Origin of the sequence: Sulfidibacter corallicola, assembly GCF_017498545.1 — a bacterium.
GTDB lineage: Bacteria > Acidobacteriota > Holophagae > Acanthopleuribacterales > Acanthopleuribacteraceae > Sulfidibacter > Sulfidibacter corallicola.
Window position 1 is genome coordinate 2,249,185 of the sequence record NZ_CP071793.1, and the last position, 57,671, is coordinate 2,306,855.

A 57,671-nucleotide genomic window follows, 5' to 3' on the forward strand; every position below is an offset into this window, starting at 1 on the left:
CGTAGGCAAGGGTGGTATAATCCGCCTCTATCATCGTGAGACGAACATGTAAGGAGCGGCCACATCGTCCGGCACTCCGACCGAGAATCTTCGCGAAAATTCCCCTACAGCGAATTTCGGCAACAAGATCCACCTACCCGGTCGATGGGTCAGGTCCTCACTGATACCTTCTTTGCATTTCGCCTCTTCCCCCAACAACCCCCACAACGATTCAATTGCAACGAGGGTCGAAGCATGAGCGACAACAAGATGAAAACATATTCAGTGGCAGTGATCGGCGGTGCCTGCGCCGGTTCGGAGATCGCGGCGTCACTCCGCGAAAGAGGAATGGAAGTCGTGGTGTTCGAACAGAACCCGCTTCCCTACGGTAAGATCGAGGACGGCCTGCCCCGCTGGCACCTCAAACTGCAGAACAAGGAAATGGCGTCCATCGACGACAAGCTGTCGCGCGAGGGCATTCATTACGTGCCCAACTGCAAACTGGGAGAGGACGTCACCCTGACCCAGCTACGCGAGGATTGGGGTTTCCCCCTGATCGTGATGGCCACCGGGGCCTGGCGCGATCGACCGCTCAAGGTCGACGGCGCCGACGAGGTGACCGACGACTCGCTGGTCTACCAAAACCCGTTCGTCTATTGGTTCAACCACTATCACGAGTCCAATTACGGCGGCAAGACCTACCGGGTGGACCAGGAACCGATCGTGATCGGCGGCGGCCTGGCCTCGATCGACGTGGCCAAGATCTGCATGTTCCAGTTGGTTCTCGAAGCGGCGCGGGAACGCGGCGTCACCCTTGAACTGCTGGACATGGAGCACAAGGGCATCTTCAAGACCCTGGACAAGGCGGGCCTGAACTACGACGACCTGAACATCAAGCCCGCCCGCCTGTTCTATCGCAAGCGCGTCATCGACATGCCGTTGGTACCGCTCGACGACGATCCCACCGAGACCCAGTTGGAAAAAGCGGTCAAAGTGCGCGAAAAGCTGATTCGCAATGCCACCACCAAATACGGCTTCGAGGTGCATCCGCTACGCGCGCCGCTGGAGATCCTGCTCGAAGAGGGCTCGGTCACCGGGATCCGCTTTCAGGTCAACGAGTTCCGCGATGGCCGCTTCGTGGCCAACGGCGAAACCGAGACGGTGGCCTGCACCCAGGTCATCAGCAGCATCGGCAGCATTCCGGAATGCTTGTCGGGCGTTCCCATGATCGGCGAACTCTACGACACCAACAATCCCTTCACGGGCGAGTTGAACCAGCATCCAGGCGTCTACCTGGTCGGTAACGCGATCACCGGCCGCGGCAACATCAAGGATTCCCTGAGAAACGCCAAGCGCTTGGGCAACCTGGTGGAAAAGGGCATCAGCGAAGGTGAGTTGGATTACTCCGCGGTCTTCCGCCAACGGGCCGAAATGGCGCGCGACCACGTGGCGCGCCTGCACGAGTACCTGAAGGGCATGCCGCCCACCGACGACGCGACCCGCGACCGTATCCGCGAGCGCACGCGTGAGCTGCAGGCGGCCCACGGCTACGCCGGCGACTACACCGCCTGGCGGGACAAGATCCTGACCTCGCGCTGAGTTTTCCGACGACCCGGCGGATCTTGCGTGCCGCCGGGTCTCGAGGCCCCTGCCGCACGGGACAGCGGCCGGCGATGACGAGGATCGCCAGCTCGATCCCCCCAAAAATCGCGGCTTCGACGGGCCCGACCCACCGGGAACGCGAACCGATTCGAAGCTCCCGTGGCGGTTCGAGCGCCGAGCAAACGAGCGCAAATCCGCAAGGACACCGGCCTGCGAAAACCACAAAAAATGACGTTTTTTCCAGACGATTGCCAGATCCCTGGTTCAGAAATCATCACGGATGACTTAGAATAGGAAAGAATGGTCGTGCCAGGTGGCTCGGTCTTGACCCCTTCGCTTCCGAGCGGCTATGATCGGGTCATGCTTTCCACACGAGCACGCCAACGATTTCCTTGAAGCCACGCGGCTTATCCACCCCTCGGGGATCCTGATTCGGGATCTTTGACGCTCCGTCACCGGTCTAGCCCACCAGAAGCGGTGTTTCCCCTTCTTCGTGGCCTATCCCTTTCTCTGATCGTTTCACCTCTTTCCCACCCTTTTTCCCGACCATTCCAAATCAGACCCCACCCGTTTCAAGAAGTCAGCAGTGTCCTTCAGCCCCAAATACACTACAAAGAAAGGCATATGAATACCTATGGTTAGCACTCTCGTGGTCACGCATGGTGAAGTCGCCAAGCACCTGATCGAAGCAGCGGAACAGATCATCGGCAAATCGGACTCCGTTGGACATTTTTGCGTGGACTGGGATCAGGATCTTGAATCCGCAAAAGAACAGCTCAAAAAGCTGATTGCCGAGGTGGACCGAGGCGAGGGCGTTTTGCTCTTGACCGACATATTTGGAGGAACACCGACCAATATCGCACTCACCTACCACAAGCCCCACCACGTTGAAGTGGTGACTGGCGTGAACTTGCCCATGATCGTCAAGGCGATGACTTTGCCGAGTGGTATTTCGGTTTCCGATGCGGGACGTCAACTCCGGAACCAAGCACAAAAATCGATTTATATTGCCAGCGAGTTACTGTAGGTGGGTTCATGATTACGCAACAAATCGAGATCACAAACAAGAAAGGTCTGCATGCCCGGGCTGCCGCCAAATTGGTCACCCTGACGGTCAAATTCGAGGCCCAGATCCTTGTGGCCAAGGGCGATAACGAGGTCAACGGCAAGAGCATCCTCGGTTTGTTGATGCTCGCCGCACACCAGGGCTCGTGGATCACGGTCAAAGCCCATGGAAAAGATGAAACCGAAGCCATCGATCGCATCAAAAACCTGATTGAGTCTAAATTTGAGGAATCGGAATAAGTCTATGGAAACGCTCAAGGGCGTCGGTGTTTCCAACGGAATTGTCATAGGCAAGGCTCTGGTAATTCTGGACGAGGAAACCGTCACGTTAGAAGAACACCTGGAATCTTCCCACATCGAGGAGGAAATTCAGCGGTTCCGTGATGCCCTGAACACCGCAAAAGAGCAGATCCGCAGCATCAAGAATCAAATCAAAGACCGAATCGGCGAAGAACACGCCTTCATTTTCGACACCCATATCCTGCTTCTGGACGACGGCACCCTTAAGAACGAAACCGAGAAGTTCATTCACCAGAACAGTTGCAACGCGGAATGGGCTTTCAGCCAGGTCCTGATGCGCGTCCTTCGCGAGTTCAGCAGCCTCGGCGACGCCTACTTCGTCGAACGCGGCAACGATCTCAAGGACGTCGGCAAACGGGTCCTGCAAGTGCTGGTGGGCGAAAAGAACAAACTCTTCGGATTTCAGAATTTGAGCCAAGATGTGGTCGTCATCGGCAGCGAATTCGGCCCCAGCAACATCACCAATTTCGACAATTCGCGCATTCTCGGCTTCGCCACCGATTTCGGTGGTCAAACAACCCACACGGCGATCATCGCCAAGGCCTTGGATCTGCCGGCCGTCGTCGGCCTCCACGATGTCACCAAACGCATCAAGAGCGGCGACACCGTGATCCTCGACAGCTTTTCCGGGAAGATCTTCAGCAATCCCGACGAGGCGACGCTCGAGAAATACCGCAAGATGATTCATATTTACAAGGAAGAGGAAGCCAACTACCGCAAGGATCTCGGCGAGCCGGCCACGAGCCCGGACGGCCTGGAGATCGAACTGCTCGCCAACATCGAGCTGGCGACGGAGGTGGATGGTGCGCTGACCAACGGTGCCCGCGGCGTGGGTCTCTACCGTACCGAATTCCTGTTTCTGGCCTGTGATCCCGAGCTCCCCACCGAGAAGACCCATTTCGAAACCTATTGCCAGATCGCCGAAAAGCTGAAGGACGAGGTCGTGACCATCCGCACCCTCGACCTCGGCGGCGAGAAGTTCTTCAATCGCACTTTCGTTCGCGAAAAAGAGATCAATCCCGTGATGGGTGTTCGCGGGGTTCGCCTGTGCCTGATGCGCAAGGACATCTTCCGCACCCAGCTTCGCGCCATCCTGCGCGCCGCGCACAAGTACAAGAACATTCGCATCATGTTTCCCTTGATCAGCGGCGTCCGCGAGTGGCGCACCACCCGCGATTTTCTCCAGGAAGTCATGGAGGAGTTGCGGAGCGAGGGGATCCCCTTCGAGGAGAATCCCTCCCTGGGCGTCATGATCGAAGTGCCCTCGGCCGCCATGGTCGCCGACCTGTTGGCGGAGGAAGTGGATTTCTTCAGCATCGGCACCAACGATCTGATCCAGTATTTCCTCGCCATTGACCGGGCAAACGACGATGTGAGCTACCTTTACGATCCCCTACATCCCGGTTTCGTGCGTCTGCTCTCGCAAGTCATCGCGGCGGCCCAAAAGAAAGGGATCGACGTCAGTTGCTGCGGCGAAATGGCATCTTCACCCATTTACGCCTGCCTACTGATTCTGTTGGGCTTGCGCAAGCTCAGCATGAACCCGTCCTCACTTCCGATCATCCACCACATGATTCGGGTCATGGATTTCACGCGAATGGGCAAATTGATCAACGATCCGGCCAAGGTTCCCACCGGCCCAGACACTCGGGCGGCGTTTCTCAAGGCATTTCGCGAGTTGCTCAGTGAAAACGATTTCACCCATCTCATCGGGGAAATCGACGACGAAGAGACCTGACCTCTCCAAGCCCAGCTCGCGAACATCTTCCCGATCGGGTTCCCGCCGGCAACCGAACCGCCTGGCGAACCCCGGCGTTGCGAAACCGACGCCGGGCAGGGATCGAACCGTGACCGAGCACGCGAGGCGGTATTTCCAGCCGGCTTCGGGAAGGGGCGGGCTCGCCACATCCCGTGATCGCCAGGCGATTTGTATCGCACCATTTCGGGGATTCGTTCAAAAACCGCTGTTTCCGGAAGGGCACTATGCTAATTTTTAGGATTGTATTCGGCATTGCCATCTCGAGATCTCATCATGCCTACCTCGAGAAATGAGGAGTCCTGTTTTGTTTCCTAGGATTGTGCTCTCCCTGCTCGTCTTCCTGGTGCTCCCCCTTCAGGCCGAAGCACCGGTCACCCCCACGATCATCATCAGTTTCGACGGCTTCCGCTGGGATTACATCGACCGCTTCGAAACCCCGCACATCGATCGCGTGATTCGCGAAGGGTTCCGGGTGAAGCGGGTCAAACCCAGTTTCCCCTCGCTGACCTTTCCCAACCACGTCTCCCTGCTCACCGGGCTCCACCCCCACCGGCACGGCATCGTGGGCAACCACATGTACGACCCGGTTCTTCAGCGCGAATTCCACAGTAGCGCCGCCACCGGCACCGACGATCCCCGGTGGTACCGCGCACCCATGCTTTGGGAAATCGCGCGAGAGGCGGGCATGAAGACGGCCGCCTTCTTTTGGGTCGGATCGGAAATGCAGGGACGCCATCCCGACCGTTTTTTCAAATTCACCTATAAGATTCCCATCTCCAAACGATTGGATCAGTTGGAACGCTGGCTGGATCCGGCGGATCATCCTTCTCCCGAACTCATGCTGCTCTACTTTTTCGAATCGGATACCGCCGGCCACGACCACGGCCCCGTCTCCCAGGAAGTCAAAGCCTGCGTGGCGGAGCTGGACGCCGCCGTCGGCCGCATCACGCGCATGCTGGAGCAACACAAACGCGAGGCCCACCTGTTGTTCGTGTCCGACCACGGCATGACCCCCATGCTCGGCAAGGGTTTGTCGCTGAAGAAGATCAAGGATTCGGTGCCCGCGGACCACTTCGATCGCCTGATTCACAACTGGTCGATCGTCGACCTATTCGTCAAGAACCCCACCGCGGAGCGGATCGACAAGGTTCTGGCGAACCTGCCCACTTCGCCCCACATCAAGTGGTATCGGCGCGAGGCGGTGCCACACCCTACCCATCCGATGCGCAACGGCCACATCATGGGGCTGTTGGCTACGGGAACCCAGGTCCAGGAACAAGAGTGGAGCGACGTCAAGGGGGGACACGGTTTCGACATCGATCATCCGGACATGGGCGCCACCTGTTTCGGTAAAAGCCCCGCCATCAAGCCGGGAAGCGTCTTGGAGAGAACGGACATCGTCGATTTCTTCCCGTTGGTGCTGCACCTGATGAAGTTGCCGCAGCGCAAGGTGGATGGTCGCCTGGCGGTTTGGTCGCCCATCCTGCTGGATCCAAGCGGCCGGGAGTCCAAACCGATGGATCGGAAAAAAGGTGGCCAAGACGCCGACAATTCGGGGTTAGGAGCAAACGGACAATGATGTATCTATGGGTCGCCATTCTCGGCGGGATCGCCGGCCACCTGGTTCGCCGCGTCACACCCATCGCCTTGAAAATGAAGGACACCCAACCCGTTTTTCGATTTCCCTGGGTCGAAGTGAGCGGCGCGCTCATCTTCGCCTTGGTCGCCCACCGCCTGGGCGTCGCCCCCGAGCAGTGGAAATGGTATCTCTTCACCACGCTGCTGCTGGCCATCAGCGTCAGTGACTACGCCACCAAACTCATTCCCGACATCTACACCTTCTCGGGAACCCTCGTCGGGATCGCGTCGACCCTGCTGTTTCCCGGCGACGTGATCACGCTTCTCGATCACCGCATGATGCTGCAATCAATGGGGATTCCGCCGCAACAGACGCTGCTCGCCGGTGCGGTGCTCGGCATCGGCGGTGCCGCGTGCGGTTTCGTCATGATGGAAGTCATTCGACGAACTTTTCGCGGCCTGCTCCAGATGGAAGCCATGGGCCTGGGCGACTCCCTGATCATGATGATGGCCGGGGCCTTCGTCGGCCCCCAGGTCGTGTTTCTCTCGCTGTTACCTGCCTGCCTGATCGGGGTGTTCACGGGATTCGTCTACAAGCTGCTCTTCAGCACGCCCCACGCGCCGTTCGGGCCTTCCCTTTCGATGGGCGTCCTGAGTATGGTCCTGTTCGGCGAATGGATCGTGGATACCATGAGAAATTACAACACCCTGCTGTACCAGCTTCCACCAAAGGCGCTGATCGCGCTCTCCCTGGCACTCATCGGCGTGGTCATCGGTTTGGTGCTGCGCATGAAGAAAAAAGCGGCGGAGTACGAGCGCATGATCGAGGAAGACTACGAAAAAATATCCGAGAAGCTTGACCCCTGATGTCCACGCTCACCCCCACGTATTCACGGGAACGATTCCAAGCCATCGGCCGCCTGTCCGCCCCCATCATCCTGGGCATGGGTTCCCAGAACGTGATGAACCTGATCGATACGATGATGGTGGGCACGCTCGGGAAGGAATCCCAGGGAGCGGTCGGCATCGCCAGCATGGCCCTGTGGGTGGTGACCTCCATCATCCAAGGGATCGGACCGGCGGTACAGGCGGTCACGGCGCGACGTCTGGGCGAGAAACAGTTCCAACGGCTGCACGAGTCGATCGTCAACGCGCTCTATTTCATCGTGCTCCTGGGCATTCCCTATTCCTGGCTGTTGATCGAGTTGATTCCGGACCTGTTCGGATACCTCTCCTCGGATCCCGAGGTCCAACGCGTCGGCACCAGCTACGCCACCATTCGCCTGGTGACCGTGGTCTTCATCGGCATCAACTTCAGTTTTCGCGGATACTTCAACGGGCGCAAGCTATCGATCCTCTACATGCAGACCCTGTTGATGATGCACCCCATCAATATCCTGCTCAATTACCTGCTCATCTTCGGCGCCTGGGGATTCCCCAAACTGGGCGCGGACGGCGCAGCCCTGGGAACCGCCATCGCCACCGTGCTGGGCAGCATGAACTACCTGCGGTTGCTCACCAAGCATCGCAACGAGGGCTTTTCCCTGTCTCCCCGGGTTCTGTCGGGAAACATCCTGACATCCATGTTGCGGCTGGCGATTCCCAATTGCCTTCAATCCTTCACGCTCTCGATGGGGTTCCTGATCTTCTTTCGCATCACGGCGATGGTGGGTACCGCGGCCCTGGCCGCCAACACGATTCTCATCAACCTCGCCCTGACGTGCATTTTGATCGCGCTCGGACTCGGCATCGCCACCATCACCCTGGTCGGCAACGCCATCGGTGAAAAGCGGCCCGACGAAGCCAAACGATGGGTCAAGGCGACGCTCACCATCGCCTGCATCTCGCTGGGTGTCTTCGGACTGGTTCTGGCGGCGGCGCCCGCGTTCTGGGTCGATTTCTTCACCGACGACCCCGAGGTCATCCGCATCGCCGTGATTCCGCTGATTCTGCTGGGCCTCAGCCAGCCCTGGGACGCGGCCGCGATCATCCTGATGCACGCCCATTTGGGGGGCGGTGCCTCCAAGGCCGTGATGGCCATATCCTTCGTCAATCAATGGCTCGTGTTCCTGCCGGGATGCTTCGTATGGGTCGCCTTTTTCGACGGAAACCTGCTGCACCTGTGGATCTGCATGATCAGTTACCGCTTTCTGCTGTTTTTGAGTTTTCTCGTCAGTATGAAGTTGGGCTTCTGGATTCGCTGGAATCTGTAGGAGGTACCCGCCCAGAGCACGGACCGGGTTTCGGATTCCGTCCAATGGGACGCGACAAACCCCACTGATGCCCCTCCGATGAGCGTGAATCGTTTGGGGAAGCGTCGATTCTCGACGATTTCGAGATGGCTCCTGCCGCTTGGATCCATCCGAGTACACCACCGAACAAGGATCCGGTCCCCCAAATCGCGTTGAAAATGCTATGTATTATCGGAGCGACGATGTGGGCCGGAACAGGTCCGGCTGCGGCCCCCTCGTTCGATCCAACCAAAAAAAGGAAGCGGGTTTTGGATTCTTCCTTCATTTGTCACGAGGTCCTGCGGAACCTCCGCAAGATCACGCGAGCCATCGACCTTCACTCCAAGCGATTGGCCCAGGAATACGGCCTGACCGGTCCACAAGCCATCATCATGCAAGAGATCCAGCAGGGTGGCGCCGTCCCGGTGAGCTCCCTGGCCAAGAGCGTGTCGCTCAGCCACGCCACCGTCACCGACATCCTCAACCGGCTATCCAAGCGCGGTATGGTGATCCGCACCCGCGACCATGTGGACAAGCGGCGCATGATGGTTTCCCTCACCGAACAAGGGGCCCAACTCCTGACCAAAACACCTTCGTTGCTCCAGGACCAGTTCATCTCGCGGTTCGAGGACCTCGAGGAATGGGAACAGACCCTCATCCTGTCGTCACTGCAACGAGTCGCCACGTTCATGAACGCCGAGGGCATCGACGCGAGCCCCGTGCTCACCAGCGGGCACATCACCCGCAAGGAAACCGAAATCTGAATCAGCCCACCAGCGGGGTGATCGCTTCGTTGACGTTGACCCTCATGTTTTGGGAGCGGCCTTCCGATTGAAGCGTGTCGACCGTGTGATGATAGAGCTGGAAGGCACGCGACGGATTTTCGGCGATGCAGACCGCACCCAGTTTGCCGAATTCCGAGAGTGCGCCGATGAGATGGAACACGACGCCCTGTTGGGTGGCTCCGTGAAAATGCAGCCTGCGGCAGACGCTGATGTCGATCAGGTCCTCGGGCGAGAGGCCGATGTAGGCCTCGTCGTGCAAATTGTCGGTAGCGTAGTAGTAACGAGGTTGACCGGAAGGCGTCAGGTACAGACCCGAGGCCAGATCGAACTCGCCGTCGGTCAGATACTGCAGCATCATGAAGGGATGGGTGGTACCGCCTTTGCGCAGGTTGATCTCGATGGCGTAATGACGCCACCCGTCGGCCTCCGGAACGGAGATGAAATCCACGCCGAATCGCCCGATCACCCCTCGCCGCGCCAACACATCGGCCACCAATTGACCCGCCGCCTGGATTTGCAGCCGGTAGACCTCGTCGGCGGGAAAGGTACAGCCCAAAAAGACCTGACCGTCGAGAATCTGATCGTGGGTGGACACGATCATCGGCTCGCCCAAAGGATTGACACGGCACTGAACCGAGGGAGAGCGCTTGCCCTCCCCTTCGATGAAGGCCTCCACCACGCCCCCCATCTCGGCGAACTTGACGGAAAAGGTATCCCAAGATTCGCCCTTGGCCTGGAACTCGAGCCGCTGGGCGACCTCGCTCCCCAGCCACTTTTGCAAGGCTTTTTCCTTCTCCGGACAGCCTTCGAATCGAAAGATCGCGTTGCCTTCCCCGGAGAACCCCTCGTTCAGTTTCACGACCGCCTTTCGCAAATGGGGATTGGCGAGACGCAGCGCCACCAACGAGTCGATCATATCTTTTTTGTCACGCAGATTCTCGAATCCAGGGGGCAGGTCGATGCCCGCCTCGTGAAAGACTTCGCGGCTGCCTGTCTTGGAACCGAACTCGGCGTACACGGGATTGCAGCCGTAGAGGGGAATGCCCATTTGCACGGCGAGGGTCCGTTCCAACGGGGTCACGTTGAAACAGGTGAGGTGTGCCGCCAGCGGATCGGGAATGGCGCGGCGAATGCGTTCCAGCAACCGCGGACGTTGCAGCAATTTCAACGAGAGCGGCACACCCGAGGCGTCGTGGCAGTTGAATAGAAGCAACCGTTTGCGGGCATGACCCACGGGAACACCCGGCAACAGATTCAGGAAGTAATCGATCACCGAAACATCCAGGGACTGGCTGGTGATGTAGATGAGTCGGGTCCGCGGCAAGCGCAACAACATCAACATGCACAACATGCGCTCTTCGTAGTGATGCACCCCCGATATGCGTTGGAGAACTTCGTGGTCCAGGCTCAAGCTGGGAATGACGACCACGGTCCGAGGTGCGTCCGGTTCGTCGAACACCACGCGAAACAGATGAGCCAAGCGCTCTTGAACACGGTTGAACAGCGTCAGCTCTTCGGGGGAACCGGGTGTCGGAGACAACTGCAAGTTGCGCAACATGCTCTTACCTCGGGAATGATCCCTAATCTAATGCCGATTCAGAATGGTGACAAAACCAACTTTGGTGATCTCGGGGATGATCGACCGCCGAACCTCGGTGGCCAAACACACATAAGATCCTTCTTTTCAGAACCTTGACTTGGAAACGATTGCGAATGAATCGATTCGGGTCAGGATGAAGAGGCTCATCGATCCCTGCGGATCTCGAGAATACCGTCGCATTTGGATTGGCTTTAATCTAGCGAACCCCACACCAGACAACAAGCGACAATTTGGTCAGGCACCGCAAATGTGAGCCCGGCCTCTCCCTCCCAGGCAGGAACTCGATTCCGGGCGAGCGACTCAGTCGCGGGCGTTCATCTCGGCCCGTCGGTGTAGCCGCACCTTTTGAAGTCGGGATAGCCGTTTGAGCTCTCGTTCCCTGCGCAGCGCATCGCCGCGGGAGGGCGCCGCTTCGCGGTAAACCACGGCGACCGGGCGTCGGCCCATCGTGTACTTGGCCCCCTTGCCGGCATTGTGGGTGCGGATCCGTGCCTCGAGATCATTGGTACAGCCGATGTAATAAGTGCCGTCCGCACATTGCAACATGTAAACACACCAACTCATGGGGCCATTATACCCGGAAACGACAAAGGCACGGCGGTCCCATCCCCAAATCGATTTCAAGTGGCTTCATCGGAACTAAAGTCATCCTCCAGTCTTTCAAACCCCATAGTGCCCCACATCACAACACATTTCTTTACAGAAAGACTGCTTTCATAAGTTCAATCTCCGCTTTGACCGTCAATTGGCTTGACGAGTCTCCATCATTTTGTCGCGGTTTGGCGTGGAGGTTTCAATCATGCAACACAAGACCGTTTCTGGACGCGCGCTTCGTTTCTTCGTTCTTCCCTTCTTGTTTTCCACCTTCCTGATCGGTACGGCGACGGCCGGCGACCACAACGTGGTAATCAACCACAAGCGCCTCACCAACGACCAGGTCCACGCCCTTCAGCGGCAACTCAACCTGCGCATCATGGACGGCCGCTACTGGTACGATCGCACCTGCGGTGCCTGGGGCTACGAGGGCGGACCCACGGCGGGATTCATCCTTGCCGGCCTCGATGTGGGCGGGCGCCTGCGGACCAACGCATCCAACGGCAACACCGGCGTCTACATCAACGGCCGCCAACTCCACTACCTGGATGTGGCCTACCTGCAGCGCATGTTCGGCACGGTGTACCGCGGCAGATACTGGGTGGACGCCTATGGCAACTTCGGGTACGAAGGTGGCCAGGCACTGGGTAACCTGGTCGCACTCAGCCAGCAGAGCGGCGGCAGCGGCGGTGGAGGCGGCGGAAGCACCTTCTACCGGGGCGACTACACCGATATCGGTACCGGCAGCAGTGGTGGGACCACCTACGTCATCGGCAAGGACTTTTCCTATATCAGCGGCTACTGAGGCCAGGGAAAGAAACCGGCACGAGCGGCCGGTTTCTTCGGTAGCTCACCTCAAAACCGGTATCCGAATCCCCGCGAGGACATGCTGAGACAGGCCGTGCAGGTGGACAGCAGTTCGCAAACCCGGTCGCCCACTTCGGCCGTGGTCATGGACTTGCGTTCGTCGCGCACCAGATCCACGGTCAAGGCGCCTTCGTGCACGGCACGCGCCACGGCGCGTTCCACCGCATCCGCCTCTTCGTCCAATTTCAGGGAATGACGAAGCAGCATGGCCGCACTCGAGATCGCCGCGTAGGGATTGGCGATACCCAGTCCGGCGATGTCGGGGGCGGAGCCGTGAATCGGCTCGTACAATCCGGGTCCGTCGTCGCTGAGCGAAGCCGACGGCAACAACCCCATCGAACCGGCGAGCACACTCGCTTCGTCGGTGAGAATGTCGCCGAACATATTCTCGGTCACGATCACGTCGAAATAATCGGGTTTCTGAAGCAGGTGCATGGCGGCGGCATCCACGAGCACGTGTTCCAATTTCACGTCGGGAAACTCGTCGTGAACGACCCGCTCGGCGGTGGCCCGCCACAGGCGCGACGTTTCGAGCACATTGGCCTTGTCGACCGAAGTCAGGCGTCCTTCGCGTTCCCGCGCCAACGAAGCCGCGATACGCACGATGCGCTCGACTTCGCCGACACTGTAGGTGCAGGTGTCGACGGCCACGTCGTTCTCGCGGGACTTGTGACCGAAATAGATGCCGCCCGTCAATTCACGGATGACGATCAAGTCCACGTCCCGCAACAGCTCGGGCTTGAGGGGCGCCTGATCGATCAGATCGGGATGGGGTTTGACCGGTCGAATGTTCGCGAAAACGCCCAACCCGCGACGCAACCGGAGCAGGCCCTGCTCGGGTCGCACCGGCGCGTTGGGGTCGTCCCATTTGGGTCCACCGATGGCGCCAAACAGCACCGCATCCGACTCGCGACACAGGTTCAAGGTCTGTTCGGGCAGCGGATCGCCACACTCATCGATGGCGATGCCGCCGACGTGCGCTTCTTCGAAGGAGAATTCGTGATCGAAGTTCTCGCCGACCATTTCCAGCACGCGCCGGGCCTGGACGGTGACTTCCGGACCGATGCCGTCGCCCGGCAATACCGCTATTTTGGCTTTCATGAGTGAGCCTCCTCGTAGGACTGGATCAACGCTCCCTGCTGCAGCAGAAACTCCAGGTGGTCAAGGCCGTTCAGCATGCAGTAGCGCGCGAACCCATCGATCTCGAACGATTCGCTGGTGCCGTCGACAGCCGTGGTCAGGGTTTGGGACGTTAAGTCGATCATGATTGCGGCACCGGGCGTACCGAGCAGCTTTTGGTGAAACGCCGGAGGGACGACGACGGGCAACAAACCGTTTTTCAATGCGTTGCTGCGAAAAATGTCGGCGATCCGGGTACTGATGACGGCCCGCAAGCCGCAGCCGAGCAGGGCCCAGGGCGCGTGCTCTCGAGAGCTGCCACAGCCGAAGTTGTCGCCGGCGACGAGCACCTGCGCGTCGCTGAATTGGGGCTGATTCAAGGGGAAATCGAGGTTGGATCCACCCGTGGCGTCGTATCGCCAATCCGCGAAGGCGTTCTCGCCCAGACCCGACTTATCGGTGACCTTGAGGAACCGGGCGGGAATGATCTGGTCGGTGTCGATATTGGTTTGGGGCAACACCACGGTCTTGCTCTCGATCTTGGTGAACACTTCCATTTAGACGCCTCCCAATTCGCGTGCATCGGTGATGACACCCCGCACCGCGGTCGCCGCCGCGGTGAGCGGACTGGCCAGGAAGGTACGACTTCCCTTGCCCTGACGCCCCTCGAAGTTCCGGTTACTGGTGCTGACGGCGTATTCACCGGGGCTCAGTTGATCGCCGTTCATGGCGATGCACATGGAACAACTGGGCTCGCGCCACTCGGCGCCCGCCTCGCGGAAAATGCGGTCGAGGCCTTCCGCTTCGGCCTGAACCTTGACCTCCTTGGATCCGGGCACGATCAGGGCACGCATGCCGGAGGCCACCTTACGGTCCTTGAACACGGTCGCCGCCTGACGCAGATCCTGAATGCGCGAATTGGTGCAGCTTCCGATGAAGACGACGTCCACCTTGTGCCCCAGCAATTGCTGTCCTGGCTCCAAACCCATATACTGGAGTGCTTTATGCTCACTGGGGGAGCCGTTGGGATTGGGCACATGGGCCCGGATCGGCATCGTCATGCCGGGATGGGTTCCGTAGGTGATCATCGGCTCCAGGGAAGCCGCGTCCAGGTCGACTTCCGCATCGAAGGTCGCCCCCGGATCGGTGGGCAGGGCACGCCAGCAGGCGAGCGCCGCATCCCAATCGGCACCGCTGGGCGCCATTTCACGACCCGCCAGGTAGGCGTAGGTGGTTTCGTCCGGAGCGATCATGCCGGCTCGGGCACCGGCCTCGATCGACATGTTGCACACCGTCATCCGCTCATCCATGCCGAGCGCCTCGATGGCCTCCCCGCGATACTCGAACACGTGGCCGGTACCGCCGCCAATGCCGATCTTGCCGATCAGGCCCAGAATCAGGTCTTTGGCGGTAACGCCGGGAGCCAGCCGGCCCTGCACGTTGACGGCATAGGTATTGGGCTTGTATTGCAACAAACATTGGGTCGCCATCACGTGACCCACTTCGCTGGTACCGATGCCGAAGGCCAGCGCACCGAACGCGCCGTGCGTGCTGGTGTGACTGTCACCGCAGACGATAGTCTTGCCCGGCTGAGTGGCCCCCAACTCGGGACCGATCACGTGCACGATGCCATTGCGGGAAGAGCTCAAATCGAACAACTGCACACCGAACTCGCGGCAGTTTTCGACCAGTTTGGCGACCTGGGCCTCGGCCAACGCATCGACAAAGGGGATGCGCCCACTCGGGGAGGTGGGAAGCGAGGGGGTCGAGTGGTCCATGGTGGCCAAACACTTGTCGGGCCGACGCAGGCGCAACCCGCGCCGGCGCAGCACGTCGAAAGCCTGGGGTGACGTAACTTCATGAATTAAATGAAGATCGATGTAGAGAACGGCGGGATTGTCGGCACTTTGGGGTTTGACGACGTGTCCGTTCCATACTTTTTCAAAAAGCGTTTCAGGTTGCTGTGGGGATGTTGCACCCTCGTTCATGGCAAAGCCTCCGATGATTACAAAAGGGACGACACTTCAGATAAAAGGCACCATCTACAATGTGCAATTCATAGTTGGATCCTGTCGCAACAAAAGCATAACCCTGTCCTTCAAAGCACAGTAAACCCATAACTCCTACCAATCTATCTCTCGATAAATGAGCAATAGATTCTCGAAGCATCAATCAATTCAATGCCACATTTGTATTCAGGAACACAAATGCATACTAATACCATTATCCATCCCCACGGAGAGGATGAAGACCGTGAATGTGGTTTCGGAAATTTCGAATGGTTCCCGGTGAGGGTGAGGATACTCCGCATCTTCGAGGATTCGGGAACCGGGTGATCATCGCGGGACAATCATGGGGGAACGTTGAGGAAAAAGGATTGGGGAATGGGGTAAACGGGTTTCGAATTGGGGGAAAACATGGGAAATCCGGGTTTGACCATCTCCGAAAACAAAAAAACCCGCGCTGGTAAGTGGCGCGGGTTCAACAACTTGCAATTTTGGTATTCGGCTATCCCACGCCACCTATAGGGCATCCTAGAATCGATAGTTCAATGCTTAGTAGGATGTGGTTGGTGGCGATGGAAACGTTCATTTGAAAAATGGTCCTTCGAAAAGGTTTTCTGGATCGTAGGCCACTTGATCTTTGGGGTCAAGTAAAAAAAATCACTTTCACGGTTCCTCACACAACACTCATCCAAAATGCGAGAAACCGTCTCGTCTCCACCACAACGCCGTGAAAAAACTACCGGCAAAGACAGCGTTCATTTATATCAATTAATAAGGCATCCATTCACCCAACCGAGCCGTTTTCAACATGACCAAAAATACTCGAGAAAAACTTTGACATTTTGGTTGCCACCCAAACCCCAAAGTGTTACTTGTTTTATATAGCAAGATTTTGTTCGGAGACACGTACATGGCCACCGATCTTTCCTTCAACCACAACGACAGCCTATACCTGACTTCCGATCTAGCTCTAGCCCTCCCGAGCCCCCCGTTCTGAAGCCACGTCTCACGACGCCACGGGGGGCCTCATACCGAGCGAACGGTATGAGGCCCTTTTTCTTTTCACGCTTACGTTCTCTTTCGTTCCCCCCAAGCCCCTTACAACGGCTCGCACTTGGTCTCGTGCCCTCGCCGCCGTTACCCCCAACACCCAAGGTGCAGCTCACGGCTTTCAGCCAAGGCTACTTACCGTCATTTATAGAGGAGATTTTTCATCATGGAGAAGAACGCTACCACTGAGCGTCCGGAGCAGATCGACCCGAAAACGTCAGACAATCGCGTGGTCATTTTCGACACGACCCTGCGTGACGGTGAACAATCGCCCGGCGCAAGCATGAATCTCTCCGAGAAAATCGTCATTGCGCAGGCCCTGCGCGATTTGCGCGTCGACGTCATCGAAGCGGGTTTCCCCATCGCTTCTCCCGGCGATTTCGAAGCGGTGCGCGCGATCGCCCGTCAGGTCCAGGGACCGACGATCGCCGGCCTGGCCCGCTGCCAGAAACAGGATATCGACCGCGCCTGGGATGCCTTACAGGACGCCACCCACAAGCGCATTCACGTGTTTTTGGCGACCAGCGCCATCCACCGCGAATACAAACTCAACATGGCCAAGGAAGAAATCGTGCGGCGCGCCGTGGAGGGTGTCACCATGGCTCGGGCCTACTGTGACGACGTGGAGTTTTCCGCCGAGGACGCCGCCCGCACGGAACCGGACTTCCTCGCGGAAGTGGTGGAGCGCGTCATCGAAGCCGGCGCGACGACGGTCAACATCCCGGACACGGTGGGCTACGCCATGCCCAACCAGTTTTCGGACCTGATCCATCACCTGAAATCCCACGTGCGCGACATCGACAAGGCGATCATCAGCGTGCACTGCCACAACGATCTGGGCATGGCCGTCGCCAACAGTCTCGCCGCGGTCAAAGCCGGTGCCCGCCAAATCGAATGCACCATCAACGGGATCGGCGAGCGGGCCGGCAACTGCTCGCTCGAGGAAGCGGTGATGGCGATGCGTACCCGTCGCGACTATTTCGATCTGGAAACCAACATCAACACCCGCGCCATTTTCCCAACCAGTAAGTTGGTCTCCAACATCACCGGCCTGCACGTCCAGCGCAACAAGGCCATCGTCGGGCAAAACGCCTTCGCCCACGAGGCCGGCATCCATCAGCACGGCGTGCTGAAGCACCAGGAAACCTACGAGATCATGAAGCCGGAAGACGTGGGCATCAAGAGCAACCAGCTCGTCCTGGGCAAGCACAGCGGCCGGCACGCGTTCCGCAACTGGGTGGAAGAGCACGGGTACACGCTTAGCGACGAGGAGTTCCAGCGAGCGTTCGAAGCCTTCAAGGTGCTGGCGGACAAAAAGAAAGATATCTACGACGCGGATATCGAAGCCCTGATCGAAGGTGGGCTCAACCGCCAGGACACACCTTGGCAGATCGTCTCCATCCAAACCAACGCGGGGACCAACGCGATCCCCACCGCCACCATCGCCTTGCTGCATGCCGGCGAGAATCGCCGCGTGGAGGAAGCCGCCTGTGGCGACGGTCCGGTGGACGCGTTGTACAAAGCCATCGAACGCGTGGTCGGCTTTCGGGTCCGTCTCAAGGACTACCAACTGCGAAGCATCACCCGTGGCAAGGATGCTCAGGGTGAAATCTCCATCGCGGTGGAAATCGACAACCGAACCTATCGCGGTCGCTCGGTCAGCACGGACATCATGGAAGCCAGCGCCAAGGCCTTCCTGAACGTGATCAACGGCTATATCAACCAGCGGGAACGGTCCTTGGCCAATGCGGCCGCCGGTGCCGAACAGCTTGTCGGCGCGCGTCCCTGATGCAGGCTTGAAAATCTCGGCGCGATCGGGGGGATTTCCGGTCGCGCCTTTATAGCAACTCGGGCGGCCCCGACTGCGACATCTCGAAAATCGGTCCGGTTTTCCGGGGCTCGCTTCACATAGCCGGAATCCGCGTCCGCCGTTTCCCGCGGCGGGGGCCACGAACCGCGCGTTCTAAAACGAACGGACCGAGCGAAGGACCCGAAACATTCCGGTGGAAGGATCGCGGGCCAATTCGAGGTAGGGCCTGCGATTGCCCGGCTCGAAGATGGCGATATGGGAATCGGTCACCGACACGCTGCCCTGAAACGATACCCGTTCGTGGTGATAGGTGCGGTAGGCGTTGATCAAATGACGGCACATCTGCATGAAATCGCTATCGTTTTCCTGGAATTCGAAGAAGAACGAGGCGATACCGTGATAGGCGAGCGCTTCGTAAATGCGCACCGCGGCGTCCTGCAAAATGCGGTACTCGGGATAACGTATGTCCATCAGATGCCGTCGATCGGCAAAGACGACGTAGGAGAAAATCGCCTCGGGGAACAGTTTCCGAAGCGGCACGAACAGGGTCTCGTACAGGGATTCGGCCTGGACGTCGATCTTGCCGGTCTTGCTCTCGAGAATGATGAGATGGCGCTTGGACAAATAGCGAAAGTCGAACAGCCCGTCCAGGTCGGTAACGTGCTGGTAACCCCACTTGCCCTGACCGGTCTTCTTCAGCAGGATCATGTTCGGGTAGCGCCCGATCTTGAGCACGTAGCGCTTGGTGTTGGCCACCACGTAGTTCTCACGGTTCTTGGGATCGAAGCTCTTGTCGAAGAGCCCGCCGATCCTGCCGCGATTCTGGTCGAAGCGCTGCAGAAAGCGTTTCATGACGCGGCGCGCGATGCGTTCGGCCAGGTCGCCCTTCATGTTGGGAATGCCGGTTTCGTCGAAGGGATAGGTGGAACACAACAGATCGCCGAGCGAGTAGAGCCCGTAACGTCGACCCGTGACCTCGTAACTGATCAGCAGCTTTTCCGATTCGGGCAGATCCTGATTGATGGGATCGTTGGAATGGTGCAATTTGAATTTGGTCCGCATGCCGTGTGAGCGCGTGCAGGAATACACAGGTGGTTCACCTGAAAAAAAGTCCCAAGGAATCGGTAGATACCGAAAAAAGGGAGAATGGGTAAAGCTCTGACTGGTCATGACGGAAAGCTTATCCTATTACAAATCTTTGGGTTCAACAAGCACAAGCATGGTGGCGAGCCCCGGAACCACCGCCACGCCATTGCCGCGAAGGACCGGTAGTGGTTCGTCTCCGGCGAAGAAAGGGAAGGATTGGTGATGGCCGAGTTCGAGGGGGTACCCCGAACCCGGCCGTTTCGTGCGAACGCCTCCAGCAAGTGCCCATCCAGGAACAGGGTCGTTATGAAAACGCTCCTCCGAATCGGCAGGGTCGCCAAGACCAACCGGCAACGGCAGCCAGGAATCAGGCACCAGCTAAACACCTCTGAACACGTATCTTGCTGAGATCTGACCCCTGAGACCTGATGCCGTACCCATCCAGTCAAACCACCTTGGGAGTTGTCCTCCTTTCATTTCTGGATGGGCTCTGGCCAACCTGGCGCGATTGCCTCGCGAAAGGTTGCAGCCAGAAAGCCGATCGGCTCATCGGTTGGAAAAGTCGCGAATCAGTTTGCCCAGCGCCTTCTCGCGCTGCTTGCGGGCCATGCGGCCCTGAAGGGTTTGCAGTTCTTCGTGTCGCAACAGCTCTTTCTTTACTTTGCGGTAGCTGTCGAGACGCCGTTGGGCCAGTTCCCCGCCGGCAACCGCGTCCAGGACCGCACAGCCCGGTTCGCTTTCATGGCGACAATCGCGGAACCGGCATCGCCGAGCCAGGTCCTCGACATCGGCGAACACCTGCTCCAAGGCTTCGTCTCCCTGCCAGAGCGCCAGCTCGCGAAGCCCCGGGGTATCGATCACCATGGCACCGTTCGGCAGCCGAAACAACTCCCGGCTGGTGGTGGTGTGTCGACCCCTTTGGTCCGAGGCCCGTACGGCCAGGGTGGCCTGGCGATCGGCGTCGAGTAGATGGTTGGTCAGGGTGGATTTGCCCACCCCGGAAGAACCGAGCAACGCCACGGTCTTTCCGGGCTGGAGGTAGGCAGCCAGCGCGTCGAGTCCTTCTCCGGTCATGACGGAAACCGGGTGAATCGGCGTTCCGAAGGCGACCGCTTCCGCTTGTTCCACGATCTCATCGGGATCGGGATGGAGATCGGCCTTGGTCAGGACGACCACCGGCCGTGCGCCACTTTCCCAGACCAGGGTGAGGTAGCGCTCGAGGCGAGCCGGGTTCCAATCTCGGTTCATGGAACTGACCAACCAGACCCAATCCACATTGGCGACCAGCGGCTGGCCATCGACGGCGCCCGGCGCTTTACGGATAAGGCAGGTTCTTCGGGGCAGCACCGACTCGATCTGGAGTTCGCCCGCACCGGGCTGACCGCGCCACGCCACCCAATCCCCCGTTACCGGCAGATCGGCGCCGGAAACCGTCTGGTGGGAAAGGCGACCCGAAAAAGATGCCAGACAGGTCCCCCCGGCGGTGGCCAGATCACATAAACCGCGCCGGACGGCAATCACCCGACCCGGCTGGACCCGGGCATCGCGAGCTTGACGGGCGCAGTGATCGAACGCCTCCGCCCACGTCGCATCCCAGCCCAGCGGACCCAAGTCCCTTTCATGGGGATGGATATTGGCATCGTTACGAGAATTTCCTTGCTTGTCGCACATTGAAAAAACGCTCCTCGAAAGGCAGCGAGAAAGACACCCACTTCCGGGACCCGGCACCGAGCCGCGTGGAAAACACGCGTACGCAAGGGACCATGCCGAACGCACACCAAGAGCTGTCAGGCTCTCGAGAGGGCTGACCTTCTCGGTTCAAACCCAGGCACGAATTGTCAGAAGGAGCGTTTTAGACAAGCATAAAGTACATCTTCCCAAATTTTCAAAAACAACCCCACCTTATCGAGAAATCGCAAGGGGGTCAATAGCGTTCCATCCGAACCGCCGTTGACCGCGGACGTTCACCACAAAACCACTTGATCTTGTAAAGCGTGAATCGCTTCGAAAAGTCGGCCGGACCGGCCGACATACTTCAGTTCCGACCCTCGCAGCATGCGGGAACGTCTCGGCTAAATTGTTTCGGCAAGTTCAGCCGGCGGGCTTACCGTCCCTGCCGAACCTCCCAGGCACAACGAACCTCTCGGCATTCGGGGACTCCGCGGGGGTCCGTTTCGAGAGAGGTCAGCGGGAAAACGGGGTCGAATCGAGTTCGCCGAAACCCCTGGAGGACGTACGCCAAACTAGGTCTTTCCGGTTTTTTGGGCGCACAGTTCCCCGACCGAGGCCAGGAGATCGGGCAGGTGAAAGGGCTTCGCGAAGGTCCTGTCCGCGCCGAGTCGTTCCGCCACGTCCAGGTAGTTGAGGTGCTCGCCTCCCCAGCAGGTGGCCCCGGAAATGGCGATCACCTTGATCTCGGGCGCGAGGTCCCGAAGGACGCGAAGTATGTAGATGCCCTCCTTTTCGGGCATGACGATATCGGTGATCACGAGGTCGGGCGGCGAGCACTTCACCTGCCGCTCACCTTCTTCACCATTGCAGGCGGTCCGCACCTGATAGCCCTTTCGGGAGAGTGCGAGACTCATCAATTCAAGAGTCGCCGGGTCATCATCGATAATCAACACGTCGTTCATTCGTTCCTCGAATTACGGCGAGTCGCGATTTCACCGCGATCGCACGGGATCACAGAGCTCAAAATCCCCAAGACCCAAAATTCACACACCCACACACAGTCATTCGAGAAACCGAAAAATCAATCGCCAGCACAAAGCCAAGACAGAATTTAATCAGGATTCGAAGAAGAGTTTATCATATTTCTAAATTAGCAATTACATTAGTTTTTACCCATCAATCACCAACCTTTTTACATCTACTATATCGATGTATTCAGATGCCTGAAAAATAACGACTTTTTCATGCGAACACATCAGATTCGAGAAAGTGCCCGGACTACATATAATCAATCATTATCAAGGACTCACCCAAAACGCCGAACCGGTGCGTTCGGGCTCCCGAGCACGAAGATTTGGGGCTGTACGTCGACCCATCCGCTGGTTATACTGGGCTAATCGACTCCCCGACCCTAAGTGCGGGTCTCCGTGAGATCCATTCCCGTCCCTGTACCGATCAATCCTGGTGGGATCCTTTTATGCTGGACTTGGTCAACGCGATAAAAAATGTCCTGGTTCCTCGCGAATTGGAGGAACAGGTCGATCGAAGCCCAAAGAGCACGGGCTCCTTCAACTACGACGCCTGGGGCTACAATCCGGATACCGCCAAGATTTCGCTCGCCTTGTTCAAGCAACTCTACGATCACTACTTCAGGGTGGAGGCGCGTGGCCTGGAACACGTCCCCAAACAGGGGCGGGCCCTGATCATCGCCAACCACAGCGGCCAGTTGCCCATGGACGGCATCCTGATCGGCGTCGCCATGGCCACCAACCCCGACGGACCGCGTATGGCACGCGCCATGGTCGAACGCTTTTTTCCGACGGTTCCGTTCGTCGGCAACCTGCTCAATCAGGCCGGGGCCGTCATCGGCGATCCACAAAACTGCAGGCGCATGTTGCAAAGCGAAGAAGCGGTCATCGTGTTTCCCGAAGGTATTCGGGGTTCGGGCAAGCTGTACAAGGACAGATATCAGCTTCAACGCTTCGGCAACGGCTTCATGCACATCGCCATGGCCACCGAAACGCCGATCATCCCGGTGGGTGTGGTGGGATGCGAAGAAACCATGCCCGCGATCGCCAACATCAAACCACTGGCCGAATTGCTCGCCATTCCGTACTTTCCGCTCGCTATCCCCGCCTTCCTACCCGCCAAGGTCATCTTGAATTTCGGCGAGCCCATGATGTTCGACCAGTCGGTCGAAAGTGAAGAAGCGGTCACCGCGCGGGTCGAACAGGTCAAAGACGTCATTCGCGGTCTCATCGAGAAGGGCCTCCAGGAAAGGGAACGGGTATTTCTATGACTCAATCGCGGCTCTGTGTCCTCGTCACCGGCGCAGCCGGATCGCTGGCCGGCGCGATCATCAGGCGGCTGAAACCTCACTGCGACATCGTGGCGGTGGATTTTCGCAAGCGGGTCGACCTGGAACACGAGATCCCCAGTTACAAGGTGGATTTCAACAAACGCGGCTTCGAGGACGTCTTTCGCAACCACGACATCGACGCCGTGATCCACATCGGTCGGGTCAGCACCGAAGAGAGCAACCTGACGGGTCGCTACAACGCCAACGTCCTGGGAACGCAGCGACTGCTCAAGCTGGCGCTCAAGTACGACATTCGCCAGGTCGTGGTGCTCTCCACCTTTTTCGTGTACGGGGCCAATGCACAAAATCCGTCCTTGCTCACCGAAGACGCACCGCTCAAGGCTTCCGGCCTGACCCTCGACATGGTCGATTCGGTGGAGCTGGAGAACCTGTGCAACATCTACATGTGGAAGCATCCGAACCTGCACATCACCATCCTCCGCCCCTGTCACATCGCCGGCCCGGGTGTGCGCAACACCATCAGCCGCCTGCTCTCCAGTCGCATCGCCCCGGTCTTGTTGGGCTTTTCACCGCTCATGCAGTTCCTGCACGTGGAGGACATGGCCGGTGCCGTCGTGCTGGCCTTCGAGAAAAACCAACCGGGCATCTACAACGTGGCACCCCACGATTGGATCACCTACCAGGACGCCTTGCTGGCCTGCGACTGCACCCGCTTCCCGCTGATTTCGATACCACCGATCATTCCCGAGCAGGTCACCAAGATCTTCAATTGGAAGTCTTTCCCCAGCCACCTGCTCAACTACTTCAAGTATCCGGTGATCATCGACGGCAGTCTGTTTGTCAAGACCTTCGGGTTCGAACCGCGTTTCGGCCTCAAGGACATCTTCGAGCACTATCGCGAAGGCAAGCGCAGCCTTGTTTAGAACCGCTTTGCTTCCAGCCACATAAAAAGAAATCATATTTTTTTGTTTTTTTTCGTATGGCGATGTCCAGTTTCGCTCGGGATTCTCGCTGTTTTAGACAAGCGCGAACGGAAGCCCAAAACGATGCGCGCAACGACACCAACCACCCAAGTGGTGTCGTGGTTGGTTCCTCTCGGGAACCACACCTCCAATCCCTCTCCAAGTTTGACCCGTCCGGCTGAGGATGCCCATCGCATCACAACCCTCACCTCCAATCTCAGCCGGACGGGACTATTTTTTTGGACACCATGCCACCGATTCGCGGCAGGAGAGATACGCCTGAGCATGAGTACTTTTTTTCACATTCACCACGACGGTGACGCTCACGGGCCCGAGGCGCAACGCATTCACACCGAGCTGATCGAGCCGGTCATGCGAGATTTGGAGGAACGAGGACGCTTGGATCGGTTTTACGTCCTCAATTTCAGCGGACCGCGCCCTTTCGTGCGACTGATCGTGGAACCGCGCGAAAGTCATGGCTCGAACCTGGCGCGAGAGGTCCTGGCGTCGTTGCGGTCACGAGCTCGGGAACTGGATTTCCTCGGCGAGCACGACATCCAACCGCAGGGCAAGGTGGCCTGAGAGGCCTAACACGGCTTGGATTCTACGTTTCGAGAACACTGGGCCTGCGAGAAGTGAACGATTTCTCGTGCAGGTGTCAAAGGTATTGATCGACCGCGTTCACGATGTCCTCGCTCAGGTTTTTGAACTCGTCGACGCTGTTCGCGGTTTCAAAGCGGCGTTCGAAGGGCAACACCGCTTCCGATCCCGCGATCTTTCGCAATGTCGCGATCTGGCTTTTCACGCATTTGGAAAATCCTTCAATAAAGCCTTCGGCATACCCTTCAGCAAAACCTTCGGCATACCCTTCAGTTCTCACCTGTTTCAATACACTCATGTTCACACCTGAAAACTGAGTACTTACTTGGATTCCTCGGGTTGGGAATCGATATACCGATCGACCGCAAGCGCCACGTCCAAGAGCAGTTCTTTGAGCTCCTCGACGCTGTCCGCGGTTTCCAAGCGGCGTTCGAAGGGCAACGCTGCTTCCGATCCCGCGATCTTTCGCAATGTCGTGATCTGACTTTTCACGCCTTTGGTCAAGCCTTCGCTCAAGCCTTCGGCCCTGCCTTTAGTCAAGCCTTCGGTTCTCACCTGTTCCAGTACACTCATGTAAGCCTCCCGGTTGATGGTCTCCATGATGCGCTTGAAGACATCTTGAGCCAAGAGATCCTGGTCCAGCAAGGTCTCCCAGGTGGATGCCTGCAGCCGCGCGTTGCCCTCCAGAACCTGGATGAATCCCAAGGGATCGCCACCGACGATGCCGCGCGTCTCCTTTTGGATGATTACAATTATATCCAATTCGGGCACCCAGTTGGCGCGGTACTTCCAATCAGCCAGGCGCTCGAAACCGTAAGCCGCTACCGCCAAAAGCTTTCGCGGCGTTCGTGTGGTGAGGATGGTCAAGGTCAACCGACCTTGCAACGATGGCCCATCCCCCGAGTTCTCGAGCACCAGTGCGCGGCCCACGTAATTGCGGAACTGGGCCTCGGTCAACGTCTGGTGGATGCTCTTGTACTCGATGATGTTGTGTTCGCGGAAATGGTCGAACGGGCGGATGACGCTGGGGTCCTGGGCACCGGCCAACGGCGCCCCCGCCCGACAATAGTAGTCGACCCGGAAAGTCTTGTTGAACTCGCGATCGCCGATCTCGATCCCGCGCCCCGACATCACCGGCAGAAACTCGTCGAAAATATCCTGTATGAGTTCGTGCCAGGGAACGCGAGATCGCCCCATCACAACCGTCCCGGAATGGCGATGCCGGACCGCCGCCGTCCGAACTGCGCGGCCGTGACCTGGGTGGCGTTGACGTTGGCTCTCAATTCTTGGCTGACCTCGGTCGCCTTGACGAAGGTCTTGTTGGTGTTCTGTCCAGTCTCCTGACTGAGTCGCAGAACCCTCGGGAACCGCGCCATCAAGTGCTTGTGGTTGCCGCTCGCGGTGTAGACGAGCTGAATGTTCAGGGCCCGCGCCATGGAAAGCTGCATCTTGACGAAAGTCATGCTGTTGGCCTCACCGAACGGGTTGTCCAGGAACAACATGCCGTTGGAAAGGACGCGCCCCTCGGATTTGGCCGGCCGACCCCCCGTGCTCACGGCCCGCAACTGGACCATGGTGCAGTACAACAGAATGACCGAGGTGATCTTCTCCCCATCACTCCAACCCTTCACGTCGGTGATCGGGAAATAATTGGTCTTGAGGTTGTAGCTGGGTTTCATGATCACCACGCGATAACCCTTCTCACCGACCAACGCATCCAACGCCCGCTTGACCAGATCCAGGCCGCGAATCGGCTTGCCGGCCTTCAATACCTCGCGAATGACGCGCTGATAGATGCCGCGGCGCTGATCCAGCGTTTCGCCCACGTTGCCCAGCGCCTCCATTTTCAGGAAGGCCCGCCCCGCCCAGCCTTCCATCGCCTCCGGCAAGGTACTCGACGTCTTGGCCAGGTTCACGATGTGCAGTGCATCGCTCACCCCCGCGTCCAGGCGCGTGACGATGGCGTCCACCGACTCTTCCGACATGCGCAAACTGGTCTTGATGACATTCCGGAAGATATTGAATTCCTTGATGATATCGTCGGTCAGGTTCATCAGTGAATCGCGCACCTTGAGAATTTCGCGCTTGTCGTTGGGGAAATCCTGGAAGCGCGCGTCGTTGGCCAGATCCTTGAGGTCGTCGCAGCGGCCGTCCAGCGCGATCTTGGTCCGCGAATAGCGGTGGCGATGGGTTCGATAGTCGTCCCAGAAGCCATCCAGCAGATCCTCCAGATCGCGGGTCACGCGCGGCAGGGATTCGGGCGGAGCCTCGGCGAATTCGGGAATGTGGCGCGTCAACTCTTCGCTCTTTTGGAGACGGAAATTGCGGTCCTCACCCATTTCGCGCAAGTCTTCCTTGATGTTCTGGAGCTGCACCTTGAAGCGATCGATCTGCTCCTGCAGCCGCTCCAACACACCCGCCAACTCCTGGCGGCGCGCGCTGGTTTCCTCCACCGAGGCGGGCATCCGCTCCCCACCGGGAATGGTGTAGTCGGCATCGAAGGTCGGCGCCTCTCGCAGGTCGTTGCGCGCCAAGGTCAAGGCTCCTTCGGCGGCACCCACGGCCTTACTGGCGTTCTGCTCCGCCTGCTCGGTTTCGGTCAAGCGGGCCGCGATCGATCCTTCCTCGAGCACCGCCTGCACGTCGCGCTCGGTCGCGTCGCCGAGTTCCTTGCGGTAGCGCTTTTCCTGCTGTTTCGCCATGTTCTGCTTTTCTTCGAGGCGGGCACGCAGGGTCTCGTCCTTTTCGCTGACCTGGCGATAGCGATCGAGGCTGTAACGATAGCCCTGCTCGGCCTCGACCAACGTGACATGAGTGATGTCGGCCAACTCGCCGCCCGTGAAAGCGATGTCGTTCAGCTTCTCCTGGCGGTGCTCCACGGCGGCATTGCGGTTGAACACCGCTTCCTGGCGTTGGGCCACGGCGAGCTGCTGCTCCTCCAACACGGCCTCGAGCCGTAGGTTCTCGTCCTCCAGGGCGTGGGCTCGTTCGCGCGCAGCGTTCAGTTGCTCCTGCAACTCCTCGTAGTGGAGCTCGTGATCTTCGATGAAATCGCGAAGCCGGGAAATCGCCCCGTCGCACTGGCCGCGTTCGCTCTCCGCGACGCGAATCTCCTCGGCGAGGCGGTCGATTTCACTTTTGAGGTAGGCGGCTTTGTCGCGCTCGGCTTCCTGCTCGCGCTCCAGGCCGTCGAGCCGGGTGCGCTTGCCGTCGATCTGCTCGGCCTGGGAACGTAGGGTACCGTCCGGGTACTCGGCCAGAAAGGCATCGAGCCCGTCGAGGGTGCGGTTCAGGCGCTGGATGACGCGAGTCATTTCCGCGATGCGGCGCTCCTTCTCGGCAATGCCTGCCCGCAACGGTTCGATCATGTCCTCGGCTGCCTGGCGGTTGTAGGCCGCGTGGTGACCCGGACGCAGCACGACGGCATCCTCGGGCGAGCGCGAAACCGAACCCTCCGCGAGGGAGATCTGAACCGGGAAGGCCGGTTTGTGAATGCGGTCCTCCTGCTGGCGCACCTTCTCCAAGGCTTCGCGGGTGCGGACCATGATGCCCATGTAGCGAGCCGGATCCCGTGTGCACAGCTTGGCGGCCTCTTCCGGATCTTCGGGATACTTTTCGTCCAGTTCCTCGGCCGCCAGAAACGCCGGGATCCCCAAATCCTCGCGAAGCGCGCGCAACAGGTTGGCGACCTCGCGCGGCGGCGGGTACAACCGGGAGTTGCTCTGTTCGATGGTGTCCAGGGTTTCCTTTTCCTCGCTCAACAGCCGGCTCAACCGGAAAAGTTCCTGCTGGTCACGCGCCAGCCCCTCGCGAATCCGGTCGGCCAGGCCATCTTCCGCCAAATCGATCGCATCCTGCTCCAACAACATGCGCAGGTCGCGATCCGTCTCCAAGTGATTCTGGCGCACCAGGTCGGCGTCGTAGGTCTTCTGCATCTGGCCGATTTCCGACTGCAACAGGGTCATCTCGGCAATGCGCTCACGGGCCCGCTCGTCCAGAACCGTGCGTTCTTCGAGCAGCATGGACGATTGCTCGCGAAGCTCCCCGGTACGCTCGCTGATCTCGCGAACGCGGTTCTTGGTGCGGGTCAATGCCTCGCGTGGCGCCTCGACCTCGCTCAGGGCGCCCGAGAGAATCAGGCGCTGCAATGCCTTTTCGCGCTTTTGCATCTGGCCGTTGATGCCGCGAATGTTTTCGTTGACCTTGGCGAGTTCGGCCTTGACGTCGTTGTAGCTCTCCTGGTTCCCCGCCAGTTCGGCGCGCGCCTCTTCGAGGACGCGGCGCGCCTGTTCCAACTCGTGTTCGGCCTTTTTGATCTCGCGATCCAGCACCTGGGCATATCGCGTGCCCGCCGAGCGCAGTTCCAATTCCACGTCCTGATTCGAGTCGCGACGCTTGGCCAGCTCCGCCTCGATCGCCTTGCACTCGTCGACCTTGGTGCGCCAGACCTCGTACTCCTGGGCGGCGCGCAGCAACTTGAGCGACCGGTGCCACGTGGCGTGGTCCTCGCGGCGCTGCGCCACTTCCTTCTCGGCCTCCGCCAGCTTCTGCTTGCATTCGTGAAGGCGCAGCCAGGAGCGATAGTCCTGGAACTTGATGAATTCTTCCTGGAGCTCCTGAAGCTGGGCCGCGATCTCGTCCGCTTCCATTTCGGCACCGGCCATATCGTCCTTGATGGCGGCCGCCGCTTCCTTCAATCCCGCGATGATCGCACCGGCCCGGGAACGATCGGCGTTGAGATCGGTTTCGGCCGTCTCGAAGGCTTCCTTCTCCTCTTTCAACATGGCCAGAAGCGGCAACGCCTCCTCCACGAAGGTACATTCGGCTTCCCATTGCGGTTGCTTTTCGATGTGGCGACGCTTCTCGTTGAGGACCTCGATGACATCCGAAGCCGTATCGCCGGACATGACCGTTTCCAGAAAGAAGTGGACAAAATCGGTGGGCGTGTTGATGCGGTTCTTGAAGAGGCCCAAGATACCGCCCTGCCCGCCGTTCATGCGAAGCTGGTAGGAGAAGATCATGGGATCCAGACCGACCTCACCCAGCCAATTCGACCACTCGCGATGAACCGTGGTGTGCCGGCCATCCAGCGGCCTGGCCTCGGTCTTGAACCACTCCATGAATTCCCGTGCACCTGCCGCCGGCTCGGTCCCCACGGCCAAACCGCGAATCGGCAAGGTATCGAAGTTGACCGGGCCGCGCGGTTGGAACATGAAGTAGTGGCGTTCCAGGTCACCCAACGTCGACTGCACGCCGTTGGGCCAGTGCCCCACGAATCCCAACACGAGCGTCGGCGCCTCTTCCTCGAATCCGGCCAGCGATTGTTGCTGGGCCGGCGGCATCGACCATTCGGACACCACGTAACCGGTATCCTTGGCACCGAAATAAAGTTCGAATTTTCGGTTGTCCATCGGTCCGTTGGCCGATTTCATCACGTCGTGGATACTGGGATGAAGCAGGCTGAACAGCAGGGTCCGGATACTGGACTTGCCGACCCCGTTCTCGGCCCAGATGATGGAATCGAGCGGCTCGGGCAGGTCCATATCGTTGTTGCGCTGAAAGTCCAGCGTCAGCGGCGACAGCCGAGCATCCGGGTGGCCGACGTTGGCGAAATGGACCCGCAGGAGGTGGGGAATGCTGACACCTTGAGACATGTGATTCTTCTCCTAAAAAATGAACCTGAACCTATTCGGAAACACCAGATGGAACCAACACGAGCGGCGCGATCAGGAAGCGTCCTGGACGGAACGGCCCTCGCCCACACCTTGTCCGTCCAACACCCGTTGGCGCGCCGCACGCACCAGTTGGGCGGTGGCGTGGGAACTCAGGCGCCGGACGTAGATGCGGTATTTGGGAAGCGAAACGTAGCGGGTGTTGAGGCCGTCGCCCCCGTCCAGGCCCAGGAACCCGTTTTTCTGGAGTTCGGAAAGAACGTGATGCACCAGGCCGATCTGGGTGGTCTTGCCGTAGTAACCGGCTCGCGTCGGCGCCGGCTGCAACGCCAGGAAAAATTCGTAGGCTTGACGCACCTGATCGGGAATTTCGTCGATCTCGCGGTCCTCGTTGTCGTGGGCGCTCTTGAGGGCTTCGCAGATCTCGCGAATGTCGGAAGCGATTTCGCTGGGCGTGCCCGAGCGGGAGCGAAACTCGTCATCGTCGTCGTCATCGACCTGTGGATAGTAGAAACTCATCACGGCCAGGTGAATGATGCCCATCGCGATCTGCTGGTCGCGGCTCAAGCCGCGCGCGTGGGAATCGATGTTGGGCGCAAAGGGACTGTTGGTCCCCACACAACCGAGCACCATGCCGGAACGCAGCGCCTGGGTGGTTTCGTTGAGCACCTTGAGGCCCAGGCCTTCCAGAATGTTGTCGACGGCCGCCGCGAACGGCTCTTCATAAATGTAGCGGTCGAGCAGTTCCTTGTACTCGCTGTCGCGATGCGGCTTGGCGGATTTCAGGGCCTGCGCGATCAGGCGACCGGCGGCATACGCCATTTCGTTGAGTCCTTTTTCCTCGGACATCTCTTCTCTCCCCTTCTGCGGATCCGGCTTCAGGATCCACCTTCGACATCGTTCACTCTGCTGATCAAGAGATCGTCGCCCATGAAATCGGGATCGTCCAACGGCTTGCCGTCGCGCACGACCCGCAGTCCCAGCAAGTCCGCCCGCGCGTGGTAGGACTGCAGGAACGACACGCCCAAAACCGCCAACTGATCCACATCCAGGTCCAATTCGCGACCCTGATCGAGCAGCTCCGACAATCGGATCGGTGCCACATCCACCGAACCGGCGATTCGGGCCAGTTTCTCCTCCAATTCGTCATCCAGCGGATTGAAGAGATTGAGGATCGGCAGGCGGTCCTCGTCCGCTTCCTCGTCGCGGATCGGCTCGACCTGACCTTCTTCGCGCAAGAGCTTGTCGATCCACAATTCCAGGTCGAGGATTCTGTGAACCTGGGGGCCCAACATGACGTGGTAGATGTCTTTGGCGATCTGGCGAAAGGCACCGCCCTCCAAATGCAGGGCGGGCATGAACACCTGCTCGTTGAGATCGGGCATGGGCGAACGCGCCATGCTGCGGAATCGCTGGTAGGCCTGCTCTTCCAAAAACGAGGGGCCCGCGCCGAGAATCCGGCGCTCCAGGTCCATGTGGCGTCGCTGGCACATTTCCAGGAACGCAATCAGATCCTGGATGATCTTGACCAGTTCGAGATCTTCGTTGCGCTGCATTTCCAGCTTGAGTGCGGTCAGTACCCGGCCCTGATCGCGAATCAGGCGCTGCACGTGACCATGGGCTTCCTCCAACTTGGGCGTCACCTCGCGAACCCAGTCGACCGTGCGCACGTCGCGCCGTACGGCTCGCAACATGCCTTCGATGTAGCGCTCGTATTCGAGGCTCAGAAGCATGGTGCGCTCGGCCTCGCGACGCGCGCGGTGAATGCGGCCACGGCGCACCTGCTCGTGGAGAATGAACAGGTTGGAGATCTGCTCGTCTTCGATGGGCTGATCCAACATGCGCAGGTAGAGGTGAATCGCCTCGGTGGTGGCGCGGATGATGAACTGATCGGTCTCGGGATCGTGGTAGCTCTTCAACAGTCCGAAGCGGAAGGTGTAGGGCTTGGGAAGGTCATCGTCGGTCAGCCAAATGCACTCCCGCTCGAAAATGCCCTTGCCTTCGTTCATCAGGTGATCCAGTACGAAGTCCACGATCGCGGCGACTTGATCGTCATCCAGATGGGGCTGTCTGGCCAGGACATAGGGTTTGAGATCGTGAATCAATTCTTCGCGGGTCGCGCCGCTGCCCACGCCGGGCGCCATTCGCGCAAAAACGGAATCGAAGACCTGCAGTGCCAAAAACGTGAAATTCTGTTCCTGCCAATCGGGGTGATATCCACTCTCGCCCTTGGCGACCATCTGGTGGATGGGGTACCCCATCAGCAAGGCCTGCATGCGGCGAGCGACCACCTGGGCCCAGGTCTCGGCCTGGTTGTCACGCTCGCGTTGGGCTTGAAACAAATCGGTTTGGCTGGGTTCGGTAGGCGTTTGGGTCATTCCTGCTCACCAAGTCGCAAAGTGGTCGTGATCGCCGACATGTCGCTCGCGATGGCATCGACTTTCCCACACCCGAACCAGCGGCGCGGGGCCCGTTCGCGGCCTTCTCGCGACATCGGGCACGCGGCGAACATTCGGGGCAAGTTCCCCGGCTGGAAACGGTGGGGCCATCGCAAATCTCGGGACGAATCCTTCAGACCGGCCATTATAGATGAAACCCATGGCCTTGATAACCCGCCGACCTGGCCCGTCCCTTTTTCCACCGTCTATCCGCCACCGGGGCAAAGAGTTGGCCGGCCAACAAAAATCAGGCGGAAATTCGATGCATCGGGAGCCGGGTTGAGCGACATCACGAAATCGCAACATTTGCCGGATACGATGACGATCGGAGCGAATCTCAGACCGCCACTTGGGTATTTTCCCCATTCCGGCAGCGCTTTGAGATATAAATAGGCCGACCTGTCCTTTCTCGCTCGATCTTCGACCCAAGTCTTCGAAGGGGAACCAGTTCGGAACTCGATCGACACCACCGACAGTGCCGCTCGAGGGCCCGCGGCCATCCGCCACGCAGCCGATCTCGGTGCGCGCAACCCATTTCCGGACGGTCAGGCCGACATGGTGTCGATGTCTCCTCCCATTCCATCGCGGAAGCCCAATTCCGCGGCGCTTTTCAGGACGCGGGTCTCGCTCCGCGCCGATCAACACACCTCGAGGGGTTGTCATGCGTTCACCTGTGGTCATTCGATCAGGTTTCCGTCTCTCCATTCTCCCGCGACGCGCCATCGCGATGGCGATTCTGCTCTGGATCGGCACGATCCCGATCGCGGCCCAACCCGTCGATCCGGACCTGTTGGCCGGTCTGAAGGCACGCGCCATCGGCCCCGCCGGCATGAGCGGACGCGTGACGGCAGTGGCGGCGGTCGCCGATCGTCCCAGCATTCTGTACCTGGGTACGGCGGGTGGCGGCGTGTGGAAGAGCGTCAACGGCGGACTCAATTTCGAGCCGATGTTCGACGACCAGCCGGTCCACTCGATCGGCGCCCTGGCCATCGATCCCCGCCATCCCCAGACGGTGTGGGTCGGGACCGGCGAAGGCAACGTGCGCAACAGCGTCTCCATCGGCAACGGGATCTACCGCTCCCGCAACGGCGGCAAGACCTGGGAACACCTTGGCCTGCAGCAAACGGAACGCATCAATCGAATCCTGCTACACCCCAGGGACCCCGACATCGCCTACGTGGCCGCGCTGGGACGACTTTGGGGCGAGAACCAGGAGCGCGGGCTCTTTAAAACGACGGATGGCGGCGCAACCTGGCAACGCGTCCTCTACGTCGACAAACAGACCGGCTGCACCGATGTCGTGATGGATCCGAACAACCCCGACAAACTTTTCGCCGCCATGTGGCAGTTTCGCCGCTGGCCCCATTTCTTCAAATCCGGCGGACCGGGCTCGGGCCTGTTCCAGAGTGACGACGGCGGCGAGACCTGGCGTCGATTGGAACCCGAAGACGGTCTTCCCAAGGGCAACCTGGGGCGCATCGGCCTGGCCATCGCACCCAGTGATCCGCGTCGCGTCTACGCACTCGTGGAGGCCAAGGAAAGCGCACTCCTGCGTTCGGACGACGGGGGTGAAACCTTCACGACCGTCAATGCCGAACCCAACGTCTCGGATCGCCCCTTCTACTATTCCCGCATTCATGTGGATCCGCGCGATCCCAATCGCCTGTACCGGCTGGAAACCCTGGTCCAACACTCCACGGACGGCGGCCGCACCTTTCGGCCCCTTCCCGGCGCGACCTGGCCCAGCATCCACGTGGACCATCACGCGATCTGGCTGAATCCCGCCAACCCGGAGCACATCATCCTGGGCAACGACGGCGGTGTGGCCGAGAGCCACGATCACGGCGCCACCTTCCGGTTCGTCGCCAATCTCCCCTTGGCCCAGTTCTACCACGTCGCCGTGGACGATCGGCATCCCTACCACATTTATGGCGGACTCCAGGACAACGGCTCCTGGCGCGGACCGGCGGAAGTCTGGCGGCGCGGCGGGATTCGCAATCACTTTTGGCGCCTGGTCGCCATGGGCGACGGCTTCGACACCCGCCCCGACCCCACTCGGCCCGACGCGGGATACGCCATGTCTCAAGGCGGTTACCTGGTGTACTGGGATCTGGCCAAACGCGAAATTCGATCGATCCGGCCTCAGCCCACCCACAGCGGCACGGACCTGCGTTACAACTGGAACGCCGCGTTGGCCTTGGACCCGCACCAGCCGGGACGCATCTATTACGGCAGCCAATTCGTGCTGCGCTCGGACGACCGCGGCGCGACCTGGCAGGTGATCAGCCCCGACCTGACCACCAACCGCGCCGCCTGGCAGAACCAGAAGGATAGCGGCGGGTTGACCCTGGACGTCACCGCCGCCGAGAACTACACCTCCCTGACGACCCTCGCCCCAAGTCCCGTACAAGCCGGCATCATCTGGGCCGGCTCCGACGACGGCCGCATCCACGTGACCCGCAACGGCGGCGACACCTGGGACGAAGTGGGCTCCGCCATCAAGGGCGGCCCGCGCCACGCTTGGATTCCGCACATCGCACCCTCGCCGCACGACGCGGGGACGGCCTTCGTCGTGCTGGATCACCATCGTTCCTCCGACATGGCGACCTACGTCTACAAGACCACCGATTTCGGAAGGAGCTGGCGTTCGATCGGGGGCGATCCCCTGCAGGGTTACGCCCTCGTGATCGAACAGGACCCCGTCGAGCCGGACCTGCTGTATCTGGGTACAGAATTCGGGCTTTGGATCAGTTTGAACGGCGGCAAAAAGTGGTGGAAGTGGCGCCACGGCGTACCCACGGCCTCGGTCATGGACCTGACACTTCAGACGCGGGAGCACGATCTGGTCATCGCCACCCACGGTCGCGGCCTCTTCGTCATCGACGACGTGTCCCCTTTGCGAAACCTGACCTCCAAGGTGCTCAAGAAACCGCTTCACCTGTTTGCACCTCCCCAAGTCCAGCAGCACGCCGTGGGCGCCATGCAGGGTGGATTGGCGCTCGGCGCCGGCGAGTATCACGGCGAAAACGAGCCCTACGGCGCCCTCATCTCTTTTCTGGCGAAGGACGAAAAACTGCCGCTTCCCGACCCCGACAAGGAAAAGGAACGACGCGCCAAGGAGCGCGCCAAAGAGAGGACTCGTTCCGCTTCAACCGCGAAACCCGAGGCCGACCCGCCCAAACCGGAGAAACCCAAGAAGGACGAGGACCCCGAACCGAAAGCGGAAGTACGAATCGCGGATGGGCAGGGAGTCGAGATCCGCACCTTCTACGCCCCAATTCACCGTGGCTTGAACCGCGTGGTGTGGGATCTGCGGGCCGATCCGCCGAAGGCGCTGCCCACCGATCCGAACGATCCGTTCAGCGAACCGTCGCCCGGCTTCGAAGTGCGGCCAGGCACCTACACCGTCACCATTCGCTACGAGGACGCGGAAGATTCGCAGACGTTCACCATTCGACAGGATCCCGCCAACACCAACGAGACCGAGGATTGGCAAAGCCGCGACGCGTTCATCGCGCGTTGGACCAGGCTGAACGATACGGCAGTGGCCGCGGTCCGCACCATTTCCCGGGTCAAGGCCGATATCCAGGCGGTTCGAGGCCGCATTCTCGAATCGGCGATCGATCTGCTCCCCGAGGAGAAAAAGGCGTTCGAGGAGGGCAACGAGGTGATCCTCGCGGGCAAGGAGCTGAACCGCGACATCACCCGATTGGAAGCCCAACTGTGGATCCCTCCCGATACCAAGGGAATTCGCGCTTCGGACGATGTGGTCAGTCGCATTCAAATCGCCAGGGAGATGTGTTTCTCGAGCACGGCTCCGGCGAACGCCACGCAATTGACCTATCTCAGGCGTGCGGAAGTCCAACTGGCGCAATTCCTCGTGAACTACAACCGCATGATGGCCGCGGACGTGGCCCGGTACCGAAGTGCGGCCCAGGATGCCATATCGCTGCTCCCCCCGGTTCAGTCGCTGACCCTACCCAACCCGTAACGGGTTACCGTTCGGACATAGATCGGTGTATGCATCGGCGCCCTTCGACTCGCGGGCACAGCGAGCGATCGCGCTTGGACGGGGTTCAAGAGAACTCTCACGCTCCAAAATGGCGCGATTTCACCGCCTGGGGTTTTCATTTTACACCAACGAAATACACCAACCCAGGGCCTCAGCTCTTGTCTCGTAAGTACAAACTCTTTCGTTCATTTGAAACTTGCTATAATTCGTAAATTTGACTCGGTTCCAGTTATCCTCATCGCACCGATTCGCTGATTGCCACATGGCTCCCATCCGGCTCGAGCACCGGTATTACCGCGACTGGCTCCCCCCGGATACGGCTTGTCCCAACTGCCTGACGGACGCGTCACCTATTTGCGATGGTGTTTGATTTTACGAAACTTACGAACCTTTTCAAACATTTCCCGATTGAGTCGAATCCCGGCCGCGTCCACTTCGATTCGGCCCTCCTCGGCCAAATCCCTTAACGCGGGTTGGATGTCTTCCGCCGGGACATCCAAAGGTCGGGACAATCCCTGCGCGACCTCCAGCGAGGTTCCCGGGTAGTACCCACCTATTTCCATTAGGATTTCCTCAATTTCATTTTTTAAATCCTTCATGAGTATCACCATTCCTTAATTTAACCTTCAACTGTCATATTTTCATCAGATAATAGAATTTAAAAAATTTAAAGAAGACTTTCAAATTATAATCGGAAAAACGCAAAAAGCATTACACTTTTTATGAGCCGCCCCCCCAAACCGTTCCGAGTTCGTTTTCTAAAGTAGAAAGTGGAAGGGATCGCCCTGGGCTGTGGTAGAAAAAACCCAAGCATTTCGGGCAAGGATCCGATTAGAAATAGGAAAGGCCGAACTGTGGCCCGAGAAAGCCCAAACCCGCCCTGACAAGAGCTCTCACATGCAATCCCTCTCGTGGACCCATGCCTATCGATTCGGCAGATCTTCGCTCATAAACTCTTTGTTTACAGCATTCCTGCTATCAGCCGTCACGCCCGCAACGGCCACCGAAACCACCGGAATGGTCTTGGGCTTTTCCAAGGTGAAGGCTACGCCGTCGATCGCCCACCAAATCAAATTCGAGCACCTGACCAATCGCGACGGCCTTTCCCAGAACGCGGTGATCTGCATGGTCCAGGATGACCAGGGGTTTATGTGGATCGGTACCCAGGACGGCCTCAACCGCTACGACGGCTATGGCTTCCACCACTATCTCTACCAGCCTGGCGACCCCAACTCGTTGTCCAACAACTATATCCGCGCCATGGCCAAGGACGGTCGGGGTCGGCTGTGGATCGGCACGCACACGGGCGGTCTCAACCGGTTCGATCCCGACGAACAGTGCTTCTTTCGTTACCGGCATCAGAGCGGCGACATGCAGTCGTTGGCCCACGACCGCGTCTGGTGCCTTTGGGTGGACGATCAGGATCGCATCTACGCGGGCACGGAGCAGGGTCTCAGCCGTTTGGATCCCAAAACGGGGCGCTTCGACAACTGGTACCACAACCCCCAGGATCCCGAATCGATTCCCCACGACACGATCTGGTCGATCGTCCCCGCGGATGAGGGTCGCCTGTGGATCGGCACGCGCCAAGGCCTCTGCCTCTGGGATCCGGAAACGGGCAAGGCCGAACAGATCTCCCTGAACGCACAGGGCTCACGGGACACCATCAAGGCGATACTCAGGGATCACGTGGGCGATCTCTGGGTCGGCACCTACGACGGCCTGGTTCGCATTCGTGTCGAGGACGGCCGGATCACACGCTACCGGCACCGGCCGGGACAGGACGGGAGCCTGAGCCACGACGAGATCTACTGTGTGTTCGAAGATCGGGAGCGGCAGCTCTGGGTGGGAACCCTGCAGGGCTTGAACCTGTTCGACCGCCAAACGGAATCGTTTCGTTCGCTCAAGGCCGAACCGGCCATCCCGGAAAGTCTCAGCAGCGACGAGATCTGGACCCTCTATCAAGACCGCAGCGGTCTGCTCTGGATCGGAACCTATGCGGGCGGCATCAACCTGTATTCCCGGTTGCGTCAACGGTTCGCCCACATCAACCACAACCCCAACGTTCCCAACAGCTTGGCCGGAAAGGAAGTGTGGTCGATCCTACAGGACAGCGGGGATCGGTTGTGGATCGGCACCTATGATGGCGGCCTGTCGCTCTACGATCCGAAGATCCGGGGTTTCCGCCACTTCCGCCACGACCCAAAAGATCCCAACAGCCTTCCGGAAAACAACATATGGGCTTTGGCCGAAGATTCCGAAGGTTATCTCTGGATAGGCACTCGAAATTCGGGAATCGCCAAATGGAAGCCATTCACGGACAATATGAGTTTCTATCGCAATCTTCTTCAAAATCCCACCAGCCTGAGTCACGATCGGATTTACCGCATCATTCGCGACTCCCAGGACCGCATGTGGATCGCTACACGGGGCGGGTTGTCCCTGTACCTACCCGAGACCGATCGCTTCAAACGTTTCCGGCACGACACCCACAGCCATCGTTCTCTTTCACACAACAGGGTCTATTGGGTTTACGAGGATCGCCTGGGCCGGATCTGGGCAGCCACACTCAACGGATTGAATCGCTTGAGGGCGAACCAGGAAGGCTTCGTCCGTTATTTCCACGACGAGAACGACCCCACCAGCCTCAGCAACAACGTCATCTCCGCTCTCCACCACGACGAGATCGGTAACTTCTGGGTCGGTTCCTATCAGGGCGGCCTCAATCGCTGGCCGAAAGCGTACTTCGAAAAGAACCAACCCCACTTCGTCCACTACGGCAAGGACCGCGGCCTCCCCAGTGACGCGATTTACGCCATTCAGAGCGACCGGCGTGGTCACCTTTGGACGAGCACCAATCGCGGATTGGCCGAATACAACCCCAAGACCGATCGCTTTCGCACCTACACCATCAACGACGGCTTGCAGGACAACGAGTTCAAGAACGGATTTTTCTACAACGAGGAAACCGGACGCCTGTTCTTCGGCGGCATCAACGGGTTCAACACCTTCATCCCTTCGGACCTCGACATCAATCAGAGCGTGCCACCCATCGCGATTACGTCGGTGTTCGTCGACGGCGTCCCGCTCCCGTCGGCGGATTTGCGGCCCGGCGGGCAACTGACCCTGGACCACCACAGCCGCTTGTTTTCCTTCGAGGTCGCGGCGCTGGATTTCACCAATCCCTCGCGCAATCTATACGCTTATCGCCTCTCGGGTTACGACGGGGACTGGGTTCAGATCGGAACCCATCGCTTCATCTCCTTCACCAACTTGAGCCACGGCAACTACCGGCTTCAGGTGCGCGGCTCCAACAACGATCACGTCTGGAACGAAGAAGGCACCTACATCAATGTCAGGATCCTGCCGCCGCCCTGGAAAACCTGGTGGGCCTACGCCCTCTACGCCTTGGGCCTCTTCGGCTCGGTCATGGCGATCTGGTCGATCGCGATCGCCAGAATCAAGGCCAAGGCCAAAATCGAGAGCCTGATCCAGACCGATCAGGCCAAAAGCAGCTTCATCGCCAATGTCAGTCACGAAATCAGAACCCCGATGAACGGCGTCATCGGCATGGCGGAACTGCTCCAAGGCATGAAGCTGCCGGCGCAGGCCCAGGAGTACGTGGCGATCATTTGCAGCTCGGGCGAGGCCTTGCTGGCCATCATCAACGACATCCTGGATTTTTCGAAGATCGAGGCCGGGCGCCTGGATCTGGAGGCTTTTGAATTCGACCTGCGCGAATGGGTGGAAGGAGTCGCCGATCTGCTGGCCATCGGTGCGGTGGAAAAGAAGCTCGATTTTCGCGTGTTGATCGAAAGCGACATCCCGGCCAAGCTGGTCGGGGATCCCGGGCGGCTTCGCCAAGTGTTGATCAACCTCGTCAGCAACGCCCTGAAATTCACGGAGCAGGGTTCGGTCAACCTGCGTATCGCCCGGCTCCGAGACGACCAACCGGACTGTCTCATCCAAACACGTGTGATCGACACCGGCATCGGAATCGCCCCGGACCGCCTGCCCCACCTGTTCGAAGCCTTCGCCCAAGCGGATACCTCGACCACTCGCAAATATGGCGGAACCGGTCTGGGTTTGACGATCAGCAAGCGCATCGCCAATCAGATGGGCGGCGACCTCCACGCCGAGAGCCGACTGGGCGAGGGCTCCTGCTTTTCCTTCACAGCACGTTTCGAACCTGCTTCGGACCAGACTTCCTGCTACCCCGAATCGTTCCCCGATCCAGAAAAGAACCTGGTCCTGTTGACCGCCGCCGATCCGCTCGATCGGGAAATCGCGGAGCACCAGATTCGCTTCCTGGGCGGACGAGCCCTGGCCTCGCCGGATCCGCTTCAGGCCCTGTTGTCGCTTCCGAACGGGGAGCGATCCAAGGTTCGCGGCCTATTCATTTGCTGTGATCGCGACGGGGCGACCCGCGATATGTTCGGGTTGGCATCCTGGCTGGACCATCCGGCAACGCGATCCATCCCAATCCTGGCCTGTACCTGGAGCGATCGCCAACCGGATTTGTGCGAGCGAGCGCGAAACAGAATCCGATTCCTCAATCGACCGGTCCGGCACGCATCGCTGGCCGCGGCACTCTCCGCTCACCAAAGAGATCTGACGGACTCGCCGGAGAAGGTCCCGCCGCGGGATGCCCTATCGATCCGGAACGACGGCAACGCATTGGAACCGACCCTTCCCCCTGGGGCGGAACAGGCCGCGCGGGGCGAGGAGACGGGCTCGACGGATCGGCGCATCCTCCTGGTGGAGGACAACCCGGTCAACCAAACGGTCGCCAAACGGATGCTCTCCCAGATCGGTTTCGAATGCGATCTGGCGGAGAACGGGATGGAGGCGGTCCAGGCGGCCAATCGCCGCGATTACGAGCTGATCCTGATGGACTGCCAAATGCCGGAGATGGATGGATTGGAAGCCACGCGCAGGATTCGTCACGACGAACGATCCAATGCACCCAAGGCGATCATCGTGGCATTGACCGCCAACGCCGGCGAGACCGATCGCAGGCAATGTCGCGAGGCGGGCATGGACGATTTCCTGGCCAAACCGATCCGCCTCCGCGATTTGAGTTCGATACTGCAGCGCTATTTGAAGCGTGAACCGAAAAGTACCACCACAGCCTCCACCAGCTAGCGTCCTTCCGGAAACGAACTGATCGCAATAGCCAAGTTGGTTCTCCTGGATGAACACCGTCCCAGGTCTCAGGTCTCAGGTCTCAGCAAAACATCTATCACCAGGTGATTGGCGGAAACCTGGTATCTGATGACTGATACCCATTCGTGTTTGGAGCACGACCGATTCGGAGGATCCATATAAAGACCCTGTTTCCGGATGGCCAGGTACCGAGGCGTCGGGCACAAGGGCGAGGCAGGTTCGCATATCTCCGCATAACCGTTGCCTGTCAACGCCTCTCACCTTTTTCTCAGAACAATCTCACGACTCGCTCAAGTATCTCGATCCGTATTTGGACATGCTGAACCTCACCTGACGGGAACCGCGGTTCCCCATTTCGGCATAGCCGTTTCAAGTGAGGCCGGCAAGATGCACCTGGTATCCCCTCATATTCGGAACCCGTCGCTCACGGAGGACCGCGTTTCCGATCGAACCGACCAGCGATCGACCCGTTCCGACACCGACATCCACGTGGGCCTGATCATGGACGGCAACGGTCGATGGGCGGAAAGCCGAGGCCATCCCCGCACCTACGGCCACAAACGCGGCGTGACGGCATTGCGCCGTATCGTCGAGGCCGCTCCCCGGCACGGCGTGCGCGTCCTGACACTCTACGCGTTCTCGAGCGACAACTGGAAACGTCCCGCGCGGGAGGTGAAGCTGTTGATGGGCCTGATGCGCCATTACCTGCAAAACGAGGCGGAACACTGCAGGGAGAACGGGGTTCGCCTGAACGTCATCGGTCGCCGAGACCGCCTTCCGGAAAACCTGCTGCGCGCCGTGCAGCGGGCAGAGACGATCACCGGTCCCGCGAACGACCTGATCCTGCGCTTCGCAGTGGACTATTCGGGTCGCTACATCGTGGAAAAAGCGGCCGAACTCTGGGCCGGCGGCAGAGGCGCAAGCGATGCCGTGCCCTTCAGGCGCGCCATCGAACAGGCCATGCACGCGGATCCGGAAGTGCCGGACATCGACCTGCTGATTCGAAGCGGCGGCGAACAACGGCTGAGCGATTTCATGCCCTGGGAAAGTGCCTACGCGGAGCTCTGGTTCTCGCCGGTGCTTTGGCCGGATTTTTCCGTCAGGGACTTCCGTGCGGCCCTGTCGGCTTTCTCGCACAGGCAACGCCGGTTCGGCGGCCTGAATGGGCAGAAACCGCGAACATTCACGCCACCTCATTTCTCACGAAAGGGCTCCATCCATGATCGCGAAGCATCGAACATCCTCCAAGATGGCCATTGACCTCTTTTGGACCGTCGCACTCCTGCTGATCTTCGACATCCTTTTCTACCGCAGCGGCCTGGGCCTCAATTTCGCGCTGGGACTGGCAGCGACGACCCTCGCATTGTGGGTCACCCACCCCAATGTGCGCGACAAACGCATCGCCTACCGACTGTCTTTCGCGGTCGGCGGGCTGGCTCTGGCTGCGGCGATCGACTACGGCCCGCTGGTGCTCCATCTCGGAACGGCTCTGACGATCGCGCTTGCCCTGACCATGCGCGAAGGCTGGATACCCTCTCCCCGAGACTGGTCCCGGCGTTTCGGGCACGTGCTGCTGCGCGGATGGTTTTCGGCACCGCGAGACGCGTTCAGGGCACTTCGCATCCGAGAACGGCGCATGGTTCGCCGGCCGGCCGGTTCGCACCTCGACTTACGGCAAACGGCGATCATCGGTGCCATCGGATTCGTGTTCAGCCTACTCTTCGCTCTGGCCAACCCGATCTTCGCCGATTTCGTGGGCCGATCGACGGATTGGCTGACGCGTCGCATCGCGTTTAGCCGAATCCTGTTCTGGATCTTTCTCTCCGGATGGGTTTGGGCCCTGCTGCGCTTTCGCGCACGCCTCAAGGCCCCGAAGACCAGACCCATCCCAGGCCTCGCCATTCGTCGCCTGGACCCGAGCTACACCTTGGGATGCCTGTGGATGTGCAACGGCATTTTCGCGATCAACTCGGGCTTGGACCTCTTCTATCTCTGGGGCGAGGCGCCGCTGCCGGACGGCATGACCTACGCCCAGTTCGCCCACCGCGGCGCCTACCTCCTGGTCCTGACGGCCCTGCTGGCGGCCGCATTCATCCTGACCATGACGCCCCGCCGGGAGGATGGCGCGGCCGCACCTCGGATTCGCGGGCTCCTCCATCTTTGGACCTTCCAGAACGTACTGCTCACCTGCTCCTCGATGCGCCGGCTCTGGATCTACGTGGACGCCTACCAATTGACCCGCCTGCGCTTGGCCGCCGCCATCTGGATGGCCCTGGTCGCCATGGGCCTGATCCTCATCTTTTGGAGTCGCTGGCGCCATCGCGACAACCGGTGGTTGGTGATCGCCAATTGCCGTGTCTGCTTCGCCGTGCTCTACTTCTGCTGTTTCTTCGACTTCGAGGGCTTCATTTCGAACTATAATGCCACCAACGCCCTGGCACGCTCGAAAGCCTTGCCCGACCTACAGTACTTTCGCGTGTTGGGGCCCAAGAGCCTTCCGGCGGTCGATCGCCTGCTGGACGAGGGTCGCTTCGACGCCTCACAGCGGTTGCAGTTGACCTTTGTGCGCGAAGACCTGCTGCAGGAAGCCTCCAAGTGGAACGAGGACTGGCGAACGAGAACGCTGCGTTCTTTGAACATCTGGACGCGATGGTACGCCAGGCTCCCGGACGAACCACGAGCCGCCGGAGAGCCGCCCCCGGCCCGGGCGACCAACGCGGCCATGCCGCTCGACGGGTCGCGAGCGGAACCGGGAAAACGCGAAATCGAGCGAGAGGGACAAACCCAGGATCCATTTCCAAATGACTAGGAGATCGATATGAGCGCTCCAAAATCAAAGGAAACCATTTTCGAGGTCTGGAGACTGGACGATAACGGTAGAGAATACCTAATGTATCGCTTTCGCGATGAGAAGGAGGCCGAATCCTTTCGTGCCGAATTCGAATCTCGCGGACACAAGCAAATCTACTGGATGAAAAAAGCCGAGGGCAATGTCGCGGGAATCGAGAGCGACTCGCGACAGGCACATTTCCAACGATCTGGCACGAGCTCGTAAATCGGTCCGACTTCATAGGGACATGCGAATGTGATTTTACGCATTTCCAACCGAACCCCCTGACAGAAACCACACTTATGGAACTCCAACATCTAGCTGTGTTCCGGTTCGGATGGTAAAATTTGAATGCAATTGATTTTTTTCCAAATCAGGGTGCTCATGTTCCAGACCAATACCCAGATTTCCAAATATGTGATCATCGAGGAGATCGGCGACGGCGGGATGGGCGTGGTTTACAAGGCGCGCGATGTGGAACTCGATCGCGTGGTGGCACTGAAATGCTTCAAACCTTTCTTCGACATTGACGATACCGGCCGCGATCGTTTTTTTCTTGAAGCAAAGGCTACCTCCAAGCTCGACCACCCCAATATCTGCACGCTCTACGGAGTCGAAGAAGCCGACAATGGGCAAATCTTCATGGTGATGTCCTATTACTCGGGCGGCACCTTGAGCCACAAGATGGAACAGGGCAAGATGCCGTTGGACCAGGTATTGACCATCGCCGCTCAGATGGCTTCGGGCTTGGGTTTCGCCCACGAGCACCAAATCATTCATCGCGACATCAAACCCGGCAACATCATGTTCGATGGACTGGGCATCGTGAAAATCGTCGATTTCGGTATCGCCAAATTGCTCGACCATCCCCCGCTGACCAATCCCGGCACCGTTTTGGGCACCATGGCCTACATGCCTCCGGAACAGGCCGAGGGCGAACCCGTCAATCACCAGGCCGATATCTGGTCGTTCGGGGTGGTGCTCTACGAAATGTTGTGTGGCAAACAGCCGTTCGAGGGTAAAACGGAGCAACAGATCTACGAGGCGATCTTGATGGAGACGCCGACACCCTGTTTCCGCCTCAATTCGGAAGTGCCCAAACCTCTTTCCGCCATCGTGGACCGCTCCTTGGAAAAATCCCTGGAAGATCGCTACAACAGTTTCAGCCAGGTCTTGAGCGACCTGGAAGCGTTCCGCACGGGGGAAAGCCCCGATCCCGACGACGATCAGGACCCCAACCCCCCACTGCCCTCGGAGAACAGACACCTGTTCGGTTGGTTTTCCAATCTGCGCGATCGAATGCGCCGCTGAGTCTCCAGGGAAGCGGCCCTTTCTGCACAGGTCACCGGCCCTCCGCGCCCCGTCGTTCGAGAGACCGTAGCGCGCCGTCGAGACTTGGTCCCGTTTGCCGAAAGAGGCGCGTCGAAACGCCGGGCTGTTCGGTGAGCTGTGTTATGTTGCATCAACGCGCAACGTCACTTCGACAAGACATCACACGGGGCGGTCGCGCTTCGCGCCTTCCCAACCCCAATCACGCACCGGATCGACACCCATGACCCACGAGCTTTCGCCTCCTGGCGCCGCGCCCGAAGCGGCCGACATCGACAGCTACGATTTCGACGAATTCCACCTAGATGTCACCCACGGTCAACTCTTCCGCGACGGAAACGCCTTGCCGCTCAACGCCAAATATCTGGATGCACTCATCTTTCTCGTACAAAATGCGGGTCGGCCAGTCAGTCGCGACGAATTTTTCCAACACATCTGGCACGACAGCTTCGTCAGTGACGCGGCGCTGAGCCAATGTATCAAGGACATTCGCAAGACGCTGGGCGACAAGCCGGCAGAGCCCCGTTACATCAAGACCTTGCCCAAGCGCGGTTACATGTTCGTGGGAGCATGCCGTCGCACCTCGTCGCCCGCGACGGGCGAGGCCCGGCAGGAAGCGGTGGAACTCCCGCGACGTCCCTACAAATTCCTGCAAAGCTTCGACGAAGAGGATCGCGCCCTTTTCTACGGTCGGGAGCGCGAGATCCGCGAAGTGACTTCGTTGATCACCCACCATCCCACTTTCCTGCTGTACGGGCCCTCCGGCGTCGGCAAGAGTTCGCTCGTCGCCGCCGGCCTGGCCCCGGCGCTCACGGCGAAGGGACATCGCGTCGTTCGCCTTCGCGGTTTTCCAGACCCGCTGTGGGAAATGGGCATGGCACTGGGATTGGTCGACCAACCGGATTCGTCGTCGCAGATTCTGCAGGTGGTCGCGTCGACCCTCGCTTCGAAACCAGCTTCACTCCTCGTCTTTTTCTTCGATCAGTTCGAAGAATGGTTCCATTTCACGGCACCGGAAAAACGGGAGCGATTGATGCAGGTGGTCTCATTGCTCCGCGCCCAGCCCTTCTCCCCCCGACTGAGATTCTTTTTCACCCTGAGAGAAGACGCGCTAGCCCACATGAACCACCTCAAGGCCCCATTTCCCGAAATTTTCCACTTCGAGCTTCGCCTCGAACGCCTGGATCTGGAAGCCGGCCTTCAAGCCGTCCTGAAACCGGCTGGTGCCGCGGGCTGTCGTTTCGAAGACGGACTGGCGGAAACCATCGTCGCCGACCTGAGCGACGAAAGCGGCGTGGACCTGCCTTCCCTTCAAATCATTTGCGACCGGCTCTTCGACGCCCGGGACACCGAAAACCGGCTGACCCTCGAGCGTTATCGCCAATTGGGTGGTGCCGCCGGAGTGCTCTCCGACTACCTGCAACGCGTGTTGCGACGCTTCGACGGTCCCGGTCTCGGTTTCGCCAAGGCCATCTTGTCACGGTTGCTGGGAACCGACGGCCGGCGCGCGGTCATTCGCGAGACGCAGTTGCTGGAGGGTTTGGACGCGGCCCCCGACCTCATTCCCGAAAAGCGAAAATCGGTGGTGGAGTCGCTGGCACAGGCCAGGATCGTTCGAATCCGGCTCTCGGAGGGCGAATCATGGGTCGAGTTGGTTCACGATTATCTGGTTCCGGCCGTGTCGGATCTCTTCGATGAAGCCGAAAAAAAATCCAGGCGGGCCCAACAGGTGTTCACCCGAGCCCTGGAAAACTACCGCGACCAGGGTCTGCTTTTGTCCCGCCAAAGCCTGACGCTGCTCGGTCCCCATCTGCGAGTCTTCCCTACCGACTCGATCGAGCACGAATTATTGATTCGTTCCCACGTGAACGCGGGCTTGGCACTTCCGGCCGGTCTGGCGCCGTCGCCATGCGATGCCCCCTTCCTTCGCGAGCGAATGAAGGCCCAAGCCTCGGAGACCCGGATCGCGGCCGCCAGGGCCGTGGCCAGATCGAATCAGGAAGAGCTTCGCCGCGACCTCGCCCGGCTCGCCCTCTACGACGAAGACGCCGGTGTGCGACGGCAGAGCGCCGCGGCGCTGGCCGATGCGTTGGGACCGGATCTTCCCCGTTTTCTCAAGAGCGAGGCCGAATCCGGAATCGGCGGTTGGTGGGCCTATTTGAGTACCCTGGCTTTGATTCGCGACGAAAACCGCGGCTTCTTACCCTTGAAGCGCCAGCCGCCACCCATCGTGTTCGCGCTCATGGTCGTCTTGGCACTGGTCCGCCTGCGCCGGCACAAGGCGCATTGGGGCGCCCAAACCGCGGGTGGCGCCCTGGGCGGCGCGGCGGCCGGGGCTTGCTACGGCCTGATGCTCGGCGGCATCGTTCGCTACCTCCACCTGGATCAGGGTCTTCCCACCGAATCTTTGTTCCTGGCCCTGGCCAGCCTCGGCTCGGTGATGGGCCTCGCCAGCGGGTTCCTGATCCAGGGCGGCACCTGTGCCGCCGCGATTGTCAGCCATCGCCATTCCCGCTACTGGACACTCACCGGTGGGCTTGTGGGGGGCGCGTCGCTCGGCTTCCTGTTTCACACCGTCGTCCTGGCGATCTACCGTTCACTGCTGGGCATTGGAGAGGTGACCGTCGCCGGTTGGTTCGAGGGCATGATGCTCGGCGGTGGGCTCGGCTTGGGATTGGTCTGGTGTGGAACGGGCGACAGGCCCATTCGCGGTCACAGGATCCGAGCGGCGCTCATGGCAGCCACGACCACCGGAATCGCGGCAGGCCTGGTGAACCTGCTCGGCGGCGCCTCGTTCGTCCTGAGCCTCGAAAACCTCATCGCCAGCCTGACCAACCTGGCCCAGATGAAGGAATTGCTGCCCCTACCCAAAGCGACGCCCAGGATTTGGTTGATCATCTTAAGGGCGCTGCAAGGCGCTTCCGAGGGTGCCCTCTTCGCACTGGGCTGCGTCGCCGGCAGCCTGATCCTCGGAACCCAGGGCGCCCTGGAGCAGGATGAAGGCGAACAGGGCAACGCGAACCCAGAATGAGGTTCGGTTCATATATATAATGTTAGGAACCCAGCTCCTCGAGAAACGGTTTCAGAATGGCCTGAAACTGATCGAACTCGATCAGGAACGCGTCGTGGCCGTGAATCGACCGAATTTCACCGTAGCTGGCGCCGGGGATCGTATCGGCCAGGGCCCGTTGGTCGGAGGCCGGATACAGCAGGTCCGAATCGATGCCGACACACAGCGTCTCGAGCCGAATCGAGGCCAGCACTTCGGCGAGCGTTCCCCGATCCCGCGCGATGTCGTGGGCGTCCATCGCCCTGCTGATCGCGATGTAGCTGTTGGCGTCGAAGCGATTGACCAGCTTGCGGCCCTGATAGCGGAGGTAACTCTCCACCGCGAAGTCCCGATTGGACCCGAAAGGATCGGCAAAGGTCTTTTCGCGGCGATCGGGTTTGCGATCGAAATTGCTGTTGTAGGACTCGTAATGGCGATAGGAAAGCATGGCCATCATGCGGGCCAGCGCCAATCCGCGCTCCGGTTGTTCCCGATAGGCGCCGGCCTGGAATGCGGGATCGGAGGTAATCGCCAGCCGAGCCACTTCATTGAGCGCGATCGCCCAATCGGTGTGTCGCGCCACGGTGGCGATCGGCGCTATCGCTTCCACTCGCTCGGGAAACAGGAGCGCCCATTCGAGCACCTGCATTCCTCCCAGTGACCCGCCGATCACCAAAGCCAAGCGGTTGACCCCCAATTGGTCCAGCAAGGCTTTCTGTACGCGAACCATGTCGCGCACCGTTATGGAAGGAAATTCGGGCCCGTATGGGCACCCTGTCCTTGGGTTCAAACTCGTGGGCCCGGTGGTCCCGTAGCAACTACCGAGAATGTTGCTGCAAACGACGAAATACTTGTTGGTATCCAGGGGGCGGCCAGGACCGATGATCGATTCCCACCATCCCTCGGGCAGGTCGGTGGAGGCTCCCGTGGGGCGCGCCACATAGGCGTCGCCGGTCATCGCGTGGCAGACCAGGATCGCATTGGTCCCCGACTCATCGAGCTGCCCGTAGGTGTGATAGGCCACGTCGATCGGACCCAACTCCCCACCGAGATAGAGCTCGAGGGGACGATCCTCTTCGAAGACACGGCGCACCAGGGGGAACGGCAGACCGCGATCGCGAATCGTCTTTTCGGTAAAAGGGGGAACCGCCGATGCTCCCAGGGGGGAAGCGGTCGCCAAACATGATCCAGCCAAAACAAACCTCCAACTTTCGGCAGTGCGGAACCGATCCGTACGCATCGGCCCGCGTCATATGATCGACCGCTCAAACAGCCGGCACGCCCGACTCGGCCACGACCCTTCGGTTCGGGTAACGGCCACGGTGATGCGGTTGCCGTAGGCGCCGCCCGCTCAAGGACCGCGGCATGCGCACTCGGGACGCCGCGCTGGTGGGGTCCATGACGCGAATCCGGGGACCGCTAGGTCCATTCGAGGCGAAAAGACCGCTGCAACGGGGCGCACAACTGGCAACACAAGCCACTGGGAAATATGGAGGTACAACCCCAATACAGATCATCCGTTCAGGTTTTTGCTCAGATTGCAATTGAAGGGTTTCAAACCTGAAGGGTTTTCTGTTAATATGGGTCGTCATGTTCGCCTCCATGTACGTGGTTTTGGAATGTTCAGGGGGTGACTGCACATTGGGGAAATGAGAAGAAGCCAGGGGGAACGGCTCCTTCTCATTCATAAATCGGCCTTAGGGGGAAACAAGGCCGTGGCAGTTGAGGCTTGCGCAAGCAAGCCTCAACGGCACCTTTCAGCGAACGGATCGCAATCAAAGAAAAAGCCGGTCGAGCCGATTTGAAGTTTTGAAAGATTGACACGAAACACTTCGAACCTCCTGGCTAAAACGAAAAAAGCTCTCCCGGGAAAGACCTGGAAGAGCTTGAAGTTCTTTGCGAGTGTCTCGCTTAAATTTCAATCCCGTCTCATCTTTCCCGTTCTCTGACGGGCAGGAATTAGCACCTGACGTGGCGTTCCACCGGTTGCTAAGGCTTCACAGGGCCTGATCCCTCCACCTTTCTGGATAACGACGATTTCAATTGTAATTTTGTAAGTGGGCACAGCCTCCGCAATTCGATCCAACTGGTGGACCGGCGTTGCATATGTTGGCGCCATTTAAGACCCAACTCCCGGCACCTGTCAACACCTTTTTTGAGTTTCTTTTTCAATTCTCGAGTCCCGCAGGCCGCCCAACCCCCTTCTTTTCCAATATCGACGCGCCCTTCGGCGCCATCGATTATTTCTCCCCTTTCGTGCAAACCGGAAGGTCACGAGGCTCTCCACCTCGGGTTCGATTGGTCTCGAGCCACAAAAATCAGGTAGTCTTTGCTCAGGCCAAAGGACCGGGAGCCGGCGGCCGATCGCGGGTCCCAGCGATCATGCTGCGGACTTTGCCGGTGACATGCAGTGCGCTGAACCAGGAAGTCCAACCCCGAGCGAACGAAATCATCCGTGCGACCTGTCTCTACATGGGTTCTCCCCGTGCACTCGACAGCCCCTCGACGGTAAATCACAATCAACTACAATGAAACCAAGCACATCATCTCTGCGCCCTCCGCGTACTCGGTGGTAAAAAAATCCTGCGGTTTCGCCACTCGTTCCCCCGGGAACCTCGCCTCCGCCGGAGATAAATCGCTTGCAACCCGTTCCGTTTCGTACTAAGGTGCGCCATTGACCGGTGCATGTGCGCCTCCGTTCGAAGCGCCTCACCGGCCGGGCTTCCCCCATCGCCCCACCCCATGTGCTTTTTTCAGTTCGTGTCAAAAACCCAAAACCACCCTCATCATCGCTTGGTTCCGCCCCCACGGAACGAGTGATTCTCCAACTTATTGGCCGCCTGTGTGGCTCCTGGCTGACGTCGTGCATCGCGATCGAACACGGGAATTCCCCCCCCCCTGGCAACTGCTTGAAAAATCGCGATTGAAAACGTTACTCAGACATTAATATTTCGACTTCAATTGCTTGTTTCAGAATATGTTACAACCTCCGTTCCCCTACTAAGAGGTTCGCCATGAAAAGTCTGTTTTTTCAAACGTCACGACGATCGGGCCACCTCGGCCCTCTCCCGAAACCCGCCACCCTGCCCCCCTCAGGTCGCCATATCGCCCAACGGCAAACCACCGCTTCCCGCACATCCTCGATTTCCGATTCCCGAATTGACATGCGAATGCGCATGCGGTGTCGCTGAGCCACCCTTACCCGCTCACGACAACCCGCCCACGCCGCAACTGTCAACCCGCCGCGGTTTCACTCAGGTCTCCTCGCCTGTTTCCGCGGCCAACCGGAAAGTGAGTTGTCCCCATGAATATCGTGGTTTACAAGTTTGGCGGAAGTTCCGTCGCCGATCCAATCGCTTTGTTTCGCCTGGTCGATTTGGTGACCCGGGAGCGAAATCGGAGCATGGTTGTCGTCGTTTCGGCCCTGGCCGGTGTCACCAACAACCTGGTCGCCGTTTTGGAAGCACTCAAAGACAAACGGACTCAGTTGCTTACCGATCTCCTCGAAGAGATCGAGGAGCAACACCTTTCGCTCATCGCGCGTTGTTTTCAACCGGAGACGGCGGACGCCGTCCGCAGGGAATTCGCCGAAGAGTTTTCCTATCTGGACGCCCTCTGCCACAATTTCCTTCGCCAAAAAAAGGTGAGCACCCGCAAGCACGACCAAATCCTGGCCTTCGGTGAGCGTTTCAGCTCGAAAATCATTTTCCATTTGATCCGCAGCCACCAAACGCGGCGGCGCGGCTCCTGTGCCTGGCTGGACGTTCGGGAAGTTCTGCGCACCGACGCCCATTTCGGCGCCGCCACACCGCTGTGGACCGAGTCCCAGCAACTGGTGAATTCCCAACTCCTGCCGGTCTTGGATCAACACAAGTTGCTGATCACGCAAGGTTTTACCGGCGCGACCCGCGAAGGGTTCACGACGACCCTGGGTCGCGGTGGCTCGGATTTCAGTGCAACCTTGCTGGGCGCCTTGTGCGCCGCCGAGGAGGTTCAGATCTGGACCGACGTGGACGGCATCATGACCGCTGACCCGCGCCTGGTGGGGAACCCGGAAACCCTGCCGTACCTGAATTACAACCAGGCCGCCACCCTGGCCTACTACGGCGCCAAGGTGCTCCACGAACGCTGCGTGGGTCCGGTGAGCGACAAGCGCATTCCACTTCGGGTCCGCAATACCTTCGACGTCGCCCATCGCGGCACCTGGATTGGTCCGAACAGCAGGAATTCCAACAAGGTTCGGGCGGTTACGGGAAAACGAGAGGCCAGGCTATTGACCCTGAACAGCCCTTCCGGCACGCAGGTCGGTACCTGGCCGGTGGGGGTCGTCCAGGCACTGAGCGAAAACCGGGTTCCCCTGGGTCTTCACTTCGCCGGTCACGAGGTCAGTATGGTTTGCGAGGATCACCCGGATTGGAACGATTGGCTGACGTCCACGGGATACGGTTCCCAAATCAAGAGCGACCGCACCTGTTCCTTCCTGTACGTGTTGGCGGAACTGGACCCGGGCGCCCGCCAGGAGATGCAAATCCAGGTGGTTCAGGCACTGGAGAGCCACGGCATTCCGCTGCTGTTCCAGGTTCGGGACAGCGATGCGGAAGGGGCTGGCCTGGCCGTCGCCCGCGAACATTTCGACCGCGCGGTTCAGATCCTCCACAAATTGCTCTGCATCGCCAAGGAAGATCAAAAACTACTGGCCGTCTGAAACCGCGGCGTCCACACCGACGTGGGTGGGCGCCTCTTCGGTCTTGGAAACCCCGGTCGCTCTCACGACGACGACCGTCTGATCGTCGGCCCGATCCAGTCCGCCCGCAAACTGCTCCACCTCACTGAGAATCAGGTCCCGCATCTCACTCGCGCGAAGGTCGTGGTGGTGTTTGAGAATGTGCATCACCCGATCCAATCCGAAGGTCTGGTGTTCCCGATCGCTGGCTTCGTCGATGCCGTCGGAAATCAGGAGGAACACATCATCAACACTATAATGGCCGAACTTCTCGGTCATGACCTGATCGAACAGCGGGCCGTGATCGAGCCCTAGAGCCAGGCCATCCGGCTTGATCTGAACCACTTCGTTGAACTGGGCTCGGTACCACAGTAAAGGCTGGTGGCCGGCGCGTGCCACCGTGAAGCGACGCGTCACCGAATCGAACCGCACACCCAGGGCCGAAATGAAGGAGCCTTTATCCAGCTCGCGACTGAGAATGGGATTGGCCTTGTCGAACATTTCGCGGGGCGACAGGGTTTCGGTGGCGAGTGTCGCCAGAACACCCTGAAGTTTGGACATGTAAAGCGCCGCCGAGGTGCCCTTGCCGCTCACATCGCCGACGAACACGGAGAGCACCGAGTCGCCTTCCTGAAAATAGCCGTAATAGTCGCCACCCACTTCGTGTGCGGGATGCGAGGCGCCGGCGACATCCAGTCCGACCACCTCGGGCTCCTGCTGGGGCAGGGACGACACTTGAATCTGGCGCGCCAAGGCCAATTCGTGCTTCCAGCGCTCCTGCACGGAAACCTGCTCGTAGAGGAAGGCGTTCTCGATGGCGACGGCCGCCTGTCGAGCAGTGGTGGAGAGGAAGGAGAAATCGCGCGGCCGGTAGGTCGCCTCCGAGCGCTTCTCACCGACCACCACGCAACCCAGGAAGCGTTCCTTGGAATGAATCGGAAACACGTACTTGAAGCCTTGATCGGTGAGCCGTTGCTTCACGGCCGCATCGAGGTAGTCCACGCAGAGTTCGGACCGGCAGGTGCGCAGGGCTTGGTGCAGTGAACGATACTCGGCTTCGGGTAAATCCAGCGCGGCATCGCGCGCGAGCCCGATACTCTGCAGGCAGGCCAGGTGGCCCTCGTCGCGATAGACCAACAGGCCCATACGCTTGACGTTCATGTGTTCGGCCATTCTCGACACCATGCCGCAGGTCAATTCCTCGAGGCTGACCACGCGCGTCATCAGCTCGGAAAGGTCCGAGGCCGCCTTGTGGAGATTGTAGTCGGTCCGGTGGAAGCGCCGCCGAATTCCGGCCAGGCCCAGACGACCCACGTAGAAGAACAAAGCGGAAAGGGTGATCGCGAAAAACATCAATATCAAGTTGCGACCGTGGGATTGAACCCCTAAAGAGACCGGTTCATCGGTTACCTCGATGAAGCTCGAGGTCAACCGCACATTGGGCAGATCCACCATGCCGGCGGCAAACCAGTTCAACACGGAACCGAACCCCAAGACCACCAAGCCCATCCACAGGGTGGCCATCAAGCTATATTGGGTCACGAGGCCGATACTCACTCCCAGCAGGCGATGGCGGCCGATGGTGTAGAGATAGGCGCCCAATAGGGCGACACTGACCAGGACCGGCAGGAGGACCAAGATCTCACGGGGTAGTCCCCTCCCCCAGGACACGGCAAAAAAGACCAGGCCCGCACCGGTCAGGCCGGTCCAGACGATGGGCGCTTCCAAACGGGCATGCTCGGAAGTGGAACCCGATCGGAACCAGAAACGAACGGCGAGGTGAAGGAGGAACATCGCCGGAAGGGTGAACAGCAGGGTTTCGAGGTTCCACCGGGCGACGGCTACCGCGGCGGCAATGACGGCGATCGGGTAGCAGATGTAGCGCAGCAGGGTCACGCGAAGCATATCGCGGCGTTCACGGGGAAAGTAGTAACTGGCGTGGAAGAGGGCGGCGATGCCGAGGTAAAAGGCGGGCCAGAGCGTGAGACGACGCAGACTGCGCAGGAAGCCGTGATCCAAATGGTCGCGCGAGGGGAACAGCAACAGCGAAAAGCCGATGAGAAAGAAGCCGAACGCCAAGGGACGGGCGGCCCGCAAACGGCCGCGCCAGAAGGCGAGCAACAGGCCAGCGGCGATCCAGGCAAAACCGCACAGGAAAAAGAGGATATCGGAAAAGACGATATTGAGCCGGGCCATTTTTACCTGTGCCGTGAACGGGTCCAAACCGCGCAACAGATCGTAGTCCACGACCTCGCCGGCCAGGGTGCGCCGCACCAGGAAATCGGCATGGGCTTCGTCTCGGATCTCCTCTCCATTGATCCGGTGGATCAGGTCGCCCGTCTGAATCCCGGCGCGATCGGAAGCGCCCCCCTCGAGGATGTGGTAGACGTAGACCGAAGGCGGGATATCCCGGATGAATTCGCGCGGCAGGTCACCGACCCGGGCGTCGAAAGCCACCACGTAGCGGTACTTTCGCGTACGTTGGATGTTCAGCCGTACGATCTGCCAGGACTTGAGCTTGGCGAGCGCAAAATAAGCGTCGCGCGACGTCTTCACCCGCTCCCCGTTGACGGACAGGAGCAGGTCTCCCACTTGAATGCCCTTGCTGTGCTCGGCGCCGAACAGTTCGAGCGAGGACTGGCGCGCTTTGGCCTGCACGGGCGCAGTCACCATGATCCGCCCCAACGCCATCGCGAACAGGTTGTGGTCGATCCCCGAGTTGAGCTTGTTATAGGTATTTTTGAGGGCAACCGGCAACAGAAAGAGCACGAGCAGGGAAAACGAAATCCAAAAAGTCCACAATCTCTGAGTCGGCGATTTCATGTTGCTCCCGTGCTCCCCTATCTCGTCCCGGGCAGGCAACCAAACCCGGTGCGCCCCTGAAACTACTTACGGACGACAAACCCTGACGAAGTGTTTTCATGATACTCCCGCAACGTCAGTAATCAAGTCGTGGATCGAGCATAGCGTCATTATGATCGAAATAGCGGGCGCGATAGGAGTTAGATTCGAACATTCCCTTTCTACGAGTCGCGGCACCAATCCGTTCCCCGAGATGAGGCGGCAAGGGCGATCAAATCAAGTCTTCCGCCAGGCCCAACGCATGCTCGATGAGGTGGGTATCGGGAGAAAAGGGTTTGACTCGATCCAGCCCGAGGCCGGAAATCCCCAAACGATAGACCTCATCCAGGGGCAGGTTCTCCAGCGAACGTCCCGCCCTTTCGGCAAAGTGAAGACCCGCACGACGCAGGCATGCGCGCGGCATCAGCCCGATCAGTTCGGAGCCATCGACCTTCGACGCCATGGGTTCGGCCAACTCCCGCACCGCTTCGAACACCGAGTGCAGCGGGGCGGCGGGGATGTCCATGATGTTCGTCGATACTTGGGAACGGGAAAAGTCCTCGATATCCCAACCGATCGCCTTGACACCCCGGAACAACCCGGGCACGACCTCGCCCTTGACCCGGC

Annotated in this window: 38 protein-coding genes and 1 riboswitch (2 of these 39 only partly in view); of the genes, 21 read left to right on the top strand and 17 right to left on the bottom strand. The window is 59.5% G+C overall.

The window, feature by feature from the left end; all coding sequences use genetic code 11:
- From J3U87_RS06615 to J3U87_RS06655, 9 genes are all read left to right on the top strand, one after another.
- Window positions 1-52: the final stretch of a hypothetical protein gene (locus J3U87_RS06615; RefSeq protein WP_237382245.1), read on the top strand. The gene continues 977 nt to the left of window position 1, outside the view; only the last 52 of its 1,029 coding nucleotides appear in the window; its start codon lies beyond the left edge, outside the window; the stop codon is at window positions 50-52.
- A gap of 197 nt (window positions 53-249) precedes the next feature.
- The gene (locus J3U87_RS06620; protein WP_237382246.1) at window positions 250-1,578 is read left to right on the top strand and encodes an FAD-dependent oxidoreductase; all 1,329 of its coding nucleotides are present in this window, start codon (window positions 250-252) and stop codon (window positions 1,576-1,578) included.
- A 637-nt stretch (window positions 1,579-2,215) separates the two neighbouring features.
- Window positions 2,216-2,608 (top strand): PTS sugar transporter subunit IIA, encoded by a 393-nt coding sequence (locus J3U87_RS06625; protein WP_237382247.1) that lies wholly within the window; start codon window positions 2,216-2,218, stop codon window positions 2,606-2,608.
- Between the two features lie 8 nt (window positions 2,609-2,616).
- Window positions 2,617-2,886, top strand: coding sequence for an HPr family phosphocarrier protein (locus tag J3U87_RS06630; RefSeq protein WP_237382248.1), 270 nt, complete (start codon window positions 2,617-2,619; stop codon window positions 2,884-2,886).
- A gap of 4 nt (window positions 2,887-2,890) precedes the next feature.
- A complete protein-coding gene (ptsP, locus tag J3U87_RS06635) occupies window positions 2,891-4,684 on the top strand; it encodes a phosphoenolpyruvate--protein phosphotransferase (protein WP_237382249.1) in 1,794 nt (597 codons plus the stop codon).
- A 325-nt stretch (window positions 4,685-5,009) separates the two neighbouring features.
- Complete coding sequence (locus J3U87_RS06640; protein WP_237382250.1) at window positions 5,010-6,284, top strand: alkaline phosphatase family protein; 1,275 nt, start codon at window positions 5,010-5,012, stop codon at window positions 6,282-6,284.
- Window positions 6,281-7,150: a prepilin peptidase gene (locus J3U87_RS06645; protein ID WP_237382251.1), complete on the top strand. Its 870-nt coding sequence runs from the start codon at window positions 6,281-6,283 to the stop codon at window positions 7,148-7,150. The genes J3U87_RS06640 and J3U87_RS06645 overlap by 4 nt, the downstream gene beginning before the upstream one ends.
- On the top strand, window positions 7,150-8,496 hold the full coding sequence (locus J3U87_RS06650; protein ID WP_237382252.1) for an MATE family efflux transporter: 1,347 nt from the start codon (window positions 7,150-7,152) through the stop codon (window positions 8,494-8,496). Before J3U87_RS06645 ends, J3U87_RS06650 begins: the two co-directional genes overlap by 1 nt.
- 287 nt (window positions 8,497-8,783) lie before the next feature.
- On the top strand, window positions 8,784-9,278 hold the full coding sequence (locus tag J3U87_RS06655; protein WP_237382253.1) for a MarR family winged helix-turn-helix transcriptional regulator: 495 nt from the start codon (window positions 8,784-8,786) through the stop codon (window positions 9,276-9,278).
- 1 nt (window position 9,279) lies between these two features.
- On the opposite strand, the gene J3U87_RS06660 is transcribed toward J3U87_RS06655, so the two are convergent.
- On the bottom strand, window positions 9,280-10,857 hold the full coding sequence (locus J3U87_RS06660) for a peptide ligase PGM1-related protein (RefSeq protein WP_237382254.1): 1,578 nt from the start codon (window positions 10,855-10,857) through the stop codon (window positions 9,280-9,282).
- Between the two features lie 342 nt (window positions 10,858-11,199).
- Window positions 11,200-11,445 (bottom strand): GIY-YIG nuclease family protein, encoded by a 246-nt coding sequence (locus J3U87_RS06665; protein ID WP_237382255.1) that lies wholly within the window; start codon window positions 11,443-11,445, stop codon window positions 11,200-11,202.
- A 253-nt stretch (window positions 11,446-11,698) separates the two neighbouring features.
- Between J3U87_RS06665 and J3U87_RS06670 the strand changes: the two genes are divergently transcribed.
- Window positions 11,699-12,298: a hypothetical protein gene (locus tag J3U87_RS06670; protein ID WP_237382256.1), complete on the top strand. Its 600-nt coding sequence runs from the start codon at window positions 11,699-11,701 to the stop codon at window positions 12,296-12,298.
- 50 nt (window positions 12,299-12,348) lie between these two features.
- Here the strand turns inward: J3U87_RS06670 and leuB are convergent, their stop codons facing one another.
- The 3 genes from leuB to leuC are packed head-to-tail and all read right to left on the bottom strand — an operon-like array spanning window position 12,349 to window position 15,467.
- Window positions 12,349-13,461, bottom strand: a complete 1,113-nt coding sequence (leuB, locus tag J3U87_RS06675) for a 3-isopropylmalate dehydrogenase (RefSeq protein ID WP_237382257.1) — start codon at window positions 13,459-13,461, stop codon at window positions 12,349-12,351.
- Window positions 13,458-14,036 carry a 3-isopropylmalate dehydratase small subunit gene (leuD, locus tag J3U87_RS06680; RefSeq protein ID WP_237382258.1) on the bottom strand — a complete coding sequence of 193 codons (579 nt, stop codon included), beginning with the start codon at window positions 14,034-14,036 and terminating at the stop codon, window positions 13,458-13,460. The genes leuB and leuD overlap by 4 nt, the downstream gene beginning before the upstream one ends.
- A complete protein-coding gene (gene leuC, locus J3U87_RS06685) occupies window positions 14,037-15,467 on the bottom strand; it encodes a 3-isopropylmalate dehydratase large subunit (protein ID WP_237382259.1) in 1,431 nt (476 codons plus the stop codon).
- A gap of 1,234 nt (window positions 15,468-16,701) precedes the next feature.
- Between leuC and J3U87_RS06690 the strand changes: the two genes are divergently transcribed.
- Window positions 16,702-18,324, top strand: coding sequence for a 2-isopropylmalate synthase (locus J3U87_RS06690; RefSeq protein ID WP_237382260.1), 1,623 nt, complete (start codon window positions 16,702-16,704; stop codon window positions 18,322-18,324).
- A gap of 174 nt (window positions 18,325-18,498) precedes the next feature.
- Here J3U87_RS06690 and J3U87_RS06695 read toward each other — a convergent pair whose 3' ends face one another.
- The 3 genes from J3U87_RS06695 to J3U87_RS06705 all read right to left on the bottom strand — a co-directional run bounded on the left by J3U87_RS06695 (window position 18,499) and on the right by J3U87_RS06705 (window position 22,064).
- Complete coding sequence (locus J3U87_RS06695) at window positions 18,499-19,407, bottom strand: hypothetical protein (protein WP_237382261.1); 909 nt, start codon at window positions 19,405-19,407, stop codon at window positions 18,499-18,501.
- A gap of 570 nt (window positions 19,408-19,977) precedes the next feature.
- On the bottom strand, window positions 19,978-21,102 hold the full coding sequence (gene rsgA / locus J3U87_RS06700; protein WP_237382262.1) for a ribosome small subunit-dependent GTPase A: 1,125 nt from the start codon (window positions 21,100-21,102) through the stop codon (window positions 19,978-19,980).
- Window positions 21,103-21,674: 572 nt separating this feature from the next.
- The gene (locus tag J3U87_RS06705) at window positions 21,675-22,064 is read right to left on the bottom strand and encodes a response regulator (RefSeq protein ID WP_237382263.1); all 390 of its coding nucleotides are present in this window, start codon (window positions 22,062-22,064) and stop codon (window positions 21,675-21,677) included.
- 518 nt (window positions 22,065-22,582) lie between these two features.
- Between J3U87_RS06705 and J3U87_RS06710 the strand changes: the two genes are divergently transcribed.
- The 3 genes from J3U87_RS06710 to J3U87_RS06720 all read left to right on the top strand — a co-directional run bounded on the left by J3U87_RS06710 (window position 22,583) and on the right by J3U87_RS06720 (window position 24,966).
- Window positions 22,583-23,401: a lysophospholipid acyltransferase family protein gene (locus J3U87_RS06710; RefSeq protein WP_420038287.1), complete on the top strand. Its 819-nt coding sequence runs from the start codon at window positions 22,583-22,585 to the stop codon at window positions 23,399-23,401.
- A complete protein-coding gene (locus tag J3U87_RS06715) occupies window positions 23,398-24,345 on the top strand; it encodes an NAD-dependent epimerase/dehydratase family protein (protein ID WP_237382265.1) in 948 nt (315 codons plus the stop codon). Before J3U87_RS06710 ends, J3U87_RS06715 begins: the two co-directional genes overlap by 4 nt.
- Window positions 24,346-24,669: 324 nt before the next feature.
- On the top strand, window positions 24,670-24,966 hold the full coding sequence (locus J3U87_RS06720; RefSeq protein WP_237382266.1) for a lantibiotic dehydratase C-terminal domain-containing protein: 297 nt from the start codon (window positions 24,670-24,672) through the stop codon (window positions 24,964-24,966).
- 76 nt (window positions 24,967-25,042) lie between these two features.
- Here the strand turns inward: J3U87_RS06720 and J3U87_RS06725 are convergent, their stop codons facing one another.
- The 5 genes from J3U87_RS06725 to J3U87_RS06745 form a co-directional block, all read right to left on the bottom strand.
- Window positions 25,043-25,282 carry a hypothetical protein gene (locus J3U87_RS06725; protein ID WP_237382267.1) on the bottom strand — a complete coding sequence of 80 codons (240 nt, stop codon included), beginning with the start codon at window positions 25,280-25,282 and terminating at the stop codon, window positions 25,043-25,045.
- Window positions 25,283-25,305: 23 nt separating this feature from the next.
- Window positions 25,306-26,181, bottom strand: a complete 876-nt coding sequence (locus J3U87_RS06730; protein WP_237382268.1) for a hypothetical protein — start codon at window positions 26,179-26,181, stop codon at window positions 25,306-25,308.
- The gene (locus tag J3U87_RS06735) at window positions 26,181-30,638 is read right to left on the bottom strand and encodes a coiled-coil domain-containing protein (protein ID WP_237382269.1); all 4,458 of its coding nucleotides are present in this window, start codon (window positions 30,636-30,638) and stop codon (window positions 26,181-26,183) included. The genes J3U87_RS06730 and J3U87_RS06735 overlap by 1 nt, the downstream gene beginning before the upstream one ends.
- Window positions 30,639-30,710: 72 nt before the next feature.
- The gene (locus J3U87_RS06740; protein WP_237382270.1) at window positions 30,711-31,505 is read right to left on the bottom strand and encodes a hypothetical protein; all 795 of its coding nucleotides are present in this window, start codon (window positions 31,503-31,505) and stop codon (window positions 30,711-30,713) included.
- Window positions 31,506-31,534: 29 nt separating this feature from the next.
- On the bottom strand, window positions 31,535-33,034 hold the full coding sequence (locus tag J3U87_RS06745; RefSeq protein ID WP_237382271.1) for a hypothetical protein: 1,500 nt from the start codon (window positions 33,032-33,034) through the stop codon (window positions 31,535-31,537).
- A 721-nt stretch (window positions 33,035-33,755) separates the two neighbouring features.
- On the opposite strand from J3U87_RS06745, the gene J3U87_RS06750 reads away from it, so the two are divergent.
- A complete protein-coding gene (locus J3U87_RS06750; RefSeq protein WP_237382272.1) occupies window positions 33,756-37,085 on the top strand; it encodes a WD40/YVTN/BNR-like repeat-containing protein in 3,330 nt (1,109 codons plus the stop codon).
- A gap of 371 nt (window positions 37,086-37,456) precedes the next feature.
- On the opposite strand, the gene J3U87_RS06755 is transcribed toward J3U87_RS06750, so the two are convergent.
- The gene (locus tag J3U87_RS06755) at window positions 37,457-37,705 is read right to left on the bottom strand and encodes a hypothetical protein (protein WP_237382273.1); all 249 of its coding nucleotides are present in this window, start codon (window positions 37,703-37,705) and stop codon (window positions 37,457-37,459) included.
- Window positions 37,706-38,129: 424 nt separating this feature from the next.
- Here J3U87_RS06755 and J3U87_RS06760 point away from each other — a divergent pair, with 424 nt between their 5' ends.
- The 5 genes from J3U87_RS06760 (at window position 38,130) to J3U87_RS06780 (ending at window position 49,462) form a co-directional block, all read left to right on the top strand.
- Complete coding sequence (locus tag J3U87_RS06760) at window positions 38,130-42,251, top strand: hybrid sensor histidine kinase/response regulator (protein WP_237382274.1); 4,122 nt, start codon at window positions 38,130-38,132, stop codon at window positions 42,249-42,251.
- Between the two features lie 408 nt (window positions 42,252-42,659).
- Window positions 42,660-43,532, top strand: a complete 873-nt coding sequence (uppS, locus tag J3U87_RS06765; RefSeq protein WP_237382275.1) for a polyprenyl diphosphate synthase — start codon at window positions 42,660-42,662, stop codon at window positions 43,530-43,532.
- Window positions 43,522-45,081 carry a DUF4153 domain-containing protein gene (locus J3U87_RS06770; RefSeq protein WP_237382276.1) on the top strand — a complete coding sequence of 520 codons (1,560 nt, stop codon included), beginning with the start codon at window positions 43,522-43,524 and terminating at the stop codon, window positions 45,079-45,081. Before uppS ends, J3U87_RS06770 begins: the two co-directional genes overlap by 11 nt.
- Before the next feature lie 372 nt (window positions 45,082-45,453).
- Window positions 45,454-46,413: a serine/threonine protein kinase gene (locus tag J3U87_RS06775; protein ID WP_237382277.1), complete on the top strand. Its 960-nt coding sequence runs from the start codon at window positions 45,454-45,456 to the stop codon at window positions 46,411-46,413.
- A gap of 241 nt (window positions 46,414-46,654) precedes the next feature.
- Entirely contained in the window at window positions 46,655-49,462 is a 2,808-nt protein-coding gene (locus tag J3U87_RS06780) for an nSTAND1 domain-containing NTPase (RefSeq protein WP_237382278.1), read from the top strand.
- A 22-nt stretch (window positions 49,463-49,484) separates the two neighbouring features.
- Here the strand turns inward: J3U87_RS06780 and metX are convergent, their stop codons facing one another.
- The gene (metX, locus tag J3U87_RS06785) at window positions 49,485-50,675 is read right to left on the bottom strand and encodes a homoserine O-acetyltransferase MetX (protein WP_237382279.1); all 1,191 of its coding nucleotides are present in this window, start codon (window positions 50,673-50,675) and stop codon (window positions 49,485-49,487) included.
- 732 nt (window positions 50,676-51,407) lie between these two features.
- Window positions 51,408-51,514: riboswitch (SAM riboswitch) on the bottom strand.
- A 1,270-nt stretch (window positions 51,515-52,784) separates the two neighbouring features.
- Here metX and J3U87_RS06790 point away from each other — a divergent pair.
- On the top strand, window positions 52,785-54,185 hold the full coding sequence (locus J3U87_RS06790) for an aspartate kinase (RefSeq protein ID WP_237382280.1): 1,401 nt from the start codon (window positions 52,785-52,787) through the stop codon (window positions 54,183-54,185).
- Here J3U87_RS06790 and J3U87_RS06795 read toward each other — a convergent pair.
- Window positions 54,171-57,026, bottom strand: a complete 2,856-nt coding sequence (locus J3U87_RS06795; protein WP_237382281.1) for a SpoIIE family protein phosphatase — start codon at window positions 57,024-57,026, stop codon at window positions 54,171-54,173. The genes J3U87_RS06790 and J3U87_RS06795 overlap by 15 nt on opposite strands.
- A gap of 250 nt (window positions 57,027-57,276) precedes the next feature.
- On the bottom strand, window positions 57,277-57,671 hold the final stretch of the coding sequence (gene ftcD / locus J3U87_RS06800) for a glutamate formimidoyltransferase (protein ID WP_237382282.1). The gene runs 625 nt beyond the window's last position; only the last 395 of its 1,020 coding nucleotides appear in the window; its start codon lies off the right edge, out of view — the gene reads right to left on this strand; it ends in the stop codon at window positions 57,277-57,279.

Coding starts and splice junctions, on each gene's coding strand:
- J3U87_RS06755 (WP_237382273.1), bottom strand. CDS start 37,705: ATGAAGGATTTAAAAAATGAAATTGAGGAAATCCTAATGGAAATAGGT.
- J3U87_RS06780 (WP_237382278.1), top strand. CDS start 46,655: ATGACCCACGAGCTTTCGCCTCCTGGCGCCGCGCCCGAAGCGGCCGAC.
- J3U87_RS06645 (WP_237382251.1), top strand. CDS start 6,281: ATGATGTATCTATGGGTCGCCATTCTCGGCGGGATCGCCGGCCACCTG.
- J3U87_RS06650 (WP_237382252.1), top strand. CDS start 7,150: ATGTCCACGCTCACCCCCACGTATTCACGGGAACGATTCCAAGCCATC.
- J3U87_RS06745 (WP_237382271.1), bottom strand. CDS start 33,034: ATGACCCAAACGCCTACCGAACCCAGCCAAACCGATTTGTTTCAAGCC.
- J3U87_RS06750 (WP_237382272.1), top strand. CDS start 33,756: ATGCGTTCACCTGTGGTCATTCGATCAGGTTTCCGTCTCTCCATTCTC.
- J3U87_RS06790 (WP_237382280.1), top strand. CDS start 52,785: ATGAATATCGTGGTTTACAAGTTTGGCGGAAGTTCCGTCGCCGATCCA.
- J3U87_RS06730 (WP_237382268.1), bottom strand. CDS start 26,181: ATGGGGCGATCTCGCGTTCCCTGGCACGAACTCATACAGGATATTTTC.
- J3U87_RS06620 (WP_237382246.1), top strand. CDS start 250: ATGAAAACATATTCAGTGGCAGTGATCGGCGGTGCCTGCGCCGGTTCG.
- J3U87_RS06795 (WP_237382281.1), bottom strand. CDS start 57,026: ATGAAATCGCCGACTCAGAGATTGTGGACTTTTTGGATTTCGTTTTCC.
- J3U87_RS06665 (WP_237382255.1), bottom strand. CDS start 11,445: ATGTTGCAATGTGCGGACGGCACTTATTACATCGGCTGTACCAATGAT.
- leuD (WP_237382258.1), bottom strand. CDS start 14,036: ATGGAAGTGTTCACCAAGATCGAGAGCAAGACCGTGGTGTTGCCCCAA.
- J3U87_RS06735 (WP_237382269.1), bottom strand. CDS start 30,638: ATGTCTCAAGGTGTCAGCATTCCCCACCTCCTGCGGGTCCATTTCGCC.
- J3U87_RS06740 (WP_237382270.1), bottom strand. CDS start 31,505: ATGTCCGAGGAAAAAGGACTCAACGAAATGGCGTATGCCGCCGGTCGC.
- J3U87_RS06625 (WP_237382247.1), top strand. CDS start 2,216: ATGGTTAGCACTCTCGTGGTCACGCATGGTGAAGTCGCCAAGCACCTG.
- J3U87_RS06720 (WP_237382266.1), top strand. CDS start 24,670: ATGAGTACTTTTTTTCACATTCACCACGACGGTGACGCTCACGGGCCC.
- ptsP (WP_237382249.1), top strand. CDS start 2,891: ATGGAAACGCTCAAGGGCGTCGGTGTTTCCAACGGAATTGTCATAGGC.
- J3U87_RS06670 (WP_237382256.1), top strand. CDS start 11,699: ATGCAACACAAGACCGTTTCTGGACGCGCGCTTCGTTTCTTCGTTCTT.
- J3U87_RS06715 (WP_237382265.1), top strand. CDS start 23,398: ATGACTCAATCGCGGCTCTGTGTCCTCGTCACCGGCGCAGCCGGATCG.
- J3U87_RS06690 (WP_237382260.1), top strand. CDS start 16,702: ATGGAGAAGAACGCTACCACTGAGCGTCCGGAGCAGATCGACCCGAAA.
- J3U87_RS06725 (WP_237382267.1), bottom strand. CDS start 25,282: ATGAGTGTATTGAAACAGGTGAGAACTGAAGGGTATGCCGAAGGTTTT.
- uppS (WP_237382275.1), top strand. CDS start 42,660: ATGCACCTGGTATCCCCTCATATTCGGAACCCGTCGCTCACGGAGGAC.
- J3U87_RS06775 (WP_237382277.1), top strand. CDS start 45,454: ATGCAATTGATTTTTTTCCAAATCAGGGTGCTCATGTTCCAGACCAAT.
- J3U87_RS06705 (WP_237382263.1), bottom strand. CDS start 22,064: ATGAACGACGTGTTGATTATCGATGATGACCCGGCGACTCTTGAATTG.
- rsgA (WP_237382262.1), bottom strand. CDS start 21,102: ATGTGCGACAAGCAAGGAAATTCTCGTAACGATGCCAATATCCATCCC.
- leuB (WP_237382257.1), bottom strand. CDS start 13,461: ATGAAAGCCAAAATAGCGGTATTGCCGGGCGACGGCATCGGTCCGGAA.
- J3U87_RS06770 (WP_237382276.1), top strand. CDS start 43,522: ATGGCCATTGACCTCTTTTGGACCGTCGCACTCCTGCTGATCTTCGAC.
- J3U87_RS06695 (WP_237382261.1), bottom strand. CDS start 19,407: ATGCGGACCAAATTCAAATTGCACCATTCCAACGATCCCATCAATCAG.
- leuC (WP_237382259.1), bottom strand. CDS start 15,467: ATGAACGAGGGTGCAACATCCCCACAGCAACCTGAAACGCTTTTTGAA.
- J3U87_RS06660 (WP_237382254.1), bottom strand. CDS start 10,857: ATGTTGCGCAACTTGCAGTTGTCTCCGACACCCGGTTCCCCCGAAGAG.
- J3U87_RS06630 (WP_237382248.1), top strand. CDS start 2,617: ATGATTACGCAACAAATCGAGATCACAAACAAGAAAGGTCTGCATGCC.